This window comes from Mongoliitalea lutea, assembly GCF_014652135.1.
GTDB classification, from domain to species: Bacteria; Bacteroidota; Bacteroidia; order Cytophagales; family Cyclobacteriaceae; genus Mongoliitalea; species Mongoliitalea lutea.
Window position 1 is genome coordinate 1 of the sequence record NZ_BMYF01000023.1, and the last position, 57,671, is coordinate 57,671.

Genomic DNA, 57,671 nt, shown 5'->3' on the forward strand with positions numbered 1-57,671 from the left:
GTTTCAGACCATGCGTCAACTGAGACTTACTTATGGGGAGGCGGAGCAGCTGTTCCGTAGGATGGTATTTAATGTTTTGGCACGTAACTGTGATGATCATACCAAAAACTTTGCTTTTCTGATGGATCAGGAAGGTAAATGGAGCCTTTCTCCTGCTTACGATATCTGCCATGCTTACAGACCGGATAGTGTCTGGGTCAGTCAGCATTGCCTGAGCATTAATGGTAAAAGGAAAGATTTTTTGATGGACGATTTTTTGGCGATAGCCAAGCAAAATTCTATCCGTAACCCTCAAGGCATTATCCAGGAAGTACAGGAAGTCGTTTCCCAATGGATGGATTATGCACAAAAATACAAGGTGAATTCAACGCTTGCAGAAGCGATTGCTGCTACTTTGGTCAAGTTGGTGTAGCGGATGTTTTGTTAATCAGGTGTTACTTAATGGAGTTTTTTGACCTTTTAAATGGGTAGCTATCACATGATTAGGGTATTGGTAGTGTTCTGAATTTCATGGAATTTTAAGGGTGATATTTCACGCGGCGACCGCAACGGTAGAAACGCAGCGTTCGCAGCGAGATGATATCAAAAATCGCCGCGTTCGCCGCGCTTTTCTTTGCGCTCGCCGCGTGAAACAAAAATCCTTAATCCATGAAAAACCTAACATTCTTTGTCTTTTTGACAGTAATCATTTCCTCCTGCAAGCAAGAACGTAAGGATCCCGCAATTTTTTACTATCCTGCTGAATGGGAACCACAAGAAGCTATATTATTGGGCTGGGCTGAAAGGGAACCTGAGTTTTTCCCCTTGGCTGCAGATGTGGCACGAGCGCTTGAAGGTTCCACTTCTGTCATATTTGTATCAGATACCAGCGAAAATCCTCAAGTATTTAAGGAATATCTAGTAGAAAATGGCCTAGATACGGCTTCATTTACTTTTTTGACCATCCCTATTCGGCAGGCTTTAGCCTTAAGAGATATTGGGCCTGTGTATCTGATCAATGGGTTGGGAGAGAAAAAGGCAGTCGATTTCAGGTGGTCATATCAGGACTTCTTTGAGCGCTTTTTAATTGAGAAAGGAGAAGAACCTGACTCAGCAAAGGTATATGCCTCGTTCTTTGACCGAAATCAAAAAACAGATAGCCTGATAGCAGCAAGGAATGGTATCGAAGTCATTACTTCTTCATTGAACCTAGATGGGGGAGCAATTGAAGTCAATGGTAAAGGTACCATATTGCTGAATGAAGAGTGGATGTTTATGGTCAATCCGACTTCAACCAAGGAAAGCATGGAGCAGGAGTTGCAGCGCACATTGGGTGTTCATCATTTTATTTGGGTAGGGAAAGGCCTAGTAGAAGATGGTGATGTGTCGAAAATCATCATTCCTGGATATGTTACTATGGGCACCGCTGGTCATACGGATGAATACATTCGATTCGCCAATGCCAATACGATTCTTCTAGCCTGGGTGGATGAAAAAGAAAAAGATTTGCACCCTGTTCATACTGAAAACTATCTGAGAATGAAGGAAACGTATGATATTTTGATCAAGGCAAAAGATCAAGATGGCAGGCCTTTTAAGATCATTAAGGTTCCCATGCCAGACCTTCGGCATAGGCCTAATGTGGTTGTAGAAAAATGGGCAATGAGTGATTCTACAATTGGAAAAGAGTATTTTGCCCCTGATCAGGGCGTGCAAGTCGGAGATACACTTCAGTATTTGTCGTCTTCTTCCTATTTGAATTTTTTGATTTCAAATGACAAGGTTTTATTACCCACCTACCTACATGTAGGCAGTTCGTCTGAAAAAGAAGAACGCGTAAAAGAAATCTTTTCAACTCTATACCCTGATAAAACTTTGGTTTGGATTGATGCTACAACCTATAATTGGGATGGTGGAGGTCTTCATTGTTACACCAAGCAAGTGCCTAAGGTAAATTGAGAATTAGGGATTTTTTATCAAACCATCACATCATTAGGGTATTGTGGGCAACTAGAAATTGAAAGAAATTTAGGGGAATAGTTTCACGCAACGAGCGCAGCGGAAAAAACGCAACGAGCGCCACGTGAGGGTTTTAAATTCGCTGTGTTCGCTTCGATTTCCTTAGCGTTCTCTGCGTGATACAAAAGATCTTGTTAATATGAAGTCATTATTTATACCCCTGTTTATTTTCTTGTTTATCAGTGATGCTTTCACACAATCTGATAGGCTTCAGGCATATAATCCATCAGGAATGACCCATTGGGAGCCATTTATCGGGCAATGGAAAGGAATCGGCTGGAGGTTGACAGAGGATGGTCAACAAACAGAATGGCATCATGCCTATAACATCCAATTCAAACTAGATGGGAGACTTCTAATGCTGGAAAATACCACCACAGTGAAAGATGAGGTACACCACAAAAGCATAATCCTAGGAACTTATGATGAAAATGCTAATAATTTCCCCCTTCGTGTGTACTCTACCCTAACTCCAGAAGGGGATTATTCAGGAGTTTTTGAACACGGGGCATTCATCTATTTCATGAACAAGAACTTACGTTTTTCCATGCAGGTAAATGAAAAAGGACAGATTTATGAAATCGGGGAAATGAAAATGGGCGATCAGTGGGTGCAGGTTTTTGAAATGTTATCCTCCAAAGTGGATTAATTGAAAGTACTATGAATTTTTAATGAAATGTAAATATGGATATACAGTCGAATCATTCATCAACCTGGTCACTTCCAAAAAAGCTGTCCCTCCGCTTCGCCTTTATTTTTACCGTCCTCTTCATTTTCCTGTTGGATTGGTATAGCAATGCATTTTCGTTGGGGCTATTCTATTTAGGAGAGTTAAATAAGGTTTTGGATCCGGTCATTTTTTGGATAGGAGACAAGCTGTTTGGTATCGACTACCCGATTTTAACCCCCACACCGGGGAATCACAGCGACAGCACCTACATATACATACTCTATTTCACCATGATAGCTCTCTCTGTCATTGGAGCCATAGTTTGGAGTTTGATTGATCGTGCACGTAAGAACCTAGATGTTCAATACTACTGGCTCACTGTTATTATTCGGTATTTCTTAGCACTTAATTTATTGGCTTTTGCACTGGAGAAGTTTTTCAAAGTGCAGTTCCCCGATTTAGGTTTTTATCAATTGTCAGAGCCTTTAGGTGATATGTCTCCAATGAGCCTGGCATGGGCTTTTTTTGGATACTCTTATGGCTACAACCTTTTTATGGGCTTGGCAGAAAGTGCTGCATTGCTGCTACTTTTCCGTAGAACAGCAAATTTTGGTGCCCTTCTTACTGTGGCTGCAATGGCCAATGTGGCAGCGATTAATATCAACTATGACATCCATGCGAAGGTTTACGCATCAATGATGTTGTTGATGGCCCTGTTCCTTCTACTCCCAAGTATTAAATCTTTATACAGATTCTTTTTTTTCGAGGAGGCAGTATCACTTAAAATTCAAAAAGCACCGATGTTCAAAAAACGATGGATGCGAGTCTCAGCCTTGGTTTTCAAATGGATTGTAATTGTGGTACATGTGGGTTATTTACTAAATCTATATTGGGGAATCCATACTAGAAGCCTAAACCGAACCCCCGCAGAGTTATATGGTATTTATGATATTGAATCCTTTGTACTAAACAATGACACGCTTTCATCAGGTAATTCATCACGCTGGAATCAGTTTGTTTTTGAAAGAGGCAGGAACGCGGTTCGTATGAGTCGTGACAGCATTGCATTTATGTACACAGATTTTGATGAAAAACGGATTTTTGTATTCGATGATGAGGTTCGTTTGATGTTGCAGATACAGGAAATATACAGAGAGCAGGGAAGTTTTGATAAAATGGATTCTTTGCTCATTGAAAAACAAGCCGGAATTGTCTTGTATTATGATTTGCTTGACGCCAGCAGGGTTGATTTTAAAGGTATATTTAACAATGACTCTTTATTGATTTCTGCCAAACGAGTTCCCATCGAAATCAAAGACTTTAGATTGATGAAAAGCAAGATTAACAAGGTAACGGAAGTTCCTTACATGTATTGAAGTAAATGACATTTTATGAAACAACACCACTCCCGGTTTTATCTTATCATCACTATCCTACTTTTGCTCTTTGTTCTGATTGGCTTCTCGCGAACTTTTTATTTAAGGCAATTCTTCGAACAGCCTGAACGTTGGCAACTTGACCAACTTCCATTGGTTTATGTAATTCACGGCATTGTGTTGACTGCTTGGTTTATGCTGTTGGTGCTGCAGTCGGCACTGATCAATCTTCGCAAGGTATCTATTCATAGGAAGCTTGGATTCGCTATGGCTTTTTTAGCAGTTTTGGTGGTTTTCACCGGTGTTCAGGTAGTGCTTGATTCCACACCAAGGTCTATACGAATGGGTCTACTTGATCCGGAAAGTATAAGCGAAATGAGAGGGCAATCTTTTCCCTTATTTCTAGACCTCTTGTCACTTGTGGTTTTTACAGGTGCCATTGCAATAGCCCTTGTATTTAGAAAAAATCCGGTACTTCATAGAACCTCCGTTTTGACCGGTTCATTCGCATTTATGGTGGTAGCGCTCGCACGGGCAACAGCATTTGTGTTTCCAAGTTCCGGGCTAGGTCTGCTGGTTGCCTTATTTTTCTTGCTTCCCATTCTATTGATGGTGCATGACTGGATTATATTTAAGCGCTTCCCCAAATATGCTTTCATAGGATTTATGGTCTTGTTGCTTATGGTCGTTTTTGCATTTGCTATTCCGCAAACAGATTGGGGATACCGCTTTTTCATAAACTACTTGAGTGGGCTTATTTGATGAAGTAGAAAATTAATAAGAGTTAGTTAAGGTTAGCATGATTACTTCTTTATCACATCATTAGGGTATTGTGGGCAATTTGAAATAGAGGGAAATTTAGGGGAATGGTTTCACGCAACGAGCGCAACGAATTTTACGCGGCGTACGCAACGAAAAAAACGCTAACCTTTTCCCGAATTTCGGGAGATTGCCAAGAGATGACTTCAAAAATCGTGGCGCTCGCCGCGCTTTCCTTTGCGCTCGCCGCGTGAACCCCAAAACCAAAAACACATGAAAAAACTCACACTTTTCACTCTCTTAGGATGGATCTTTTTTGCTTGTTCCAGCCCTTCCCATGATCTCCTGATCACCAATGTCAATGTCATAGATGTAGTCACGGGAGAAGTACTCCCCAACCGCACCGTGGCCATTGATGGCGATGAAATCACCGCCATTTATACCAAAACAATTAAGCCTAGTAAAGGAACTGAAGTGGTAGATGGAACGGATAAATACCTGATTCCTGGACTTTGGGATATGCATGTTCATAATAACTGGAACTACGAAGATACCAATGACCTGATGCTGGCTAATGGTATTACAGGTGCAAGGGAGATGTGGGGGAATATGGCCATTCTAAGAAAAATGATCGAAGAGAGAGCGGCAGGAAAGCCTATTATTGATATATATTCGGCAGGAGTATTGACGGATGGGGCTCCTAAAATATGGCCTTCTTCTGCGGAAGTGACTGATCCCACAGCTGCGGAAGCATTGGTAAGGTGTCAAGTTCGGGCAGGAGCAGATTTTATCAAGGTTTATTCTATGTTGGACAGTGCTTGCTTTTTTACTATAGGAAAAACAGCCACAGAATTGGGCGTTCCATTTTCAGGGCATGTTCCTGAGGCAGTACCTATTTTTGACGCCCTTGCGGCAGGAATGCTTACATCTGAACATCTGTATGGGTTGCACCAGTTGGGTATTTCTGAACAAGAAAACAAGCAATTAGATAGTTTATTTGAGGTTGGTAATCAGTTTGAAGCATTCAGGCGGGAGCTGAAATTTTTCAATTCTTCAGTTATGAAAGAAAAGCTTCAAAAATTGGACCTATCAAAACATTGGTTTTCTCCAACCATGGTTACCAACAGGGGGATTAGGTCTATGCAGGATAGTGTTTTCACATCAGACCCTAGGATTTCGTATTTGCCTAATTATATGACAGAGGACTGGAAACCAAGAAGGACTATGGGAAGCCAACGGATGATGCCGAGCTTAGCGTTGATGCAGCAATTGTATCAAAATGACTTTCAGATTTTAACTATCCTGATTGAAAGTAAAGCCCAAATCATAGCAGGTACAGATTATCCCAATCCTTGGGCCTTCCCTGGATTTAGCATGCATGATGAATTGGAAATCTACGTGCAGGCAGGTATGATGCCATTACAGGCTCTACAAACAGCTACGCTCAATCCGGCTAAAGTCATGAATAATGATCGAATTGGAAGTGTTGAAAAAGGGAGATTGGCAAGCTTGGAACTGCTAAATAGCAATCCTTTAGAGGATATCAATGCAGTCAGGGATATTGAGAGTGTGATTCTCAGAGGCAAGACATTCAATCGAGGCGAATTGGATGATATGCTTGCCAATGCTAAAAGGAAAGCTGCTTTGCCTGACGTGATGACCCTTTTAGGACCTAGGGTACAAGAAGGAAAGTTGGATGAATTATTGTATCTATTGGAAACCAAACTGGATAGCCTGTCAGAACATTATCACTTAGCTTCATTGGAATATGGACTTAATGGTATGGGGTACCAAAGTTTGAATGGTGAAAAAGGTGTTGAATCAGCACAGGAGATTTTTGCTTTGAATACCCGCTTGTTTCCACATAGTCAAAACGTTTGGGATAGCTATGCAGAATGCTTTTTGATGCAAGGGGACACAACCAATGCAGTCGAATACTACCAAAAAGCACTGGATATCTATCCCTGTAATCAGGTAATTGAGAAGCGATTGCTGGTGTTGAAGCCTTAAGTTTAACCCCAAATCTACACACTATGAAAACACTTGCCCCTTTGTCCCAATCCAAAAGAATCGATCTGGTAGATTCTTTAAGAGGATTTGCCATTTTCGGAATTCTGATGGTCAATATGCCAGCTTTTTTCAAACCAGGAGTGGAGTTGATCATGTTACCTTCCTTTGGAGAAAGTACCATGGAGATCCTTTCCAATGGTTTTATTTACTTCTTTTTCACTGGAAAATTCTTCGTCTTGTTTTCCCTCTTATTTGGTTTTGGCTTCTATATCTTTCTTCATAAAGACGAGGAAGTAAGCAAACAGAATATCAGCTTATTTCGGAAGAGGCTTTTCTGGCTCTTGATTATTGCCATTGCACATATTGCATTGCTATGGGAAGGAGATATTCTTTTTTACTATGCCCTGTTTGGATTCTTATTGATTCTGTTCAGAAAGTCCTCTACCAAGAAAATCATCATTTGGATGCTGGTATTTTTATTGATTCCCATCGTATTTGTAGGTTTGATCAGCATGCTGCCTCAATTTCTAGCCTCCAACCCAGAGGCATTGCAGGCGATGGAGAAGGGCAGTCAGGAGCAATTGGTAGCTACCCAAGATTTAGTTCAAAGAGCCTATCAGGTTTACAATTCAGGTTCTTACAGTGAAGTTATTCAGATGAATATTGAGCAATGGTTTTTCTTATTATCTGGGATAATTATCTTTTATCCCACCTGTATGGTCATGTTCTTGATGGGCTTATTGATAGGAAGAAGTGGCTTTTTTGCCCGAACCATGGAGTATGAACAGCAACTCAAGAAAATCTTTTGGATATCCCTGCCAATTGGAGTTCTGTTAAATGTAGGCCTCTTACTTTCCCTTGCCAATGCCAATCCGGCTTCTTTGGATCATTGGGCATTTATCGGAAGGACCACAGGGGTTTTAGGGGGGATAGTGATGATGTTTACCTATGTTTCAGGCTTTATCCTGTTGTACAATCGAGAGAAGTTTCGAGGACTGTTTTCGGGCTTTTCAGCTGTAGGAAGAATAGCCCTTACCAATTATATTTCACATTCATTGATAGCCTTGTTGCTGTTTAGGTTAGGTTTATTTGATTTGTTTGGAGAAATCGAAGTCTGGCAGGGTATCTTGTTGGTCTTAGCTATTTTCAGCTTCCAAATTTCCTTTAGCAAATTTTGGCTAAGCAAGTATAGGTTCGGTCCATTGGAGTGGTTGTGGAGGTCGGTGACTTATGGGAAAATACCTGCATTTAAATTGTAAATTACTTTAAAAACCACGTTATGATATCAAATACCAGATCAAGCACTCCCCATTCAAATAGCTTTGTTACCCTTACCGGCTATTTATTAGTAGCTATTGTTTGGATCAGTTCAGGGCTTTTTGGATTGTACATTGTGGCCCACTATGGTGGAAGTTTTGTTAGTAGTAAGATGGAGCAATGGAATGGTTTATTCAATCCCAATCTTTATGACCCGAATTATATCCAAGCCACAAGAGGCATGGCATTACATTTTGTAGCAGGGGGTATTATTCTGGTTTTGGGAAGTATACAGCTACTCGAGTGGGTACGCAATCGCTTTTTGAATTTTCATAGGATAGTTGGTAGAATTTATATATTCGCATGTTTGCTGACGGCTTTAGGAGGATTGACTTTTATTTTTCTTCGGGGAACTGTTGGAGGCCCCGTCATGAACGTGGGTTTTGGAGCTTATGGTATAGCCATGTTGATATGTAGCATTCAAACTATACGCTTTGCTAGGATTAAATTAGTGGAACAACATAAGGCTTGGGCTATTCGATTGTATGCTTTGGCAATTGGTTCTTGGCTCTACAGGATGTACTATGGTTTTATGTTTTTTACAGGATTTTTGCCTCTGGAGGCAAGGGAGTTTAGAGATCCAATCGATGTATTTATGATTTTTTTCTTTTGGGTTCCCAATTTGCTGGTCGCTGAATTTTTTATCCGCTCTTCAACCAACAAATTACCCAAATCCATTCAACTATCCGGTTCCCTTATGCTTTGGTTGGTTATTGTTTTTATTTCGCTAGCTACTTACAATGTCACCAAAGGATCTTGGGGACCCGCTATTTTGGGTATGTTTGGACTGTATTAGGACGATATTTTGGAAAAGAAAATCCTAATAAGAAAATAGCTAAAAGAAGGCTTTAAGATTTCTCAAAAAATATTTGCAAAAAAAACAGGGCTGAAATTGGTTTCAGCCCTGTTCATTTAAAATATGTTTACTGATGTTTTTAGGTCTATTAGCTTAATCTACTTTCTTTTATATTTATCAAACCAAGAATACAAGTACAACTGGGTACGCATATAATTGGAAGGATTGGTGCCTGTACCGTGGTATTCGTTTTGGAAACGGATCATTGCGGTAGGAACTTTCAATACTTTCAATGCTTGATAAAATTCTTCTGTTTGTGAAATGGGAGTTCTCAAATCATCTTCTCCACACATCAGCATAGTAGGTGTTTTCACATTTCCCACATACATCAAAGGCGATCTTCTGATATGCTCACTTGGATCATCCCAAGGGTACTCCTTGAAATTTTTATACCAACTTACACCATCCGTATTTCCCACAAAGGAAAGCCAGTTGATCACAGGAAAGTTGACAGATGCAGCTGCAAATCTATCTGTATGCCCTACTATCCAAGAGGTCAACACACCACCGCCACTTCCCCCATAGACGAAGAGGTTTTTTTCATCGATGAACCCTTTTTTGATGACTTCATCGACACCATTCATGAGATCATCATAATCCTTTCCAGGATAGTCGTTTTTGATAGCATTCCCAAAAACAGATCCATAACCTGAAGAACCTCTTGGATTGGTGTACAGTACAACATATCCTTCCGCTGCATGATGTTGCCAGGTGAAATTGAAGCCTACATTGTACATGCCATGAGGCCCACCATGGATCACCAATATCATCGGGTATTTTTTGGTTGGGTCAAAGTCAGCTGGTTTAACAATCCAACCGTGAACGTCAAAATCGTCCGTAGATTTATACCAAAGCTCTTCTACTTCTCCCAATTGTACGTTTTTCAACATACTTTCATTTAAACTTGTTAAGTTTTTAAGGCTTGGGTTGGTGACATTGAATGCAATCACTTCGGCTGGAGTATGGTAATCAGTCATGATTCCCACAGCGGTTCCATTTTTATTGATGTCAGAAACTGTCAGCAGATGGTTGCCTTGACTCACTTGCTTATGACCGCCTCGGATGGGTGCAAAATAGAGATTTCTTGTGCCATTGTAATCTGCATTGAAATACACGCCAGAGTTGTCAGTTGCCCAAAACATGCTTGCAGGAGACCGATCAAAATCAGCGGCTAATTCTTTGGAGTTTTTACCGTCTATATCCATGATATAGAGTTTATTTTCTATATACGTATCATCCGTCCAGTCATACCCTACATAGGCGACTTTTTTGCCATCAGGTGATACCACGGGAGATCGGTCTATTCCATTTCTATCGGTTAGCTGTCTGATTGCAGTCGTTTCAACGTTGACAGCGTAAACATTCGATTGCCTGTATTCGTATTCAGCCTCCTCAACGCGGAGACTGGTGAAGAGAATTTCTTTTCCATCAGGTGTCCATTCTACACCACTATGATTCCAATTACCCTGGGTGATTTGTCTAGGTGTTCCACCCTCGGCTGATACAATAAAAATATGGGTAAAACCTTCTTCTAAGTAACCGACTCTATCACGTTTGTAATTCATCTGGGTAATTACTTTTGGGCCATCGGTCCATTTAGCACCCTTTGGTCGCTCCGGCATTTTGATGTTCCAAGGCTCACTATAAGGAACAAGCATGTTGAAAGCAATAAATTTTCCATCAGGAGACCATTTCATGTTGGAAGGAGTTTTTTCTACACGGGTGATCTGAGTGGCTCCCTCCGAATCCTTATATTTTATAAAAATTTGACTTCCACTTGGCTCGCCTGAGGACATGTAAGCGATTCTTGCGCCATCTGGAGACCAAGCAGGAGAACTTCCTTTCGTGAAAAACCGATTTTTGCTACCATCAGCATTCATGATGAATAATTCATTTCGCCTGGAATCATTCACCTTATCTACCCAGCCTCGGGTATAAATAATTTCTTTTCCATCTGGCGAGATTTGGGGGTCAGCGACACTGATGATGTCAAAAAACTGTTCTAGTTTAAGTTTATTTTTTTCTTGTGCAAAAGATTCGGTCATGCTGGATAGAAAGAGTATCAAGCATCCCAATAAAATGAGTGTTCTTGTATTTTTCATAGACGGTATTTTTGGTGTAGGATTAAAAATAAGGAATTCTCATTCTTTTTGATACGCTGAATGAAAATTATTATATGAATGGAAATCAGTTGTATTTGAAAATTATTCTCAAAAAAACCACCAAGGTTTTTATTTCCTGGTGGTTTTAGTCATTTGCCTTTGTCTAGTCCTGAAAATACTTGACATTTTTTAGAATAATTGACTCTTTATACGCCACTAATATATCGCTGCTAGGCATATATCAACTTGTTTCACGTCAGCATATATCAATCTCTACCCCTCAAAATCTCTCATTGTCTTGTGTCCTATATCTTAAGTCTTTTGTCTTGTATCTTATGTCTCATTTCTTGCTTCCTACTTAAAAGCAGGAATCCCTGTGATCTCATGACCCAAGATCAACAAGTGGATATCATGGGTTCCTTCGTAAGTGATTACAGACTCTAGGTTCATCATGTGGCGCATCATGGAATACTCTCCCGTGATACCCATGCCACCATGAATTTGACGTGCTTCCCTGGCAATATCCAAAGCCATCGCTACATTATTACGCTTAGCAAGTGAAATATGTGCTGTTGTGGCTTTTCCTTCATTCATCATTTTTCCTAGTTTCCAGTTGAGCAACTGGGCCTTGGTGATTTCGGAAAGCATCTCCGCTAATTTCTTTTGGATCAATTGGAAAGAACCAATCGGTTTATCAAACTGAATTCGCTCTGCTGCATATTTGCGAGCTGATTCGTAGCAATCCATGGCGGCACCCACAGCACCCCAAGCGATACCAAAGCGAGCGGAGTCCAAGCACATCATAGGAGCTCCAAGACCGCTTTTGCCAGGAAGTAAGTTTTCTTTAGGAACTTTTACATTGTCAAATACCAACTCACCCGTTGCGGACGCTCTTAAGGACCATTTACCATGAGTTTCTGGGGTAGAGAATCCTTCCATACTGCGCTCCACAATCAATCCATGAATTCTTCCAGCTTCGTTTTTAGCCCACACTACAGCAATGTCAGCTTTTGGAGAGTTGGAAATCCACATTTTGGCACCGTTCAATAGGTAATGGTCCCCCATATCTTTAAAGTTGGTCACCATGCCTGATGGATTTGAACCAAAGTCAGGTTCAGTCAAACCAAAGCAACCGAGCATTTCGCCGGAAGCTAGTTTGGGCAGGTATTTATGTTTTTGCTCTTCGGAACCAAATTTGTAAATCGGATACATGACTAAGGAACCTTGCACAGAAGCCGTAGAACGCATGCCGGAATCCCCTCTTTCAATCTCTTGCATGATCAATCCATAGGCAATGTAATCCAGACCACCTCCGCCATATTCGGCAGGTATTTGAGGTCCAAAGGCACCTACATCTCCGAATTTTTTGACAATTTCATAAGGGAAATGTGCGCGTTGAGCCCAATCTTCGATGTAAGGACTGATCTCTTTTTTGACAAAGTCACGGATTGAGGAGCGAATCAATAGATGCTCTTCTGTCAGTAAATCATCTACCTGGTAAAAGTCCACCCCCTCAAATGTATCTTGCTTGGACGATTTGTGTACGGCTGTCAGCTGTTCCATAACAGTTTTTGGTTTATTGCTAATTATAACGGATTTTTGCGCACGAAGTCGCATTCACGACTTGAAATAAATACAAAGAGCTGATAAATACTATTGTACCGCTCATTAATTTTAGCACATGAACCCAGCACAAACCCCAAAACACATTTTAGAGAAGATAGAGCAACTTGAGGAAAAATTTAAAGCTTCCGGTCAGGACCTGTCCTCTTATTTGGAAGGATTGCTTTATGCAGATTATATGACTTATTGGGATTATATCAATCTCGATATCCTCCTTTCACTTCAGCAACCTCGAACATCATTCAAAGACGAAAAAATCTTCATTATCTACCACCAAATTACTGAATTATACTTCAAATTGATCATTTGGGAACTAGAGCAAATTGCGGATCAACCAAGTATTGAAGCTGCATTCTTCAAATCTCGATTAGAACGCGTATTGATGTACTTTGATCAATTGATTTCATCTTTTGCAGTGATGTGGAAGGGGATGGAAAAAGAACAGTTTCTTAAATTTAGGATGTCTTTGTTGCCATCTAGCGGTTTTCAAAGTGCCCAATATCGAGTGCTAGAAATTCAATCGACTGATGTGCATCAATTGATTCATATCGATAGAAGAGATGCACTTTTGAATGAATCGGATGTCGCTGTATTATTTGATAATATCTATTGGCAACATGGTGCTAAGGAGTTGGCGACTGGAGAGAAAACGTTGACTTTAAAGAGTTTCGAGAAAAAATACGGCAAAGAACTCAAAGAGTTGATTGAGCTATATGGTGACAAAAATATTTGGAAAAAGTATCTAGCATGCGAGGATAAAGACGATGAGTTGAAGGAGCTGCTCAAGAGCTTGGATTTAAAAGCTAATGTTTTCTGGCCCTTGGCTCATTACAAATCGGCTGTACGCTATTTACAGCGTGATCCCCAAGATATTGCCGCTACAGGTGGTACTAACTGGCAGAAATACTTGCCTCCACGCTTCCAAAAAGTAATCTTTTATCCCGAACTTTGGACCCAAGAAGAAATGGATGAATGGGGCAAAGGATGGGTAGTGAAGGAGATATTTGGGAATGAGGAGAGTTAGAAAAGAGACTTGCCTGCTGCAAGCAGGAGACGAGAATCGAGAAGCGAGAGATTAGAACCAAAGCTCGCAGAATACACGGAAAACGCAGAAAAATTCGGATTGAAAAATTTGTATCAAAAGAGAAATTAGGAAGTTACAAGTTAACTCAATCAATTGCCCCGGGTTTTAACCCGGGAAAAAATGAGTTTCTCCTGATGCATATAGTTGGGTTTTAACCCACTACCTTGGAACGTCAGCAAATACACCAAATCATCGGAATATACCTTTGAAAACTGTAAGGATTGGGATTTATCCATTTAAAAAGAAGCAAAAACACTGGAGACAAAAGAAAAACAATGAAAAAAGTGTCAAGTATTTTCAGGACGAGACAAAGAATCAAGACAGGGGCGTACCAGAAACTTGATTTTATCTTGCTGACAATGATATTAAAATACTCCTAACCTGTCAGGTATAGTGCTATTGACTGTCGACAGTGGACAGTGGACCTTTCCACTAATAACTCAATTACTAATTCACTAATCACCACTTTAAGGATAGACACCTTACGATGAAAAAAGAAATTCAATTACAATTAACGCCGGAGGTGGCGTACACAGAGGACCTTTTTAAGGAAGCTGCTTTGAGGGCTGCTGGTATATCTTTAGCAGAATCAGATGTTTATGCTCGGCAGGTCAAACGATCGATTGATGCACGCAGCAGGCAAGTAAAGATCAATGTAACTGCTGAGGTTTTTGTGAAGGAAGTTCCAGAGCCCATGCTTACTTTTCACAACGATTATCCAAATGTCAGCAATGCGGAGCAAATCATTATTGTTGGAGCAGGGCCAGCAGGGATGTTTGCTGCTCTTCGGGCAATTGAGTTAGGCGTCAAACCTATCTTAATCGAAAGAGGTAAGGATGTTCGTGCCAGAAGAAGGGATCTGGCAGCTATCAATAAAAGTCACATCGTCAATCCTGAGTCCAATTACTGTTTTGGTGAAGGAGGAGCGGGAACCTATTCGGATGGTAAACTATATACCCGATCCAAAAAGAGAGGTGACATCCGCCGGATTATGGAGATTTTTGTCGCTCATGGAGCTACAGAAGAGATTTTGGTTGACTCCCATCCTCATATTGGGACCAATAAATTACCCAAATTGGTTGCAGAACTCAGAAACTCCATTTTAGAAGCAGGAGGAGAGGTTTTATTTGATACCAAGGTGGTAGATTTTATCTTGGATGGAAATGAAATGAAGGGTGTTATCCTTCAAAACGGAGAAAAAATCCTTGGCAAGGGCGTGATTTTAGCCACAGGACACTCTGCTCGGGATATTTTTCTTTTGCTTCACCAAAAGCAAATCTTAATTGAAGCTAAGCCTTTTGCTTTGGGAGTAAGAATCGAGCATAGACAAAATTTGATTGATCAAATCCAATATAGTTGTGCCGTAGATAGGGGACCTTATTTGCCTGCTTCTTATTATTCTTTGGTACAACAGACAGAATATCAAGGGAAGCAGCGAGGAGTGTTTTCGTTTTGCATGTGCCCTGGTGGATTTATTGTCCCGGCCGCTACTGCACCAGGAGAATTGGTAGTCAATGGCATGTCACCCAGTAGAAGAGATAGTAAGTATGCCAATTCGGGGATGGTAGTAGCAGTGGAATTGGAAGATTTACCGCAGTATGCGCATTATGGCCCCTTAGCCGCAATGATGTTTCAAGCAGAAGTGGAGCAAAAGGCTTGGAAGATGGGGGGAGAAACTCAGGTTGCTCCAGCGCAGCTTATGGTCGATTTTACTAACAGAAAGGTCAGTGAGTCCCTATTGGACACATCTTACCAGCCAGGACTTTCCTCGGTAGATATGCATGCGGTATTACCTAAAATGATATCAGAAAGGTTAAGACAGGGCTTAGTTGCTTTTGGTAAGAAGATGAAAGGGTATTTGACCAATGAAGCTCAACTGATCGGAATAGAAAGCAGAACTTCCTCTCCTGTGAGAATTCCACGCGATAAAGAGTCCTTTGAACATCCGATTATCAAGGGCTTGTATCCTTGTGGTGAAGGGGCAGGGTATGCTGGAGGAATTGTTTCCGCTGCCATGGATGGAGAGCGATGTGCAGAGCGATTGGTTGAGAAGTATGTAAGACGTTAAAATTCAATAAGCTATATAAAAAATGTCTTCCTATCATAGTGGTTATGAACCATTCAGATCGGAAGACATCTTTATTTCAATAAAATCAGATTACCGATTGTTGAAAGCCCTCAACTTCACCTGTGTGAATTTGCGCTTGGTATCCAATGGGAAATCTCCTTTCATCATCCAATCATAGTAAGAAGGTTCTTCTTTCAACACCTGTTCGATTGTTTTGCCTTTGTGTTTACCAAAATTAAAACACTCTTCTCCTTTTTCATTAAAAATAAATCGACCGGCCAGATCCACCATTTTCTCGTTGAGAATGTTGTGGATTTTTTTCATGTCATTTTCGAAGACTCCAATTTTATTCCCCAGCAGATCTTCGGCCGTTTCTCCTGCATATTTTTCAATTTGGGCCTTGAATACTTCATAAGTTGCTACGGTATCCGCTTCAGCACTATGAGCGTTTTCTAAAGATTTTCCGCAATAGAATTTATAGGCGGCAGAAAGATTTCTCTTTTCCATCATATGGAAGATTTTCTGAGCATCGAGGATATTTCTTTTCTCGATATCGAAATCAATGCCTGCTCTCAAAAACTCTTCCACCAACAATGGAATATCAAATTTTAGCACATTAAAGCCTGCTAAATCTGCACCTGCTAAAAACTGATGCATGTCTTTCGATAAATCTTTAAATGTTGGTTTATCTTTCACATCCTTGTCATAGATGCCATGGATGGCAGATGTTTCGGCAGGAATGGGTATGGTTGGATTGACCAACTCTGTTTTTAATTCCTCTTTTCCTCCTGGATGAACTTTTAAAATGGAAATTTCGACGATTCTATCGGTAGAAACATTCGTTCCCGTAGATTCGATGTCAAAAAAAGCAATGGGGGTTTTGATATTCAAATTCATGTCTTAATTCGTTTGTTCGATTTTATTTGTAATGTTTTGGAGATCCATGTCATCGTAATTGCCTGAACTCATGAGTAATAAGTTGGTTTGATGATAGTTTTGGCTTTCCAAAAAGGATTTTAATTCCTGGATATCTGTAAAAAGCTTCAAGTCTGCGCGTTGGAACCCTTCGCGAAGCGTAGCAAGGTCCATCAATTCCAGCTTTTTCAAAGATACGGCTTTTGGATTTAAATAAATAATCGCCTCATCCGCCATATCAAAGGTATGCGCATAATTGTGTACAAAGTCTTTGTTGAGCGAACTGTAGGTATGTAATTCTTGTACAGCAATTAATTTTCTTTCAGGAAATTGATTTTTTACTGCCTGTACGGTTGCCTGCAGTTTGGAAGGGGCATGCGCAAAATCCCGATAAAGGATAGATTGGTCGGAAGATGCCAGTACTTCTTGCCTTTTTGCAGCACCTTTGAAGCTTGCGATTGCCTGATAAAATTGACTTTCGGTCAAGCCTATCTGTAAGCAAACCTGGAGGGCACCGGAGAGGTTTTGTAAATTATGGGCCCCGAATATATGGAGTGGGATTTCACCCGTAGCTGTTGATAAATAGGTTTTTCCAGCGTCAATCCTATGGGAGTGGACACCGTAAGGGATTGTTTTGAATGCTGGGTTGGAGACTTCTGCTGCCAAAGTTTTTACTTCGGCATCTTCTTCGCAATAAATCCAAACCCCCGTATCAGGAGTCATGGTGATGACCTGCCTGAATTGGTCTTTGTATCCTTCGAAGGTTGGAAATACATTGAAGTGGTCCCAAGCAATGCCACTCATGAGGAGAATGTCGTGATGGTAATGGAAGAACTTCGGCCTTCTATCCTCCGGAGAGGTTAGGTATTCATCTCCTTCAATGATGATAATAGGAGCATCCGATAGTTTGACCATCAAGTCAAACCCTTCTAATTGAGCACCAACAAGATAGTCGAAAGCGAGCTGATGAAAGCTTAAGACATGCAAAATCATAGAAGTAATGCTGGTTTTGCCATGACTTCCTGAGATGACAATCCGAGTTTTATCCTTACTTTGTTGATAGATAAATTCTGGGAAGGAATAGACCGGAATACCCAATGCTCTAGCTTGTTGTAATTCTGGATTATCGATACGCGCGTGCATGCCTAGGATGATTCCATCCAATCCGGGGTGGATTTTTTCAGGGAACCAACCTTTAGCGGTGGGGAGTATTCCTGCTTTTTCCAGGCGTGTACGGGAGGGTTCGTAGATTTCATCGTCAGAACCTGTGACGACGTAGCCTTTTTGAACCATGGAGAGGGCGAGATTGTGCATAACAGCACCGCCGATAGCTATAAAGTGGTAATGTTGACTCATACGACTAAAAGAATATCCAAAGGTACTAAAGGGAGGAGAGATTGTACGGTAAATGTGGGATTCTTTTGATATTTTTAGAAAGTCATGATTTTCAAGTAATTGAAAGCGTTGTGGATATCTCGTGGGTAAATTGTTCAAAAACATTGGGTTAAAGGAAGTACTTTTGTTGATATGGCAGAGAATAATCCCGGCTCTAGAGATAGAGTGATCGGTAGGAAAAAACCCGATTTGAATACCAATTTAGGAAAGTTACCACCACAGGCACTTGATTTGGAAGAGGCTGTGCTAGGGGCATTGATGCTTGAAAAAGAGGCGTTGACTAATGTGGTGGATTTGTTAAAAACTGAAAGTTTTTATAAAGAAGCGCATAAAGTTATTTATCAGGCTATTTTAGAGTTGTTTTCTGAATCCCAACCGATTGACATGCTGACCGTCACTAATCAGTTACGGAAAACAGGGAAATTGGAAATTGCAGGGGGAGCATTTTTTATAACAGAATTAACCTCGCGTGTATCTTCTGCTGCCAATATAGAATATCACGCCCGTATTATCATGGAGCAGTCTATGAAGCGGGAAATGATCAGCATAGCCTCAGAAATTCAGCGGGATGCTTACGAGGATACCACGGACGTATTCGAGCTGCTTGATAAAATGGAGCAGTCACTTTTTGAAATTTCAGAAAAGAATATCCGAAAAAACTATTCCGATATGCGCTCCATTATGAAGGAAGCGATTTTGGAATTGGAAGCGAAAAAAGGACAGAAAGATGGATTGACGGGTGTGCCTAGTGGTTTTACTGCTTTGGACAGAGTTACCTCGGGCTGGCAAAAATCTGATTTAGTGATCATAGCTGCCCGTCCTGCCATGGGTAAGACAGCATTTGTATTGTCTGTTTTGCGCAATGCAGCGGTGGACCATGAAAGACCGGTTGCAATTTTTTCATTGGAGATGTCTTCCATACAGCTGGTCAATCGTCTGATTTCTTCAGAAGCTGAACTAGATTCAGAAAAAATCAAAAAGGGAACCTTAGCAGAATATGAATGGCAGCAGTTGGTTCACAAAACTGGAAAGCTCTCAAAGGCGCCGCTGTTTGTGGATGATACCCCTGCCTTATCTATCTTGGAGTTACGTGCCAAGTGTAGAAAATTAAAAGCTCAACATGATATTCAGCTGATTGTGATTGACTACTTACAGTTGATGTCAGGGGATAGTAAGTCTGGTGGTTCGGGTGGTAACCGTGAACAAGAGATTGCGAGTATTTCCCGAGGGTTGAAAAAATTGGCGAAAGAGTTGAGTGTGCCGGTGATTGCGCTTTCGCAGTTGTCCCGAGCTGTGGAGACACGAGGTGGAGATAAGCGTCCACAATTATCCGATTTGAGGGAATCAGGAGCGATTGAGCAAGATGCGGATATGGTAATGTTTTTGTACAGGCCCGAATATTATGGTATCACAGAAGATGAAGATGGACATTCCACGATGGGTGTGGGTGAGGTGATCATTGCTAAGCACAGAAACGGTTCGTTGGAGAATGTCAAACTCCGCTTTATTGGAAAATACACGAAGTTTACAGATTTGGAAATGAATGTACCGTACAAGCCACAAGATGTATCTTACAGCACCAAATTCCCGAGTGCAGCTTCTGGAGATTTTGAAACCGGAAATACTATCAGGTTACAAAGCAAAGCCAACGGAGATGATGATCCATTGGCAGGAGGATGGGGCGGTGAGCCTGCACCTTTCTAAGGAGTATGCTCACAGAAAGCGCTGAATCCACGGAAAGGAAAGGAATGTAACCTTTAAGGTCTTTCAGACCTCGAAGATTTTTACCACGGGAAGAAGGTTGTCCACTAATGGCGCGACTGGCTGCCTCAGACAGGAATTTGGGGTTCTTGCGGAATCCACGGAAGAGGCTGAAAGTTATTGGGGAAATTCGGTCGCATGGCTCCCTTAAGGCTGTCCACAGATTTCACAGATTGGCACAGAAAGGGTGTTCTCGCAGAATACACAGAAAGCGCTGAAAGTTATTGGGGAAATTTGGTCGCAGGGCTCCCTTAAGGCGGTCCACAGATTTCACAGATTGGCACAGATAAGGAGTGCCTGCAGCTTGCGAAAAGGAGAAAACCAAATCTAAAACCTGCTTTCTGAAATCTAAAATTTATTGGTGTATCCGAACAACCAGGGGCGTAGCCCTGTGGTCTTCGTAGTAATTGATATAATACGTGGTATCAGAGGCGCGTAGCACTGAGGTCTTGTCAAGCAGGATGATTTTTTGACACAGATTGAAAATTTGATATTCACAGATTGACACAGATGGATTTGCTGACGCAAATTGGGGCTCGCAGAAAGCGCCGAATACACAGAAAACCCTGAAATCGATGTTGTAGCCCTGACCCGTGAGGGTCAGCACAATAGTAACCATGGGTTTCCCAACCCATGGACTGGAAGACCTAGGCACCTCTCATCTACCCTGTAGGGGTAGTACTCCTTGAGGAGGCTGTCCACTAATGTCACGAATTGCACGAAGGGAGGAGTTCTCGCGGAATCCACGGAAGACGTTGAAAGTAATGGGGGAAATTCGGTCGCATGGCTCCCTTAAGGCTGTCCACTAATGGCACGAATTACACGAAAGGGGGAGTTCTCGCGGAATCCACGGAAGACGCTGAAAGTTATTGGGGAAATTTGGTCACAGGGCTCCCTTACGGCGGTCCACAGATTTCACAGATTGGCACAGATAAGGAGTGCTTGCAGCTTGCGAAAAGGAGAAAACCAAATCTAAAACCTGCCTTCTGAAATCTAAAATCTATTATTGTAACCGGGCAATTAGGGGCGTAGCCCTGTGGTCTTCGTAGTAATTGATATAATACGTGGTATCAGAGGCGCGTAGCGCTGAGGTCTTGTCCAGCTAGATGATTATTAGACATAGATTGATAATTTGTTCTTCACAGATTGACACAGATGGATTTGCTGTAGCAAATTGGGGCTCGCAGAAAGCGCAGAATAAACTGAAAACCCTAAAATCGATGTTGAGGACCTGACCCGAGAGGGTCAGCACAATAGTAACCATGGGTTTCCCAACCCATGGATTGGAAGACCTAGGCATCTCTCATCTGCCCTGTAGGGGCAGTACTACTTGGGAAGGCTGTCCACTAATGGCACAAATGACACGAAAGGGAGGAGTGCTCGCGGAATCCACGGAAGACGTTGAAAGTAATGGGGGAAATTCGGTCGCATGGCTCCCTTAAGGCGGTCCACAGATTTCACAGATTGGCACAGATAGGGAGTTCTCGCAGAATACACAGAAAGCGCTGAAAGTCATTGGGAAGATTTGGTCGCATGGCTCCCTTGGGGTTGTCCACAGATTGGCACAGAAAGTTGGGCTTTTAGAATATAATGAAATCGATGTTGAGGACCTGACCCGAGAGGGTCAGCACAATAGTAACCATGGGTTTCCCAACCCATGGATTGGAAGACCTAGGCATCTCTCATCTGCCCTGTAGGGGCAGTACTACTTGGGAAGGCTGTCCACTAATGTCACGAATTGCACGAAGGGGGGAGTTCTTGGGGAATACGCAGAAAGCGCTGAAAGTTATTGGGGAAATTCGGTCGCATGGCTCCCTTAAGGCGGTCCACAGATTTCACAGATTGCCACAGATAGATATTTCTCGCAGAATCTACAGAAAACGCTGAAAAAAAGTAGATGAAAAATTTGGTCGCATGACTCAGGAATTGGCACGAATACGCAGATAGTTTCTGATTTAAGACCTCAGGGCTACGACCTTCTGAATGATTTCAAACAGGCATGTTCTACGAAGATTACTGGGCTAACCCCTCTTATGGGGTTTACCAACCTTACAAAAGGAATCAACATAATTTAATTCCCAAAACCTCTATATCCAAATATCTAAATATCCATTAATATCCACCAATATCTCGTCAGCCAATATCCATCAATATCCAATATCAATCAATACCTACGCCAAATCCGCTCAATCTGATTTATCTATGAGAACCTCATTTACAAGCTTGCAATTTCTCTCATCATTCTTCAATTCTCCGTAATCTTGTGCCAGACCATAGAAAAATACCTGAATCTGGGTATTTTTTGCTTGGGATTGAAAAGTTAGCTTTACATGTATACGACTATTCTAGCATGAAAAAAACAGCAGGACAACTCATTTACTCACCATCCGATCTTTCCAATTTTATTCATTGCAAGCATCTGACTACGCTTGATAAAGAGGCCTTGGACCATAAGCGAGAAAAACCAACCTACACCAATAAGGTAATGTTGGCCTTGCGGGAGCGGGGAGTGAAATTTGAGGAAGAAATGCTTCAAAAGTTCGAGCAAGAAGGGAAGCGTATTGTGATCATTCAGTCAAAAGATGCTAATGCAGCTCAACAAACAATCAATGCGATGAAAGAGGGCATTGAAATCATCTATCAAGCTAGATTAGGTAAGGAGGGGGAGTGGCAAGGCTGGGCAGATTTTTTGATTAAGGCAAATAAGCCTTCTGCTTTAGGAGATTATTCTTATGAGGTGATGGATACCAAGTTGGCCACAGAAACCAAAGCGGCAACCATCATACAAATCAGCTTGTATTCCCAAGCAGTAGGGGACTTGCAGGGTTTGATGCCGGAATATATGTGGGTCAAAACGCCTGAGGGAGAAGTTTCTTACCGGGTGGATGATTATATTGCTTATGTGCGATTGGTGAAAAAGCGGTTTTTGCATGCTATCCAAGAAGCCGAACCTGCGACCTATCCAGATGCCGTTCCGCACTGTGACATCTGTACTTGGTGGGAGGTCTGCAATCAACAACGTAGAAGGGACGATCACCTTTCTTTTGTGGCTGGTATGGGCAAGACGCAGATCAAGGAAGTGAAAACTCATGGGGTGGATACCTTAGGGACCTTTGCTCAATTTGAGATAGCACCGGAATTTAGGCCTGCCAGAGGAGCCAAACAAACCTATGAAAAACTCCAGGGTCAGGCGAATATCCAATGGAGAAGTAGGGAAGATGGCAATAGACCGATCCATGAATTGCTGGAAGTGCAGCCAGAAAAGGGATTCTGCAAATTACCCGAGCCGGACAAACATGATATTTATTTAGACTTTGAGGGGGATCCCTTGGTAGAGCCAAGCGGATTGGAATACATGATTGGATGGTGTTATCAAGGGGACTATTATGCCAAATGGGCTAAAAAAGAAGCTGAAGAGAAGCAGCTGTTTGAAGAATGGATGGATGGGGTGATGGCAATCAAACGTGCGAATCCCGGCATGCACATCTACCATTATGCACCTTATGAGACAACCGCTTTAAAGCGCTTAGCGGGAAAGTATGCCAGTAGACAGGAGGAGTTGGACGAACTCCTTCGCTCCCAAACATTCGTGGATTTATATGGGGTAGTGAGACAAGCTGTGCGGGCCAGCGTAGAAAAATATTCCATCAAGGATTTAGAAAAATTCTTTGGCTACGAAAGGCAAATCGACTTGAGGGAAGTATCCAAACACAAGTCCATGTATGAATTTTTATTGGAAACGGGAAAGGTAGATGAAGCAAGTCCCGAAATGATTGAAGCTATTAGACAGTATAATGAGGACGACTGCAAGGCTACAGAAAAGTTACATGTGTGGCTGGAAGAACTTCGATTGGAGGCTATTGGGCAGGGTTTTGAAATTCCTAGACCAGAACCACAACCAATGGAGGCGGGTGAAAAAACCAGTGAATTTTTGGAGCTAATCAAACCAATCTTCGAGCAATTGATGAAGGATGTGCCAGGTGTTCCCAGTGAACGAACACCCGAGCAGCAAAGTAGATTCTTGCTGGCGCATATGTTGGATTGGTATCGAAGGGAGAAGAAAACCAAATGGTGGGAGGTATTACGGCTTAAGGACTTGACGGATGAGGAGTTGCTGGAGGAAAAAGGAGCAATAGCCCTGCTTACCTTTACAGGGAATAGCTTTCCCGATAAAAAATCCACTGTTTATGAATACAGGTTTCCAAGGCAAGAACTTGAATACAGTTCAACAAGCCAGGTTTTAAGGTTGGGTGAAACTAATCCGGGAACTATTCACTACTTGGACACTGAAAAAGGAATTCTTCAATTGAAAAAAGGACCGAGTGCTAATCACGAGGAACACTACTCTAGAATAATTTTTCATGATGATATCAATCAGAAAGTCAAAGAAGATGCTATCATTCGTCTAGCAGAATGGGTCAATCAACATGGTTTGGAGAATACTGATGCCACCTATCGGGCAGTTCGGTCTTTATTACTGAGAGAATATCCGCAAACCACAGAAGAAATCCCACGACAGGAAGACAGCTTGGAATTGGCGAAAAATTGGGTTTCCAAATTGCAAGACAGCTACCTACCCATTCAAGGCCCTCCGGGATCAGGGAAAAGTTACACAGGAAGCCGGATGATTCTGGATTTAATCAAGCAAGGTAAAAAAGTTGGTATCACTGCCATGTCCCATAAGGTGATCACTTCCTTGGTGGGTAAAGTGTGGGAATTACGAAATAAGGAAGGTCTTTCCTTTATTGTTTCTCAAAAAGCGAGTGCTGGAGATAGAAGGGAATGGGATATATTCACCCAACCGAGTCAGTTGGAAGTTATTTTACAAAAATCAGATTTAATTGCCGGAACCCCCTTTCTATTTGCGAATGCAATAGCAGACCAACAATTGGACTATTTATTTATCGATGAAGCAGGACAACTATCCTTGATTGATACCTTGGCCTGTGGTTTATCTGCTAGGAATTTGGTGCTCTTGGGTGATCCGCAGCAATTGCAACAGCCTCAACAGGGTGTGCATCCGGATGGAACAGAGGTATCTGCCTTGGCACATATCCTTCAGGGGCAGCAGACTATACTTCCAGAGCAAGGCATTTTCTTGGATAAAACCTATCGCATGCATCCTGCGATTTGTGCCTTTGACTCTGAACAGTTTTATGAAAACAAGTTACATGCGGTACCCGGCTTAGAGCGACAGGAACTATCTGGAAACACCTGTTTCCTTGGTGCAGGATTGCGTTTTGTCCCTGTAGTCCACGAGGGAAATACCAATGCCTCTCAGGAGGAAGTTGAGAAGATTAGGGAGATTGTACAGGAATTGCTATCAGGCGGGGTGAGGTATACCGATCATGAAGGTAAGAGCAAAACACTCCGATCGGAAGACATCAAGATCATAGCGCCTTACAATGCTCAAGTTAATCTCCTCAAGGAAGCCCTGCCTAGTATAGAAATTGGGACGGTAGACAAATTCCAGGGACAAGAAGCCCCAGTGATGATTTATTCCGTAGCTACTTCCACTCCAGAAGATGCGCCAAGAGGCATGGATTTTCTCTACAGCCCCAACCGCTTCAATGTAGCCGTTTCCCGAGCCAAGGCCATGTTTATCCTCGTTGGTTCCCCAGCCATCTTCGAACCAGAATGTAAAAGCCCATCACAGATTAAGTTAGCCAATCCGTTTTGTAGGTTTTTGGAAGTTGAAAAAAATGAAATAAGGTTGAAATAGGCTTCGCTAAATAATGGGGGATATTTGTAGACGCGATATTGGTGGATATTAATGTGCAGAAAGATTTTTGAGGTTGGAGAGTGGAACTATGCTACGCGAAATAAAGTGGAAATAAATTGAAATAGGGTGGAAATAATTTTTTGGATATTGGCTGACGCGAGATTGGTGGATATTATTTGATATTTAGCTATTGTTGGATGGATAGTCTTGAATTATCTAGAGGAATTTAGATTGCAATAGTTTATGAATTGAATAATTAGGTGGAAATAGTGGTTTTGATACAATTTTGCGTCAGCAAAAAAACTGTGTAAATCAGCGTTGATCTATTTTCATCTGTGTCTTAAAAATTGGTATAGCAGAAGGACAAAACCAATATGTTCACCATTGCTTTTAATGCGGTTGATAGGGGCTTTAGCCCTGTTATCTTCGTAGAAAAGTCGGTCTAAGATATTTCCAGAGGGGCGTTAGCCCTGAGATCTAAATAAAGAAGTGGATGGATAAAATTCCGAATGTTGAACACCAAATGATGAATACCGAACAAGCAACTCCATAGGTGTTCAATGTAAAAAGGTCAATCCCAATTACAGTGGACTAACTAAACAATCCACTCCGGAGGAGTTCAATCCCTTTAGGGTATTAACCCCGAGTCGCAACTCGGGGTAAAATGTAACCAAGCCTGAGGATACCCCCAACTCCGATAGGAGTTGAACTTGGATACACGTTTTCAGCAGGGATAAATTCAACTCCTCCGGAAATAGGCTTCCAATGGAGACCCTTACCTCTTCATCCCCGAGTCATCACTCTGGGCTAACAACCTTTGGTATTAAACTATTTTCGGAGTTAGTTTGATCTATCTTCATTCACCATTCGAAATTTAAATCACATGAACGTGTATGGATAATGCAACCTTCGCTATATTTAAACTCCACCATCAATCGTTTATTATACGAACGCTCAATCTACATTTTCCATTTTAATAACTATTCCAATAGCTTTGGCTTCGGCTCCTCTCAGCCATTGTCTGACACATTCATGCCTAATCACTCAATCAACTATTCACTAGTCACTCTCAAGAAACAAGAAACAAGATGAAATAAGCTAACTTGAAATATGCCCTAACGGCCAAATAATTTAAGAGCGTTAAATATAAGAATTGTTAAAAAAGGATCCCTAGTTTAGGGAAATGTTCTTTTTTTTCATCCTTCCTCCCTCATCCCTCCTCCTTTCTTTACGTCCATTCCTCACAAATCAACTGAAGTTTTGCAAAGGCAGAATCATGCAGATGTAGGCGGACACCATCGAGGCTAAGGTAGCTGTCTTTGCGCTTTTTTCCTTCGAGACTGAGATGAAATAGGTGTTCGCTTGTATCTTCCAACATTGCTGCATAGAGAGAGGTGCTTTTTTCCAATGCCAACAACATTCGATTCACCTTACGAAAGATTTCACCATCAATCATCGCGGGTTCTGAATCGGTAGGTACAGTCAGATAGAAGAGAAATTTGTCAAAATCCATTTTTCGGCCAAAGCGATACACTGTCTCAATATCTTTTTGGTCAAAGAAAATGTTGATACCGCAAACTGCTCGTAAGGCTTCTTTCAATTCCTTGTTAGGATGGAATTGCTCATAGACCTGAAGTGCATGCAGCATCAGGGCCGAACCGAATGTGGATGCTCTTCGAACCAATTTGGAATGCATGCTTCTGACAAAGCGCCAATTCAAATCCCCATTTTCTCCTGCTGCAAGGATACGTTGCATACTTGTGGTAAGGTAGGCACGGATTTTTCGGGGATCGAGCTCCAATCCTTCTGCTGATCGTAACAAAGGAAGGTAAGTCAAACTCTGATTTCTCAAGCTCCACAAGGCTTTCAACCATAAGTCCGAACTTTTGTGAGGGAATTCATTACTTAATAAATACCTCCAATCCGCCATTAAAAAATCTAGTTTATAAAGTAAATCAAAGGTCGGCCAAAAGCTTAATTTGGTTGGAATATGAATGCGGTGATGGGCAGCATTAAGTTTTTTCTCGATTAATAAAGGAGGGATGAAAATCTGCAGATAATCTTTTCGGCAGCTTTCGGTATCTAATTGATTACCTTGGTATAGAGAAGATGTTGCAAATAGACAGACCTCAATCCTTTTTTTACTCGATTTTATCAATTTAAACCAATTGGAATATATTTCTTGAATTATTCCGGTGACCTTGGAAGTAACCTGATTCATGAAATATTCATCATCTGTCATGTAGCGATACATTTCCTCCTCTTCCTGGTCATCAAAGTCTTTTTCCACAAACCAAGATAGCTGGGATAAGGGTGTTTCTCCTGCCTTTACCCGTTCATATGCTTCTTCATCTGCAATGAAATAGCTTGTATGGATACTGTTCTCTGTTTCCTCTAAAGGGAGTTGAAAGGAATAACGGTTTTGGGGATGATAAATGGTATAAAGGTATCGCATGTCAGTTTGATTTTTCCAGCTACAAATTTACTGAATGAATACATGTGGTTTGGGAGAATATAAGCTTGCAATTATGGCTCGCAGAAACCGCGGAATCCACAGAAAAAGAGGTTGTCCACGAATGGCACTAATTACACGAAGGGGGGAGTGCTCGTGGAATCCACGGAAGACGCTGAAAATGAATATGGAAAAATTGGTTGCAAGGCTCCCTTGGGGTTGTCCACAGATTTCTCAGATTGACACAGATGGATTTGCTTCTGCAAATTGGGGCTTGCGGAAGGCGCGGAATCCACAGAAAAGAAGGCTGTCCACGAATGGCACGAATTACACGAAGGGGGGAGTGCTCGTGGAATCCACGGAAGACGCTGAAAATGAATATGGAAAAATTGGTCGCAAGGCTCCCTTGGGGTTGTCCATAGATTTCTCAGATTGACAGAGATGGATTTACTTCTGCAAATTGGGGCTCGCGGAAGGCTCGGAATCCACAGAAAAGAAGGCTGTCCACGAATGGCACTAATTACACGAAGGGGGGAGTTCTCGAAGAATTCACTGAAAACTTGGAAAGAAGAGGGATGTAACCTTTGATATATTCCAGACCTTAAAGGTTTTTGGCTAAGGATAAACACATTTTCACAGATTACTTATCTTTGTTTGAAAGCAAACTAAAATAAAGGCACCAAAGAACAATTGATGTCAAAATATCCAATCGTCTTGGAAAGAAAATGAACACTTCCGAGGGTTTTGTCAGAAGATTTAAAAATCTTTGAAAAAAATTATTTTGAAATACCATGAAGCTATCCATCCGTTTTTTTAATGACCATGAAGTACGGGCTGTTTGGGATGATGAGCACTCTAAATGGTGGTTTAGTGTCTTAGATGTGGTAGGAGTACTGAATGAAGAATCTGATTATACAAAGGTCCGCAACTATTGGAAATATTTAAAAGCCAAATTATAGAAAGAAAATACTCAGTTGGTTAGTGTCACTACCCAACTGAAATTAATTGCGGCAGACGGTAAAAAGTATAAAACCGATATGTTGGACAGCGAAGGAATTATTGAACTATCCAAAAACTTTCCAAACAACAGGGCAACTAAATTTTTGGATTGGTTTCTATATAGCGATACTAGCATTGACGGGCAAAGTAAAAAGAAAGCCTATACGCTATTTGAGAGCAATTTGATTAACGATTTTGAAGTGGGTACTACCAAAGGGCTTCAACAAATTCACGCCTATCTGTTTGGGGGACTGTATGATTTTGCCGGACAAATCAGAGAGAAAAGTATTTCAAAAGGTGGTTATAGCTTTATTTATGCTCAACACTTAAAGAGTGTCTTGAAGCAAATAGATGCTATGCCACAAAGCACCCTGCAAGAGATCATCTCAAAGTATGCTGAAATGAATAAGGCCCATCCCTTTCTGGAGGGCAATGGAAGAAGTACGCGGATTTGGTTGGATATGATGCTGAAAAAGCAGCTTAAGAAATGTGTGGACTGGAGTAAAATCAAAAAAGAAAACTACATGAATGCCATGATCATTAGTACAATTGATAGCAGTGTATTGCTGTATGTGATAGAAGCAGCACTTACCACCAAGATTAATGATAGGGAAATGTTTATGAAGGGGATTGATTATTCTTATTACTACGAGGAATAAAAAGCTCTTGCGGAATCCACAGAAGGCACTGAAAGTCATGTGGAAACTGCGGTCGCATAGCTCCCTTGAGGCTATCCACAGATTTTACAGATTTGCACAGATAGGGATTTATCGCTGTAAAATGAAACAAAAATCGATCATCTGAAATTCAAAATCTACTTTGTCAAACTCGGACATATAGGGGCGTAGCCCTGTGTTCTTTGTAGAAATTGATGGTATGCGGGGAATTAGAGGCGCGTAGCGCTGAAGTCTTGTCCAGCCAGATGATTATTAGACACAGATTGATAATTTGATCTTCACAGATTGACACAGATGGATTTGCTGCCGCAAATTGGGGCTCTCGGAAGGCTCGGAATCCACAGAAAACAAGGCTGTCCACGAATGGCACTAATTACACGAAGGGAGAGCTCTCACGGAATCCACGGAAGACGCTGGAAGTCGTTGGGAAATTAGGTCGCGTAGCTCCCTTGAGGCTGTCTACAGATTTCACAGATTGGCACAGATAGGGATTTATCGCTGTAATATAAATGAAACAAAAATCGATCATCTGAAATTCAAAACCTACTTGGTCAAACCCGGACATAAAGGGGCGTAGCCCTGTGTTCTTTGTAGAAATTGATGGTATGCGGGGAATTAGAGGCGCGTAGCGCTGAGGTCTTGTCCAGCCAGATGATTATTAGATACAGATTGATACAGATGGATTTGCTGCTGCAAATTGGGGCTCGCAGAAGGTACTGAATGTACAGAAAACCCTGAAATAATACCTTATACCTGACCCGTGAGGGTCAGCAGAATAGTAACCATGGGTTATCAAACCCATGGATTGGTAGACCCAGGTACCTCTCATCTGCCCTGTAGGGGCAGTACTATTTGAGGAAGTTGTCCACTAATCACACGAATTTTCACGAAAGTAGGAGTTCTTGAGGAATCTACTGATGAAGCTGAAAAAAGATATCGAAAAAAAATAGTTGCATAGCTACCTTGGGGCTGTCCACAGATTTCTCAAATTGACACAAATGGATTTGCTGCCGCAAATTGGGGCTATCGGAAGGCTCGGAATCCACAGAAAACAAGGCTGTCCACGAATAGCACTAATTACACGAAGGGGAGAGCTCTCACGGAATCCATGGAAGACGCTCAAAATGAATATGGAAAAAATCGACGAATCGCTCCCTTGAGGCTGTCTACAGATTTCACGGATGTCACAGATAGGGGGAGTTCTCGCAGAATACACGGAAGACGCTGAAAATTTTAGGAAAAAATTGGTCGTATAGCTTCTGGATTAATTCTAATTCATAGATAAATATTGATTTGTGGAGACCTTCGAGTTAGTTCTCTCTGTATAGTTTCAAACCCACATAATCTAGGAAAAACCTTGTTTTAAAACTAATCATTTAATTAAATTTCTCCCATGATCAAAAACTACAACATGCTGTTATTACCACCATTTTTCCACCCTCGATAAAAATCCAATATCCTAATATCCAATATCCTAATATCCAATATCACCCAAAAATCCGTTCTCTATCTGTTATTACCGTCAAATCTGCGAGAGCTTTGTAAGCTTGCAATTCTGAAAATTCCATTTTTATCCACTCTACCTTTGTAAAGGTTAATTCAACAGATAATTTAACTATCCTATGGAAAGATTAGAGAAAAAAGCGAGGATAATGGCAGAAATGATTATTCAAACAGCAAAGATTTATCATGAATCAGAGGAATCTGAAAAAGGATTAATGGAAACTTTGGTGGGAGCGGGGATATTCTATTTGCCCAATCATCCAGGTTTGTTCAATAATAAAATAAGTAAAGAGGCTTGGATTCAATTACAAACGAAGCCCGAAAAGTTGAAATTGGTGGCGGAACACGCGATTCCAAGAAAAGTGGCAGGAAGACTTTTGTACACAAAATATTTGCTGCTCTTGCAAGAAAACCCATTGGCCTTGGTTGAACTCTATGAAAAGTATTTTGGTCGGTACAACTTGGTCTTGAAGGAGGAAAATGATCGATTACGCAAGTTTCAAAAAGCCCAAATTTTTGTCTCGGAGGAAGAGGCCTATGCCTTGGCAGGTATTGAATTGGTAGATTTCACCTATGAGGAGTACTTGGAGTTCCAGAAGTTTCAGAGAGACTCGAAGAAAAAGGCTTCCAAAAAAGTAGGCATGGCATAGGTTTACAGCAATCAGCTTATGTTAGAAAAGAAAAAAACACGGCTTGTCAATTCTTTTCTTACTGACGAATAATCAACCAACCTATATACTTTTGTTCGAAAATGCTGCACTTATCCAAAATTTTGTGGAAATGATAAACCATGGACTCAGGTGTAGGAATAAAAGTGTTTGCCGATACTAAAAAAAGTCCTTAGCTTAATGAAGGAAATAAACTCTTTTTCACCCATTATAAATGAAAGTATTTTCTCTTCACCGTATCCGATTTAAGGAATACGTAAAATATTTCATTAAACATACTTTATGCGCAGATTGGCCGCGCGTTAATTGCTTTGTTTTACAAAAAAATAATGAACTATGAATTTTAAAGAATTTCTTAAGGGCTTCCTTCTAAAAAGAGAGTTACAACTACCCGATGGCAGACCATTGTATGAATATAAAATTTCAAATGCCAGGTATAATGCGTTAAAAGTATTGCTTGAACATAATTGGGAGGAAACAGTAGAGTGCTATGCCAGTTTTGTTTTGTATTCTGTTGACTTTTTGAGATCTGAAATCTCAGAAGGGCATCTTAGATGGGATTATATTTTTAATTCCGTAGGAAAAGGAAATTTCAACACTCCTCAGAGAAGAGCTTTGATTGTTGAGCAAGGCTTGAATTACTGGAAAAGGAATGTTTTCCAAGGACAAAATATGGAGTTTCTAGAAACATTAAGATTTGAATCCGGATTACCCAATTCATCTCTTCATGATGGTAATAATTTATCGTCATTGATAAAGTATGCGTTTCAGTTAGTAGAGAGTTACAAACTCACTGAAGAAGAACTTATTCCATTCATAGAGGAAAGGATTGAAAAATACTCAATTCCACAGGTGTTGAGACAGGAGTATTTTTATCAATTGGTCTCAAAGCTTTGTTTTAAGTTTTTAGAATTCAAGCAGAGATTTGATTTGTCTAATCAATCAAATCCAACTGAATATCTCCAATCTCAATTAACTAATTGGAGAGCTGAAATGCCTTTAAAAGTTGAAGGTGAGAGGATGAATGAATTCTTCAACAATATTATATCTGATATTTCCAAGTTGAAGAAAACAGAAAGTTTGGCTTTTGTTTTTGATACGTTACTAAAAGATGATATTTCAGGTTTTACTTTAAATACTTTTCTGAGCCTCCCGAAAGGTATTTATAGTCATGAGGCCTTTGGGTTGAGCGAAGAAGAATTTAACAAGTTGCCAGGATATTTTTGTTTGACTTTAGAGATAGATGGAAAACCTAAACCACTTACTGGTTTTAATAAACAGAATAATGGTAGAATTTCTGCTCGTGGAGCAGATAAAATTTTGTTGCCTCAGGATATCTTTGAAAGAGAATGGGAGTTGACTTTCACCTCTGAAAATATGGAGGTAAGAGTTGAAACAGAATTGGCAAAGTATTCTAAGATAAGCTTTAATGAGCCATTAATCTTTGTCAAAGATATTCTTGAAAACTGGGTTTATAAAGGTTCAGCTCCTTTGAAAATTAAAGAAACCGTCTGCCGCATTGTTTTTGATGAATCTATTTACAAAAGTAAAAGTTCGATTCAAAACTTAGGAAAAACAAGCAAACTGTTATCTGTTTTTCAAACTGTAGTTGATCTTGAACTTATTGAGAAGGAAAGTCAATCCTCACTTTGGATTAAGCTAGCACAAGAAAATGAACACATTAAGGTTCTCGATTTTGCTCAAAAGTTCCTTCCTGAATCAGGTTCATTTGATTATTTAGTAGGAAATAAACACATCTTTTTAGGCATTCCAAAAATCTATCTTTTAAATAGAAAGCTTGGAATTAAGGAATTCTTCACGGGTATTATAGAGGTTTTCTCAATAAATAATCAATGGTCGAGTGTTAATAATGATGTAATAGGAAGTAGAAAGTTTCGATTCAAAGATAAAAATGGAAATGTAATTGGAGTAAAGACGTTGAATATCCTTCCTTCTGATTTTAGAATTATTCTTAATGATAATGCTAAAAGTATCGAATTACTGACGCAGTGTAATTTCCAGGTTTTTGTTACTAAAAATGGTATTTTGACAGATTTAAACTCCTCTGGAAACTCTGTAAAAATTACTATCGATCCTGCTTTTGATGATGCATCGAAGACATTCATTAATTTTGGTATTAGCTTCGAAAAAGGTGAAATAATTGATATTAAAGTTCCTAATCCAAGCTTTACAGAAATTTTTGTCAATGCTGAGGGGAAAGTGGTTGAAAGGTCTTCCTTTTCACTTTCTAGAATTCACGGTTTAAGTATAACCAATAATAATTTCAATGGAGTAGCTACAAAAAAGATCTATAAGCTAAAATTATATGATATTCATGATCAAGATGCTAGTGCATTAGAAATCAGGAAAGAAGTTTGGGTTGATGCTTTTTCTAGCAAAAGACTACCTCTTTATCAATGGACTCAGCAAATAAATCAGCTTTTTGCTTTGACGTCAAATACAAGAGCAAAAGTCCGTATATCTTCAGAGAAACCCCATCATTTCCTTGAAATTTCAAAGTATGATTTTGATCTAGGATATGATGGAATAACAGGGCAATTGTTTATCAATGATTATGATTTACCTCAGGAATTAACTCTATGGGCATTTAGGTTGGACCAAATCTTTAATCCCCAAAATATAGTCACTCTTGAGCTATTACAAGGCCAATGTAATGTTTCCGAAAGTCTTCCAGAAGATGGGATTTGGTTTATCTATTCTAATAAAGAATCAGATATCTCTGTTGTTCCCAAAGTAATTTTAAAGGATCAGAAAGAAGTGTTGATGGATGAAAGACCTATAGAATATCTTTATGAAGCCAGTTATTTAGATTATAATCAACGCATAGATAGGTTTAAGGAGTTTTTTGATAATCATTATTTGAGTTTTGACCATCCAGTATGGAAAGAACTTTATGAATTATATCAGGCAACTGAGGGTCTTCCAATTAGTGCGCTGGATGTTTGGAAGGGATTGGTGAAATCTCCAAAAGGGATGTTAACTTTTCTTTTTAGCCAATACGTTGATGCTTCATTAATTCAAAAGGTGTCAAATGAATTGGGCTTTATTTGGCATTTGGTTTCAGTTTACCGCTGGAAAGAAGCATTTGAATCTTGGAAAACCTCTATACTGAATTCTAATAATTACTCGCAGATTTATGAAATTTTCAAATCTTCGAAACTTAGTTTAATACAAAATCAACTGGGTTTACATAGTTTAGTTGAGCTTTTAAATGAAGATTCTCAATCAATTAACTTAACTCTTCTATCATACCTGTTAAACATAGATGTCAATGGAGGTGAAGGCCGACAAGGTATAAGGGCTAGACATCCAGATGGAGTCTATTGGGCCTCCTATGCTAGAGAATTCATTTTGGATAAATTTAAACAACTACCTAAAGATTTAAAGGATGTTTTTCCTTCTGGCCTGGCTAACTGGCAAAAACCTGTGTTGTATTTACCTGTAATATTGGCTTATCAATCCATGAACAGTAGATTTATTAAAGTTTATGAATTAAGTCCTGAAATTTTATTAGGTATAAAACTAAATATAGATTTTGACCGAGACTACTTTGATGATGTTTATTCAAAAGTTCAAGGCTTCTGTTTCACTCACAATAAAGAAAAAACCACCTAACCATAAGATATGAAAGGCTATTATCACTCCCTCTTTTCTGAAATTTCCCAAAGATCTGTCGATGCTACTTTGGGTGTATTAGGAATTCGAAATCCTCAATTAAGAAAGCATATCAAGGATCAGCTTACAGATGAATTAGGCCAAGGAAACAGAATCCTTGCAGACCCAGTATTTGAGGCGGCATTTCCTTGGGCTGAAGTAAAAGAAACTTTTCAGGATTTGGGAAATAGAAATTTCCTTCATCCTACGTTCGTAGATGCTTTAGATGCTCAACATTCTCATGTGACTTACCACATCGGGCCAGCAAAAGACCTTTCAGGACAAGCATTAAGGAAAAACTGGAGACCAAGGACACACCAATTAAGGTCATGGGAGATTTTGAAGGAACCCAACCCTAAATCTTTGATTGTTACAAGTGGTACCGGTTCTGGTAAAACTGAATGTTTTATGGTGCCGATTATTGATGATTTGGTTAGGCAACATAAAGAAAATAACCAAAAACTGGAAGGTGTTCAGGCGCTATTTATTTATCCATTGAATGCTCTGATAAATAGTCAACGGGAGCGAATTCTATCCTGGACCATGAACTTTGAGGATAAGGTTAGATTTTGTTTATATAATGGCAATACACCTGAGTCTGTTAAGGCCGATTTTGTGAGAAATAGTCCTAAAAATGAGGTATATGATAGAAACACTTTGTGGTCTTCTCCTCCGCCAATTTTGATTACTAATCCAACGATGCTGGAGTATATGCTTATTCGAAGCAAGGACAGGCCTATTCTTAATGCCTCTCAGGGAAAATTAAAATATATTGTTCTGGATGAAGCACATACTTACATTGGTTCTCAAGCTGCTGAATTGGCGCTTTTGATCAGGCGTGTATTAAATGGCTTTGGGGTAGAAGCGGAAAATGTAAGATTTATTGCAACATCTGCTACTATTGGAAGCGATCAAGAGGCAGAAATTGCTTTAAAAAGATATCTGGCAGATATCGCAGGGATAAATGAAGACTCTATAGAAGTAGTTGGTGGAAGTCGAACCATTCCTGCTTTGAATGCTGGGGAGAGCAATAATTTGACTTATGATCAGTTGAATGAGCTTGATATCAATCAAAATATTAACTCATTTTATAACAATGACATGTTAAAGAAGCTGAGATCTTATTTTATAAGTCCTGATGGTCAGCAGGCTAAAGCAAGAAAACTTACACAAATCGCAGAATTGCTCTTCCCAGGCCAATCTGGAGATATAGAGAAACAGAAAGATGTTTTGCGATGGATTGATTTAGCCTCAAGTGATCAGCTTAAAAAAGATGAAATCCATTTTCTTCCTCTAAGAGGTCACTTTTTTCATAAAGTATTGAATGGACTTTGGGCATGTGTGGATAGTAGTTGTAATTGTAAGATTAATACTCCTTTGGCTCATAATTGGCCATTTGGGAAAGTTTACACCCAACAACGGTTGACATGCGAATGTGGGGCACCTGTATTTGAATTGGTTTTTTGTTCAGAATGTAATGAACCGCATTTGCAGGCAGAAATAATTCATGAAAATGGTACCCGTAGGATCTCACAGGTTAGGAAAAATAATTTGGATGAATTTGAATTAAATCAAGAGATTCCCGGAGATGAGGATTTTGATGGAATCACCCCAGTTCAAACTGACCAAATTTTAATTTACCCTAGGTCTATTGATGGGTCAATTGATGATAGAATAAATTGTGATGGAAAGTTAGGAGCTGATCCAACTAATTACCCCATTAGAATACATTTTAGTGATCAGGGTGAAACTTGCTCTAATTGTGTATTTAGCGGTGCTGGTCAACAGGAAGCTATGCGAGGAGCGTATCTTGGCATGCCTTTCTATATATCCAATTTGATTCCTTCTTTGCTTGACCATGTTAAAGATGGGAATAACCCACTCAATCAGCCTTACAGAGGTAGAAGACTATTGACATTTACTGATAGCCGTCAAGGTACAGCAAAAATTGCTATAAAAATTCAACAGGAGTCTGAAAGAATTAGGACAAGAGGTTTGATACTAAAAGCATTATTATTGGAAGATAACACACCACAAATATTAGTCTTAAATCAACAAATACAAACCCTTCAGGCTGTAGATCCTCTTCCGCCAGGGGTTCAAGATATTATTGATAATCTTCAAAACCAAGTTGATCATCTTCAGCTTAAGACGAAAACTTACTTGGAAGAATTACAATTTTTAGTGTTGGCTCAAGACATTTCAGAGCATATAAAAAGGAGTTATTTACAATTAAACCATCAAATAGGTAATAATGTTAATAATGTTACAAATATTCTGCTTATTAGAGAATTTTCAAGAAGGCCGAAAAGGGCCAATTCATTAGAAACACTTGGTCTAGTAGCAACTAATTATCCCAAACTAAATAATGTTATAAATTGTCCAACCGAATTTCAAAACTATGGATTGACAATTAATGATTGGAAAGATTTTTTAAAAGTTGCTTTAGACTTTTTTATCCGCGATGGAATTTATGTTTCAATCCCTCATGATTTAATTAACTGGTTGGGCGGCAAGTATTTGCCTAAATTTCTTATTGCTCCAAACTCACAAGACAATCCTCAAGGAAGATTTAAGCGATGGCCTTCCTATGATGATTCAAGAGGAATCAGGCAACATAGATTAGTTAGAATTTTAGCACATGGGCTCAATATCGATCTTTCTCAAATTACAAATCAAAAAATAGATCACCTAAATTCTATCATGGAACGAGCTTGGAATGCCTTGGTAAATGCTCAGCTCCTAGAACAAATTGACAATGGTTTTCAACTAAATATCAATAATATCTCATTCTGCTTAATGAAGAAGGCATGGCTTTGTCCTATTACTAGAAGGTTTTTAGATACGACCTTTAGGGGATTTACGCCTTACTTGCCAATAAATTCTCAAGTTGGACAATTCCATTGTGGTGAACAAAGAGGAATGCCGCAATATCCAACAATAATTGCCCCTGATGATCTAGTTTATAGAGCTCAAATGAAAGAATGGATTTCCAATAATCAAATTATTAATCAGCTTAAGGAGGAGGGTCTTTGGTCAGAGCAAGCAGATAGAATTTTAATGGGAGGCAATTTTATTCGGGCAGTTGAACATTCAGCTCAAATTAGGCCTCAAAGCAAGTTGCAGCGATATGAAGACGAATTTAAAAAGGGATATATTAATGTATTAAACTGTTCGACAACCATGGAAATGGGAGTGGATATTGGTGGATTATCCATAGTCTGCAATAATAATGTGCCTCCGCATCCTTCCAATTATTTGCAGCGAGCTGGTCGAGCTGGCCGAAGAAGTGAGTCTAGAGCCTTATCAATAACCTTGTGTAAAAATAATCCTCATGACCTTCAAGTGTTTCAAAATCCATTGTGGGCATTTGAAGCACAAATGAAAAAACCGAAGATTACACTATCTAGTGATAGAATTGTAAGAAGGCATCTTCATGCATATCTATTTGGTTGGTTTTTGAATAACAATCTCACTAATTTAGATGGAGTAACGATTACACTGAGAGCCGATTGGTTTTTTGAGTCTAACCCTAGTATCAATGATCAGTTTATTCAATGGTTAGAAAGTCTTTTAATTAATTGCCCTGAAGGTTTACAACATGGCCTGGACTACATAAAAAGGAAAAGTGTTTTAGAGGGTATTCCACTTCATGAAATAATTATCCCAGCTAATGAATTATTGGAAAAGATTCAGGATAAGTGGAAAGAACAGTTAGCCTATTATGAAAGTGAGATTCAAACGATCCCAAATCAGGCAAACCCTACCTATCCACAATTCTTAAGGAGGATTCAAGCTGATATGGCAAATCATAAAAGCACTTATTTGCTATCTATTTTGATTTCAAATGGGTTTCTACCTGGGTATGGATTTCCGACCAATATTTCCACTTTCAATAATTACACATTTTCTGATTTTATTGCTAATCAAGCAGTTCTTGAAGAAAGAGAAGATAATGTTAATCAGATAGCAGGCAAGCCAACTCGAAATATGGCCATAGCTCTGACTGAATACGCTCCTGGAAGTCAGATAGTATTAGACGGAAAAGTATTCACCTCTCGAGGAATTACATTGAATTTCCAAAATCCTAATGATGGGGTTAATAACCATCAAGTTATCCATACTGCATGGAGGTGTTCATCGTGTGGCAAATCAGGTGTTTCTTCTTACGGAAATGCTACTAGATGTACTAACTCATCCTGTCCAAATCCGGCCGATATCGAATTCTTTGAATATTTGGAGCCAGCTGGTTTTGCAACTTCTTTTTATGAATTGCCAACCAATGATATCTCGAGCCAGAATTTTGTTCCTGCCCAGATTCCTTGGGTAAATACACACACTGAAATAAAGCAGTTGATTAATCCATCAATTGGTTTTTATTATTCTGATGAGGAAGGAGAAATCTTCTATCATAATAAAGGTGAACATGGGAATGGATTTGCTCTTTGCTTTAATTGTGGGCACGCCCATTCTTTGAATAGAGATGGTTCAATACCTGTTGGATTTGAAGATCACTGGAAACTAAGAGGAAAAAATGCTGCGCCAGGGAATAATGCAAAATGTAATCCATCTCCTAATCAAATAAGAGCAAACATCTCTTTGGGCTTCACTGATAAAACAGATGTTTTCGAATTGTATTTAAAGCACCAGAATACAGCTGAATATTTTCTGGTGTCCAACGAAAATAATAAAAAGCTTTCTTGGACTTTGGGAGTAGCCTTTAGACATGGTCTGGCAAAGACCCTTGGAATTAATGCAGAGGAACTTGGAGTCACAGTAAAGCAGGTGGTCAACCAGAATTTAACTAATCAACCCATTTATGCAATTTGCTTATATGATACCAATAGTGGAGGTTCTGGTTTTGCAAGCTTGGCTGGGCAACCGGAGATATTTAAATCCATGCTAATATATGGTAAGGAATTGCTAGGTTGTCCAAATTGCGAAAATGCGTGTCAAAACTGTTTGCTACAATTTGATACCAAACAATATGTAGAATACTTGGATAGAAGAGTTGGATTAAGCTATTTAACAAATGACTTAATTAATTCTCTAGGCTTACCCAATGATGAGAAGATTCTTGGTCAAAATTCCCAGTTTTGTCAATTTGATTTCTTCAAAGAATTGAAATTGAGCTTCCACGGCAAAGGAGAAAAGTTACAGCTTTTCATCAAAGGAGATGTTGAGGACTGGGAAATAGCTGAATCCAGTATAAGAAAACATTTGTCAGAACTTGTTGGGCAATTCGGGAAATTTGAAAAATTGGAGCTGTGGTTGGAAACACCTTCTTTTAATAACCTAAGCCCCGACCAAAGAATGGATCTATATTACCTTCTAGCGGCTAATGTCAATATAAAGGTATTTCATTCTGGAAATTTGCACTTAATTGAATATGGAGAAATATTAGCTACTAGCTGGAAAAATAATTCACCAATTTCCTACGCGAGTAAAGAAGAAAAGTCAGTTTTTTTGGATGAAAAATGGGGGGATACTCAAGGCTCAATGCTAATCAAATCCACTGGTTCATCTTTCAATCTTCATGGTGTTGAAGTAAACCCTAATGATTTAATTCCTACAGTTGGAGGAAATTATATTCATATCCAATTAATCCAAGAGCTTAATACAAATCTGAGAGATTTTGGCAAGGCATTTTGGGATTTAGTGATAGAAAGGTTGAATCAGCAAGGATTTCCCTTAACTTATTTTGGTAAATTAAAACTTGTGGATTATTCAGATAGATATCTTCAAAATCCATTTACGGTGATTCTTTTATCAAGAATTATTGATTCAATTCCTTATGAAAAGAAAGATGATTTGGAAATTGAAATCTCCACACTTCTTCTTGGTAAAGACTATTTTTACGGACAAAGAAGTGTTTATGAGGGATGGTTTAAAGAAGAAAAAGATATTCGTGTAGAATTTATCAAAGAGCTTTTGAGGGATTTTCCAAACGTTGAAGTTAATTTAGGAACTAGTAATCGTGACTTACCTCATTCAAGAGAGTTGAATCTTGAATTTGATAGTGGCGTGGTTCTAAACATAAAACTTGACCAAGGAATGGGATATTGGAATTGCAATAAGTATTCTGTTTTTCCTTTTCAAAAGACAATTGATGACCAGATAAAATGGACTCGGCAAAAAATGAATTCTTTACAAGCAATAAATTCAAATATACATCCGACTTACTTCTATCTTGTGGTAAAGTAAATATTGTCTTACTTTCAGCAGAAATAAAGTGAAATTGATGCCTTAACAATAAATGAAAAACGATAAGATTAAGTTATCCCAATTAGAAAGCTTCCTGATGAAGGCAGCTGATATTTTAAGGGGCAAGATGGATGCCTCTGAATACAAAGAGTTCATTTTTGGGATGCTGTTTCTGAAAAGAATGTCAGACGTATTCGACCAAAAACGGGAATACCTTAAAAAGAACGACTACAAACATTTAGACGCTGAAACACTTAGCGAAATACTGGAAGACAAACTGACTTACGGAGAGACATTCTTTGTGCCGCCAAGAGCGCGGTGGAATGAAAAATTCATTGACGAAAATGGCGTTCAGCAGCCTGAAATAAAGCACCTGCAAAACAATATTGGACAAATGCTGAACAAGGCATTGGACGCTATTGAAGAATCCAACCCCGACACGCTTTCCGGTATTTTCAAAGGGCGTATCAACTTCAACAAGGAAGTGGACGGAAAGCAGATCGTGAAAAATGCCGACCTCAAAAAGATGATTGACCACTTCAACGAGTTTCCGAAGTTGGTGAATGAAAATTTTGAGTTTCCCGATCTGTTGGGTGCAGCTTATGAATACCTGCTCAAACACTTTGCGGATGAAAGCGGCAAAAAAGGTGGACAATTCTACACGCCCAATCAAGTGGTGCGGTTACTGGTGCAGTTGATTAAGCCCGAAGCGGGAATGTCTATTTATGACCCCACAGCTGGTTCGGGTGGTATGCTCATTCAATCGCATCAATACATTGAAGAGCAGGGGCAAAATGCCAACGACTTGGAACTGTTTGGTCAGGAGAACGACCCCACGGTGGTGGCCATTTGTAAGATGAACATCATCTTGCACAACATCAACAAATACACCATTGAGTATGGCGATACGCTGGAAGAACCGCTAAATGAAAAAGACGGACAACTTATTCAGTTCGACAGGGTAATTGCCAATCCGCCTTTTTCGCAAAACTATAATCGGGCGACCATGCAATACTCAGCTCGCTTTAGCTATGGTTTTGCTCCCGAAACAGGGAAGAAAGGCGACCTGATGTTTGTGCAACATATGTTGGCAAGCTGCAAACGCACAGGCAAGGTGGTTGTAGTAATGCCGCACGGGGTACTGTTCCGTGGTGGCAAAGAGAAGGAAATCCGGGAGAATATGCTCAAGGCTGATGTACTGGAAGGCATCATCAGTTTGCCGCCTCAGTTGTTTTACGGCACGGGAATTCCCGCCTGTGTGATGGTGTTCAACAAGAGCAAGCCCGACAGCCTGAAAAACAAGGTTTTTATCGTAAATGCTGATAAGGACTATGCGGAAGGCAAAAAGCAAAACACGCTTCGCCCCGAAGATGTGGAGAAGATTGATTTTGTGTTCACCAACAAAATTGAAGAAGCCAATTACTCCAAGTTGGTTGACGTGTTCAAGCAAGAAGATGGCAAAATAAGCATTGAAGAAAACGATTGGACACTCAACATCCGCAGATATGTGGACAATACGCCCCAGCCCGAACCCGAAGATGTAAAAGCCCATTTAATAGGCGGTGTGCCCATTTCGGAAATTGAACAGGTGCAGAAGACTTTGGCCCCCAAATTCGATTTTGATGGCTACCAACTCTTCAAAGACAAAAACGAGCACTACAAAGATTTTGCTATCACGGAAAAAGCCGCCATCAAACAAACGGTGGAAGATGACCAAAACGTGATTGATACCCTTACCGAATTAGGCATTCACTTGGCAGATTGGTGGCAATTAGCCAAAGAAGATTTTTCTACGCTTGCACCACAAGTAGATGAACCACAAGATAACGTGGTTGCTGAACCAATGGGTGTTTATCTCCGATTGGGTGGCGATAGATTCCCGAGAGTGCGCAAAGAACTGTTGGATTCCATCAAAGAAAAATTTGTACCCGTAGGCGTACTGGACAAGTTTCAGGTGGCGGGTGTGTTTGTAAACTGGTGGGACAATATCAAGTACGACCTCAAAACCATTATGCAAAACGGCTGGGATGCCGGGCTGATACCGGATGAATACCTGATTGAAGAGTTTTTCAAAACTGAGAAAGCCGAAATTGAGCAGATAGAAATAGAACAAGCTGACTTTGAAAGCCAACTGGAAGAAGCCGTTGAAGAAGCTCTGAATTTGGTGGAGTTTGAAGCAGACGAAGAAGAAGGCGAAGTAAAACAAACCCCTGCACTCGCAAAAAGCGAATTGGGCAAAATGATTGATTTCTACACCGAAGAAAAGCAACAGCCCGAAAAAGCCAAACCCTACCAAGAGCAGGAATCCAAAATAAAAGACTTAGAAAAATCCATTAAGGACTGCAAAGCCAAACTCAAGGAAAAGCAAGCCGAACTGGAGCTGAAAATAGAACTGAAACGTTATGGCAGTGATGATGTAAAAGCCGAAAGCAATGCCCTGCTCACAGCCACCAAAAAGGAGCTCAACAACTTAGATGCTGATATTGAAAGCCTCATTAAAACCTTTAAAGTCGATTTGAAAGAGACGACCAATTATGATAAAATCAAAAAATCGGTAACTGCCCTAGAGAAAGAATTGAAAAAGGCAAACAATGATGCCGCCAAACTCAATTTGGTGCTGGAAGCCCAAAAGCAGTTTAAAGAAATTACCAAAGCCTACAATGCACGGGTAAAAGACAGTGGCATACTGCAAACCAAGCTTGACAGCATTGATGCCCTATTGGAAGAAATTGGCGGAATGATAACCACCGAAGAAAGCCAAAAGCTGATATTGAAAAAGCATTTCGACATTATCAACGACCAACTGCAACGCTACCTCAATGCAGAAAAACGAGCTTTAGTAGCTGCTTATGAAAACCTATTTGATAAATATTACACTTCTGCCCAAGCCATAGAGCAAAAGCGGGAAAATACTATGTCAGAACTGAATGATTTTCTTACCCAATTAAACTATTTGAGCTAATGGAAGAAAATCAAGTGCATATTCCGGATGGGTGGGATTTAAAGCCTTTAGGTGAAATTTTCAATTTCAAGTATGGTTCTGGTTTACCTACTAATCAATTTAGCCCAAGTGGTTATCCTGTTTATGGAGCAAATGGTATCATTGGCTGGCATTCTAAATACAATTATGAGAATCAAGAAATTTTAATCAGCTGTCGTGGTGAAAACAGTGGCTTAATTAATTTAACTGAAGAGAAGGCATTTGTTACCAACAATTCAATTGTTTGTTCTGAGAAATTCGAAATAGACAAAATATACTTCTACTACAACCTAAAGAAAATACCAAGAACTGCAATGGTTTCTGGTTCTGCTCAACCGCAAGTTGTTGTAAAAGATTTGAACAGAATTGAATTACTTTTTCCCAAATCCAAAACCGAACAAACCACCATAGCCCGCATCCTATCCAAAGTAGATGAAGCCATAGCCCAAACCGAGCAACTGATAGCGAAATACACCCGCATCAAAACGGGCTTAATGCAGGATTTGCTCACCAAAGGCATAGACGAACACGGCAACATCCGCAGTGAAGAAACCCACGAGTTTAAAGACAGTCCGCTGGGCAGGATTCCGAAGGAGTGGGAAGTGAAACGTTTAGACCAAATGACAAAGCCCAATAGCCCTATTGTCTATGGAATCCTGATGCCTGGGAAACATTTTTTCGGTGGAATACCTGTAGTGAAAGTAAAAGACATATTTGACGAAAAAATACATTTTGGAGACCTTCTTTTCACGAATCCGAAAATTGCACTCGCATTTAAACGTTCAGAATTGATGAAGGACGATTTGCTTTTCACCATCAGGGGAACCGTAGGTAGATGCGCATTTGTACCTGTAGAATTAGAAGGGGCAAATATTACTCAGGATACAGCTCGTATAAGAGTTAAAAATGAGTACAAAGAATATGTTAGATATACCTTTGAAACACCTGATTCCAAATTTTACATCCAACTTAATACGATAGGACAAGCCGTAAAAGGAATTAATTTAAAGGCACTGCGTGAACTTAATATTCTTGTACCACCGCCAAATGAAGCCCAATTAATTGCAAAAGAATTAAACACGTCAAACAATGTTTTATCAGCGGAAGCTATAAAGCTTAGAAAACTACAATCCCTCAAAACGGGTTTGATGCAAGATTTATTGAGCGGTAAGGTAAGAGTTAAAATTTAACTATGGCAACAAGTTTTTTACATTGGAATATTAATCGAAAGGCTGGCTTTGAGAATGAAGTAGCAAAGCTTGTCAATATGGATGATATCAAAGCTGACATTTTATTGCTTGTCGAAGCGGAAAATGTTGATGATAATGAAATAAATAAGTTGACTGGATTAACACGATTAAAAGTTGAAGATTGGAAAGAAACTGAGCTTACACCTCGTTTTTACTCAAAACTACCATTGGATGTCTTTCAATTATTTGAAATTCACGATTCATCAAGATATGTATTTGCCAGACTTAATATAGCAGAGGAAAAGGAGATAATAATTTGTGGTCTTCATATTCCAAGTAAGCTAACAGTTAATGAAAAAACACAATATTCAGATGCAAGACAGATTGCATTGTTTATTAGTGATATGAAAACGAGGAGTAATGTGGGGCATAATAGATTTTTAGTTTTTGGAGATTTCAATATGAATCCCTTCGAACCTGGTATGATTGAACCTGACGGTTTTAATGCAGTGCTTTCCACTACAGAAGCATTAAACGAACAGAGGACAGAATTTTATAAAAAGTTTGATTATTTCTACAATCCAATGTGGTCCTATCTTGGTGATAGAAACTATTTGACTGGAGATTTAAAATTGGCAGGTAGCTACTATTTTAGAAAAACCAGGGATGTTACACTAACATTTTGGAATGTATTTGATAAAGTAATAATAAGACCTTCTATAATCGACATTTTTGACTTTTCTTCAATAAAAATTATTGATGATAACGGTATTGAGAAACTGGTAACAACCGATTTTCAATTACGAGATGATTCATTCTCTGATCATTTACCCTTGACATTTAAACTTTTCATATAATGAATAAAAAAGACGAAATAAAGAAGTTTCTCCCAAAGATTGGAAGCCCTTTAGTAAATGAACTGAAAGCAAAATCACCAAGGGCGGTATTGCAAGAGTATGGTGATGCAATCGATGAATCTTATCCAAACTATTTTAGAAGTTTTATTACTGAAACATCAAGGATTGAATCTGAATCAGAAGCTGTAATTATGAGTTACTCATTTTATTTAATTGCTTTTATTGCAAAAGGCTATAACTATAAACTTTTTGAAGTAATTCCGAAATTTCCTGATAAGCCCTACCCCGTTGAATTAATTTTATTTGATAGACAACCTTCAAATGAAGGTGAATTTGAATCTGAAAAAGAACTCAAGGAGAAGTTGGATTCATTTTTTCAAAGTAGTTTCTTCAGTAACGTAGTAAATAATCTGAGCTCTCAGGTTGATTTGTATAATGAAAGTAGAAATGAAAAACTATGAAGCACAATCCAAGATATATACTCAAGCACCTTTCTGTCCGTGTACCCTGGCACGATAACGGCTGGAACGGCAGTATTTGCAACAACCCCAAAGCCAATGGTGCTTGTTTGATTTTAAAAAATTGTGCCCTCAATCGTAATGATGAACAAGAGCAGGCATTGGCAGGCAAACTTTTGAGTGATTTATCCGAAGAGCAATATCCGGTGTGCATTGGTGAAAGGGCTACGTTTATGGCTCCTTTTGGCATAAACAAAACATTGAAGCATCCCTATGCACTCAGTTCACCCAATACACACGGGCATTTGAAACCCACACGGGTTCAGTTTCCTGCTTTTGGTGCAGCAGCAGTGCCTTACCATTGGATGCTGAAAGAAAATGCCAAAGAAAAAACTGCCCTATATGAATTAAACTATGATGAAGCCAAAGAACCGCAATTGGACTGGGCTACCAACGGTGGCGACCATTGGGTGCAGGAAATTGGCAATCAAAAAGCCTTACTCAATTGCTTCTTTGAGCATTTGCAAGAAGATACTTCTTTGGTTTTCTTTTATGCCAAGCAAGTGCCCTTTGTGGAAGAATCAGGCAGGGTGCTGGCAGGTGTGGGCAAAATCAATAAAATCATAGCTTCAGAAGCTTACGAAGGCAGCAACAACCGCTTTGGTGCAGCCTATTGGGAGCATATGATTTTACATACCATTCGCAAGGATGGGAAAAACGGCTTTTTGTTGCCTTATCACGCAGCTATTGAATACCAAGAAGAAACCCCGAGTTTTGATGTAGCTGAATTGGCCGTAGTTGTTCCCAACGATAAACGTTTTGAGTTTTCGTATGGCACTGAGCACGTGAGTAACGACAGTGCTATCAGGGTTTTATTAGACTGCATCAAATCATTGGAAAAAGCTGAAGCTTTAGGAATAGGCGAAAACCATCAGGCAAGCATCCAATGGATACACAATGAAATTGCACAACTCGAAAAACTCAGAGGTGCCTATCCGGGTATGGGTGCAGCACTTTGTGCTTTTGGCATTGAAAAAGGACATTTTGTTTCAGCCGAAATCATCAACCAACTGAAAGATGACAAGGATAACCCTTGGTTGCTTTTTGAAAAGGCATTGGACGATTCCAAAGGTATTTTATCAGATGCCGTGGCAGGTTTAATTCCCTTCAACTCCAATAAACTTTACAAACGCTTAAAAGAAAAAGCCACTCCCACACGCATAAAGTTTTTGCATTTGCTGAGCCGTTTCGATTTAAGTATAGAGCAAGCAAAATTTCTGTTTGTAGAAGAAGAAAGGGAAGCCTTGGGCATCATTCGCAAAGACGAAGAATACCTGAGCAATCCTTATTTGATTTATGAAGATCTACGCTTTACCCTCACACCGGTAGCACTCAGCACCATTGATTTGGGGCTGTATTTAAAAAACGCACCTGATAATATATTGCCCGACCAATTGGTGTATGATGATCCCTTTGACATACACCGCATCAGAGCCATTACCATTCAGCAATTGGAGTATGCAGCCATACAAGGTCATACCCTATTGCCACGTAAAGAAATCATCAAAAAAATAAGAGATCTTTCCCTTTCACCCGCTTGTGGCATCAACAGCGATTATTACGAACTGGCAGAAGAGTGTTTTGCAGGAAGCATTGTGTTGGAAGAAATGAAAGATGGTGAAAGAGCCTATCAGTTACAACGCTTTGCTGAAACCAGAAAAATCATCAGTCAAAAAATAAGTGATAGGGTCAATGGTAAGCGTTTGCCACTTACTGCCGATTGGTTAAATCTGTTGGATGAATCATTAAAACCCTTCACGAAAGGCGAACCCGACACGCAGGAACTGAATGCAAGGAAAGAAAAAGCGGCAGCCTTAAAGGAAATTGCCGAAGCTCGTTTCTCGGTTTTGATAGGTCCGGCAGGCACAGGAAAAACTACTTTGCTCACCATTTTAGCAGGACAAAAAGAAGTTGAAAATAATGGCGTATTGCTTCTAGCTCCAACGGGAAAAGCAAGAGTAAGAATGGAAGAAGTAGCAAAGAACCTGCAAGTAACTGCTAAAACTTTGGCTCAATTTCTATCTGGCTATGGCAGATACAACGGAGAAATTCAGCAATATGTGCTTTCAGAGAGATACTGCGAAGGTCAATACGAAACCGTGATATTGGATGAAGCCTCAATGCTCACCGAAGAAATGCTGGCCACTACAATGGATTGCCTGAAAGGAGTCAAGCGTTTCATTTTGGTTGGCGACCACAGGCAATTGCCGCCCATTGGAGCAGGTCGTCCTTTTGTAGATATTATCCACCACCTAAAGCCCGAGGGGATTGAAACGGCATTTCCACGAGTAGGAAAAGGTTATGCAGAGTTAACCATCAAACGCAGACAAGGCGGCTCTAAACGGGAAGATTTGCAATTGGCCGAATGGTTCAGTGGCGAAAGTTTAGAACCGGGAGCCGACAGCATCATCAATCAGATTTTGACCACCCCAAACTCGCAATACCTGCGAATGGAAAGTTGGGAAAATGAAGCAGAGTTTGACAAAGTATTTGAAAAGGTACTGGTAGAAGAATTGGGATTGAGTGGAATTGAAGATGTACAAACCTTTAATAAAACACTTGGGTCTAATGATGGCAGGTATTTTAACTTCAAAGAAGCCGCCAATAAAGCTGAGTCTTGGCAAATTCTTTCTCCCATTCGCGAAAAAGTGTTTGGTGTTAGAGCCATCAATCGAAAAATTCACAAGCTATTCAGGGAAGACAAAGTAAAATATGCCCGGGATAGATATGGGAAAATCCCTTCGCCTATTGGCTTGGAAGAAATCGTGTATGGTGACAAAGTCATCAATCTCTTCAATGCAAAACGAAATCCCAAAGATGTTTGGCCTAATGCAGATGCATTGAATTATGTGGCCAATGGAGAAATTGGAATGGTAATCGGTCAATTCAAGACTGCTAAAATGACCTTCAAAGGAAAGCCGCAGAATACGGAAATTGAATTTACTTCTCAAAAGGGGTTTAAGTATTCATTCAAGTCTTGGGAATTTAAAGAAGAAAAAAATAATCCTTTAGAGTTAGCTTATGCATTAACGGTTCACAAAGCACAAGGTAGTGAATTTGGGAAAATATTTTTAGTTATTCCAAATCCTTGTTTCCTGCTTTCACGGGAAATGCTTTACACGTCATTGACCCGCCAAAAAGACAAAGTCATTCTCTTATTTCAGGGCAATGCATTTGATATAAAAGGATTGGCATCACCATTAAAATCGGATGCGCTCAAACGTATCACCAACCTGTTTGTAAAACCGGAATTAGTAGAAGTGGAAGGCCAGTACCTTGAAAAGAATCTAATTCACCAGGCCAGTGATGGCAAAATGCTCCGTTCAAAAAGCGAGTTGATGATTTATCAACGCCTTATTGACAACAAGCTAAATCCACTGTACGAAAAGAAACTCACCATTAAGGAAGTAGAAAAGCTTCCCGATTTCACCATTGAAAACGAAGAGTCGGGCAAAGTGTATTTTTGGGAGCACTGCGGAATGTTGTTTGATGCTGAATACAAACAGCGTTGGGAAGAAAAATACCAATGGTATAAAGAAAACGACATTCTGGAAAAAGGTGGAGCAAACGGCACTTTAATCGTAACCGAAGACAAAGCCTTTGAAATGGAAGATGGAAGTGTGCGTGGGGCAATCTCTGTAAAGGAGATAGATGAAATAATTGCAAAGTTTTTTAAGAGATAAGATATGATTTTAAGTAACGACAATAAATACAGGGGCAACCTGGGCAATACCCTCAAGCTGGACGAATACAGCCACGTTGAAAAACCATTTTTGGAGCAACTGGCAGGCTTGGGTTGGGATGTGCTGGAGCTAAAAATGCAGCAAGAACCCGGGCAGAGTTTCAGAACTTCGTTTTCGGAAGTGGTGCTCAAGGCCAAACTGCGGGAAGCATTGATGAAAATCAATCCGTTTCTCACGCCTGCACAGGTGGACGAACTGGAACGAAAAATCACCACATTTCAAAAAAACAGTCTGCTCGAAAACAACCAACAGGTGCTGCACTACCTGCTGGAAAATACCACCGTATCGAAAAACGAACAAACAGGCGAACTCAGCCCTACGGTGCGGTTTATTGATTTTGAAAACTTGGCGAACAACAGCTTTGTAGCCATTTCGCAGTTCAAAGTAAGCGTTACGGGAACCGACCACCACATCATTCCCGATATGGTGTTATTTGTAAATGGCTTGCCCGTGGTGGTGGTAGAAGCCAAATCATCCAAAGTAAAAGAACCCATACCAGAAGCCATTGACCAACTGATGCGCTACTCCGAGCAGCGTGGCGACACAGGCGAAGGCAACAAAGAACTGTTTTACTACAATCAGATATTGGTAACTACCTGCCGCACCGAAGCGAAGTTTGGCACCATCACCACACGCATAGAAAAACATTTTTACCGATGGACAGACCCATATCCCAAAACGCTCAATGATTTGGTACACGGGCAATCCTCACCCAATGACCAACAGCGATTGGTGGCGGGAATGCTCGACCGAAGGAACCTGCTAGACATTATCCGTGTATTCACCGTATTTGCCACCAACGACAAAGGACAGAAAATCAAAATTGTGGGTAGATACCAACAGTTTCGTGCGGTAAAAATTGCTACGCAACGCCTGATAGAAGGCAAAAACCCAATGGAACGGGGGGGGATAATTTGGCACACGCAAGGTTCGGGCAAATCGCTTACAATGATGTTTATGGTGCGGGAAATGAAACTCCGACCCGAACTGATGTCGTGGAAAATCATTTTTGTTACTGACCGCACGCAATTAGAAGAACAACTTACTGAAACAGGGCAAAGTATAGGCTTTACTATTAAGACGGCTACGTTTATTGATCCTAAAAAGGAGCCTAATGGGCAAAGCCTAAAAGAGTTATTAAGGAATGATAACTCAGATTTGGTGATGGCAATGATTCACAAGTTTCAGGAAAACGGAGATTTATCAGGTTTGGAAATCTTCCCTGAGCTGAACAGCAGCCACAATATTTTGGTGATGACAGATGAAGCCCACAGGTCGCAGTATTCATTATTGGCGGCCAACCTTGATCGTGCAATACCGAATGCAACCTCAATCGGTTTCACTGGAACACCCACCGCCAAAACAGAGAAGAAATACAAGGACTATATAGACAAATACACAATGCGTCAGGCCATAGATGATGGCGTAACCCTGGAAATTGTGTACGAAGGCTTTACCCACAATGCCGAAGTAGAAGACAAGCAAGGAATGGACGATAAGTTTGCAGATGTATTCAGCGAATATCAGCTCACCGAACGCTTGCAGATATTGGGCTTTGGCAGCCGTGATGCGTATCTGGACAGTATGAGTACCATAATGGACAAAGCCAAAAGTATGGTGAACCATTATGTAGAACATATTTTTTCGGGTGGCTTCAAAGCTCAAATTGTAGCCAATTCAAGGATTGCAGCCGTTCGATACAAAGCCGCCATTGATGCCGCACTCAAAGCAAAAATTACAGAGTTGGAAGTTGACAATCCTATGCTGGTTAAACTTGATGTGCTGAGAACCTTAGAAACAGCCGTAGTGATTTCGGGCAGTCACAATGACGAACTGGAAATAAAAGCCTACACCAATGCTAACTACCACAAAAAGAGCATCAAACGATTCAAATTGCCTTTTGGCAAAACAGACGAAGAAGACAAGAGCCTGAACGGCAATGTGGGTATTGTTATCGTGAACAATATGCTCCTCACGGGTTTTGATGCTCCCATTGAGCAGGTAATGTATTTGGATAGGGTAATTGTTGCCCACAACCTTTTACAAACTATAGCAAGGGTAAACCGAGTTGGCCCCGAAGGCAAAGACAAAGGTTTTGTGGTGGATTATGTAGGCGTAGGGCATCACCTCAAACGGGCATTGGATGTATATGCCGAAAAAGAATTGCAGGAAATTGTGGACTGCATTTCGGATGATGATGCCGAATTAAACGATTTAATAAAAGCACATCAGGATATTTGGAATTTCCTGAAAGTTTACGGTTTGGAAGACCTTTCGGATTCTGATGCCTTTTTTGATGTTTTTTATGATGAAGACATCCGCTTTGAATACATCAAGTTGTACAATACGCTAACAAGTTGTTTCAATAACGTTCTACCACGCAAAGAAGCCCTGGAGTTTTTCAACGACTGGAAAGCTTTTACAGAAATCAATGCCTTGGCAAACAAACATTTCCGTGATGGCAGATTTAGTATGAAAGGCATCCCGCCCAAGCTACGAGCCATTGCAGACGAGTATCTAATCTCCAAAGGCATTGAGCAACAAGTTGCTCCTATCTCCATCATTGCAGACGACTTTTTTAATAAAGTAGTCGCCACCAAAAAACGAGAAAAGACCAAAGCTGCCGAAGTAGAACACGCCATTCGCCACTTCATAGATTTGAATATTGATGAAGACCCGGAGTTGTTTGCCTCCTTTGCTCAAGCATTAGAAGAAATTCTGAAAAACTTCAAAGGCAACTGGAAGCTGATTTATGAGGAGTTGGAAAAATTGAGAGAGAAAATCAAGAACCGAGAAAAAGAAGAAACCTATGGTTTAGACCGCAAAAAGCAGATGCCATTCTTCCGCATTTTCAAAGCCGAGTTGTTCGACAATCGGGATTTGTCAGAAGACGAAATTGCACGAAACGTAAACTTAACGCAGCACATTTTCAACTTGGTTGCCACTGAAATAAAATTGACAGGCTTTTGGGATAGCACCCCTGCACAGTTGAAATTGAAAGCGGAATTGCAGAAAATGCTTTTATCGCCTGAGTTCAAAGACTTGCCCAACATCATCATCAAGCGAAATGAAATCATTTCGAGAATAATGGAATTAGCGAAAACCAATCATTTCAAAATAGTGAACGAGTAATGGTAATTGAGTATCAGGTAAAATATTCCAACCGCAAGACCCTTAACATATCCGTTGAAAGGGACAAGAGTATTGTTGTTCGTGCTCCGCATTACCTCACAGCCGACAAGATTGATAAAATTGTTCAATCGAAAAGGCAATGGATAAAAGAGAAACTGAACCACGCTCAGAAATATCCTTTGGTTACAGAGAGCAAAGAATTTGTAAGTGGAGAAACGCTGATGTACTTGGGCAAAAACTATCAGTTGCTCGTAATTGATGAAGAATTTGATGGCATTGAGTTTGAACAACGTTTCAAAATTTCAAAAGCTAATCAGCACAAAGCCAATGAGCTATTTAAAAAGTGGTATTTAAAACAAGCCTTGATAAAGATTGAACCTTTAGCGACCAAATACGCAAAGAGTCTGGGTGTACAATATAATCAGTTCAAGACATCAGAAATGAAATACAGATGGGGTTCTTGCACACCTGCCAATAATATCATTTTCAATTGGCGAATCATAAAAGCTCCAATGTATGTTTTAGAGTATTTAGTAGCCCACGAGCTAGTTCACTTGATTGAGAACAACCACACGCCAAGATTTTGGAACATTCTTTCTATTCAAGTACCCAACTATGAAAAGGCAAAGAATTGGTTGAAGAAAAATGGACAACTTTTAGAAATTGATTTTTAATGATTCTGAAAGTTTATTTTATATTTCAAGAAAAGTATTCGGAATTTTTCAATTTTTAAATCAAGGATATGATGCAAACTAGTAATTAGGGTAAAGCTTATAACCCTTATTTATTTGAAACTCTTTTTAGACATAATTATTTTGAGCAAATCCAAATTTATGATGTTATTTGATTTAGTAAACAACAAAAAGTTTGTATTATTGATAAAACGCTCGTATATAAAATCAAAATCTTGTATAAATGCTAATGGGGTATCCGGTTAATCATTATTTGTTTTTTGAAAATCTGGCAAGAGAAAATCAAGAAAATATTGAGTCATGGTTTGGTTTTAATTTTTCCTTATATGAATATCCGCCTACATACAAGTGGGCAAATTTTATACTTTGACAATAAGTGTCAATAACTTTCAGGGCTGAATTGTAAGTGTTTAATTGGCTGTAAATAAATAAGAAGGCCATGAATATTCTACAATTCAATGAAAGATATCCTGATGAGGCAAGTTGCATCCATTACTTGAAGGAACAAAGGGAAAGAGAAGGTGTCATATGCAAGAAATGTAATTCCAGGGATCACTACTGGCTTAATTCCCTCAATATGTTCCAATGTAAACATTGTGAATTTAGGACAGGGCTGAAAAATGGTACTATTATGGAAAACAGTAAGTTGCCATTGAGGACCTGGTTGCTTGCAATGACACTTGTAAGTGCAACCAAGAAGGGATTTAGCTGCCTTGAACTACAGAGGCAGATGGGTCATAGCAGATACGAGACTGTTTTCAGACTGTATCACAAGCTCCGGGAAGCAATGGGTAAACGTGACAGCCAATATAAACTTGAGGATATGGTCGAATATGATGAGGCTTTTGTAAGCAAGGCAACAAAATCTTCCGAAAAGACGAAGCTGAAGAAAGGCCGTGGAAGCCAAAAACAAGCTTCAGTCGCTGTTATGGCTGAATCATCTATTCTTGAAGACTTAATTACCGGAGAAAAGGACAAAAGCTGCAGATATTTCAAGATGGTCAAAATAGATAACTTGAAGGCAAAAACAGCCGAAAAACTGATAAAAGGACTGATAGACAAAAAAGCCGTGCTCCAGACTGATGAAAGTACGACTTATTCTAACATAGAAGATTGTATCGATGTTCATGTAAGCGAACTATCCTCCACAAAAGAGGGCAAGTTCAACCTCAAATGGGCACATATAGCAATAAGCAACCTTAAAAGGGATCTAACGAAGTACCATATGGTTTCAGAAAAGATGCTTCAAAACTATCTCAATGAATTCTGCTATAAACTAAACAGAAGATACTTTGGTGAAAAACTCTTTGACAGACTGGTTATTGCAAGCATTTGCCCCTACTTGTATACAAGCGGATAATCATATTTCCTTATATGCATATATAATTCACAGTCCAAAATTAAACCCAAAATTTGATGAGGATCTGCAAAAATCATTTCAAAGATTAAATTTGATTACTGGAGAAGATTTTCTATTTACTTCTTTTGTTGATCCTCCAAAAGCATGGTTAAATTGGTTGCATTCTAATGAAAAATTAAATAAGGTTAATCAAGTTTTTTTTTCAAAGGAGCAGATTAAAAACCCTAAGCTTATAATTAAAACTTTAGATAGTTCATTGACAGCTTTAATAATCTCTGAAGAATTAGGAGTCAATGTAGATAATTTACCATTTTTAGTTGTTACTCCTCATCCAAAAGAAAATTATTTTTATTTATTGAATCTTAGCAATGAAAACCTTTTGTCAGATATGGCTGGTTTAACCGAGCTATCAGTTATAATAAAAATGGGGGGAGAGATGGAAGAAGCAATTAAAAGCACCGGTTTATCATTAAAGAAAATACAACTTGAAATACCCCTTGCAAATATTTTTCACAAACTTTCTTTTAGACTTATTAAGGTTTCGAGAAACAGGAGGGTTCTTAATGAATTAGGTGTTAAGTTGTCCAGTTTGAATAGCGTTTTTTCCAAACCATCTAAAGTTTCTGATACACAAAAAAGTGAAAATGATTTAATATTTGAAGGATATCAGATAGTAAGTAACAGATTAAGCAGCGTAATCTATAAAAATATAAAGGACAGAAGAGGTAAAAGTAAAGATTTTGATTTGCACATACTTTCTAATTGTTTTGGTCTTAATATTGAAGAACTCCTTGAGTTTAAAAAATATATTGAACCTTCAACATTCACTTTTTTATTACAAGGTGCTAAATTAAAACTTGTGTATTCCGTTTTTTTTGGTGATACAGGTCCTTTTATTTTACCGTTCGGAAAAGCATTTGAAATAGAAATGTCTTATTCTTTGGTTCATTGGGTCAGAAATCAATATGAAATTCAATTACCTGAGTTTTTCTATAAGTATCAACCAAATATGGAGATAATACTTGGAGAACCTCCTGGTTTTAATTTTAATTTTTTAGATCCCAAAACTCAAGAATGGAGACCTCCAATGATAGGCGGACAATTAATTGGGGTGAGTTTAGTTAACAAAGGTAGAAAAGCACAACCATTTGATACATTTGAGGATTTTCAGTCATTTTTAACTCTTGGATTCCGTATTAAAAATATTAGAAATAATTCATGTCATCCAAGTGAAACAACTTATTCGGATTTGGAAGAAATTATTCAAATTTGGAAAACACTGTACCAAAAGGGACTCCTGAAAAAGTTATTCGGGTTAAAAAACACCTTCAGAGTAAAATGAGATTTTATTGGTTTTATGTCATT

At 39.7% G+C, this 57,671-nt stretch carries 33 protein-coding genes; 28 read left to right on the forward strand and 5 right to left on the reverse strand.

All coding sequences use genetic code 11. The annotated features are described in order from the left end of the window. The 8 genes from IE080_RS16230 to IE080_RS16265 form a co-directional block, all read left to right on the forward strand. Positions 1-412 (forward strand): type II toxin-antitoxin system HipA family toxin (locus tag IE080_RS16230; protein WP_189585073.1); only part of this gene is annotated, 412 nt, incomplete at its 5' end. A 236-nt stretch (positions 413-648) separates the two neighbouring features. Beyond that, positions 649-1,938, forward strand: a complete 1,290-nt coding sequence (locus IE080_RS16235; RefSeq protein ID WP_189585076.1) for an agmatine deiminase family protein — start codon at positions 649-651, stop codon at positions 1,936-1,938. Between the two features lie 199 nt (positions 1,939-2,137). Then, positions 2,138-2,647, forward strand: coding sequence for a hypothetical protein (locus IE080_RS16240; RefSeq protein ID WP_189585079.1), 510 nt, complete (start codon positions 2,138-2,140; stop codon positions 2,645-2,647). Between the two features lie 35 nt (positions 2,648-2,682). After that, complete coding sequence (locus IE080_RS16245) at positions 2,683-4,044, forward strand: hypothetical protein (protein ID WP_189585082.1); 1,362 nt, start codon at positions 2,683-2,685, stop codon at positions 4,042-4,044. 15 nt (positions 4,045-4,059) lie between these two features. Next, positions 4,060-4,806 (forward strand): hypothetical protein, encoded by a 747-nt coding sequence (locus IE080_RS16250; protein ID WP_189585085.1) that lies wholly within the window; start codon positions 4,060-4,062, stop codon positions 4,804-4,806. A 270-nt stretch (positions 4,807-5,076) separates the two neighbouring features. Beyond that, positions 5,077-6,813 (forward strand): amidohydrolase family protein, encoded by a 1,737-nt coding sequence (locus tag IE080_RS16255; RefSeq protein ID WP_189585088.1) that lies wholly within the window; start codon positions 5,077-5,079, stop codon positions 6,811-6,813. Positions 6,814-6,836: 23 nt separating this feature from the next. Beyond that, positions 6,837-8,072, forward strand: a complete 1,236-nt coding sequence (locus IE080_RS16260; protein ID WP_189585092.1) for a DUF418 domain-containing protein — start codon at positions 6,837-6,839, stop codon at positions 8,070-8,072. 20 nt (positions 8,073-8,092) lie between these two features. After that, on the forward strand, positions 8,093-8,926 hold the full coding sequence (locus IE080_RS16265) for a DUF2306 domain-containing protein (RefSeq protein ID WP_189585095.1): 834 nt from the start codon (positions 8,093-8,095) through the stop codon (positions 8,924-8,926). 158 nt (positions 8,927-9,084) lie between these two features. On the opposite strand, the gene IE080_RS16270 is transcribed toward IE080_RS16265, so the two are convergent. Beyond that, positions 9,085-11,088 carry a S9 family peptidase gene (locus IE080_RS16270; protein WP_189585096.1) on the reverse strand — a complete coding sequence of 668 codons (2,004 nt, stop codon included), beginning with the start codon at positions 11,086-11,088 and terminating at the stop codon, positions 9,085-9,087. A gap of 354 nt (positions 11,089-11,442) precedes the next feature. Beyond that, positions 11,443-12,651 carry an acyl-CoA dehydrogenase family protein gene (locus IE080_RS16275; RefSeq protein ID WP_189585099.1) on the reverse strand — a complete coding sequence of 403 codons (1,209 nt, stop codon included), beginning with the start codon at positions 12,649-12,651 and terminating at the stop codon, positions 11,443-11,445. A gap of 118 nt (positions 12,652-12,769) precedes the next feature. On the opposite strand from IE080_RS16275, the gene IE080_RS16280 reads away from it, so the two are divergent. Together IE080_RS16280 and IE080_RS16285 are read left to right on the forward strand one after the other, a co-directional pair. Further along, the gene (locus tag IE080_RS16280) at positions 12,770-13,735 is read left to right on the forward strand and encodes a tryptophan 2,3-dioxygenase family protein (RefSeq protein ID WP_189585102.1); all 966 of its coding nucleotides are present in this window, start codon (positions 12,770-12,772) and stop codon (positions 13,733-13,735) included. A 547-nt stretch (positions 13,736-14,282) separates the two neighbouring features. After that, positions 14,283-15,863, forward strand: a complete 1,581-nt coding sequence (locus tag IE080_RS16285; RefSeq protein ID WP_189585105.1) for an NAD(P)/FAD-dependent oxidoreductase — start codon at positions 14,283-14,285, stop codon at positions 15,861-15,863. A 90-nt stretch (positions 15,864-15,953) separates the two neighbouring features. Here the strand turns inward: IE080_RS16285 and IE080_RS16290 are convergent, their stop codons facing one another. After that, positions 15,954-16,760 (reverse strand): 3'-5' exonuclease, encoded by an 807-nt coding sequence (locus IE080_RS16290; RefSeq protein ID WP_189585107.1) that lies wholly within the window; start codon positions 16,758-16,760, stop codon positions 15,954-15,956. Positions 16,761-16,763: 3 nt separating this feature from the next. Next, on the reverse strand, positions 16,764-18,134 hold the full coding sequence (locus IE080_RS16295) for a UDP-N-acetylmuramate--L-alanine ligase (protein WP_189585110.1): 1,371 nt from the start codon (positions 18,132-18,134) through the stop codon (positions 16,764-16,766). A gap of 171 nt (positions 18,135-18,305) precedes the next feature. On the opposite strand from IE080_RS16295, the gene dnaB reads away from it, so the two are divergent. From dnaB to IE080_RS16315, 3 genes are all read left to right on the forward strand, one after another. Next, the gene (gene dnaB / locus IE080_RS16300) at positions 18,306-19,877 is read left to right on the forward strand and encodes a replicative DNA helicase (RefSeq protein WP_189585113.1); all 1,572 of its coding nucleotides are present in this window, start codon (positions 18,306-18,308) and stop codon (positions 19,875-19,877) included. Between the two features lie 1,319 nt (positions 19,878-21,196). Further along, a complete protein-coding gene (locus tag IE080_RS16310; protein WP_189585119.1) occupies positions 21,197-21,376 on the forward strand; it encodes a hypothetical protein in 180 nt (59 codons plus the stop codon). A 908-nt stretch (positions 21,377-22,284) separates the two neighbouring features. Beyond that, positions 22,285-25,656: a TM0106 family RecB-like putative nuclease gene (locus IE080_RS16315; protein WP_189585122.1), complete on the forward strand. Its 3,372-nt coding sequence runs from the start codon at positions 22,285-22,287 to the stop codon at positions 25,654-25,656. Between the two features lie 1,228 nt (positions 25,657-26,884). On the opposite strand, the gene IE080_RS16320 is transcribed toward IE080_RS16315, so the two are convergent. Further along, positions 26,885-28,111, reverse strand: a complete 1,227-nt coding sequence (locus IE080_RS16320; RefSeq protein ID WP_189585126.1) for a hypothetical protein — start codon at positions 28,109-28,111, stop codon at positions 26,885-26,887. A 73-nt stretch (positions 28,112-28,184) separates the two neighbouring features. Between IE080_RS16320 and IE080_RS16325 the strand changes: the two genes are divergently transcribed. The 15 genes from IE080_RS16325 (at position 28,185) to IE080_RS16390 (ending at position 57,648) form a co-directional block, all read left to right on the forward strand. After that, a complete protein-coding gene (locus IE080_RS16325; RefSeq protein ID WP_189585129.1) occupies positions 28,185-28,544 on the forward strand; it encodes a hypothetical protein in 360 nt (119 codons plus the stop codon). A gap of 355 nt (positions 28,545-28,899) precedes the next feature. Further along, entirely contained in the window at positions 28,900-29,067 is a 168-nt protein-coding gene (locus tag IE080_RS19550) for a BRO-N domain-containing protein (RefSeq protein WP_229800688.1), read from the forward strand. Between the two features lie 78 nt (positions 29,068-29,145). Next, a complete protein-coding gene (fic, locus tag IE080_RS16330) occupies positions 29,146-29,766 on the forward strand; it encodes a protein adenylyltransferase Fic (RefSeq protein WP_229800690.1) in 621 nt (206 codons plus the stop codon). A gap of 1,640 nt (positions 29,767-31,406) precedes the next feature. Continuing rightward, the gene (locus tag IE080_RS16335) at positions 31,407-31,937 is read left to right on the forward strand and encodes a hypothetical protein (protein ID WP_189585132.1); all 531 of its coding nucleotides are present in this window, start codon (positions 31,407-31,409) and stop codon (positions 31,935-31,937) included. A gap of 354 nt (positions 31,938-32,291) precedes the next feature. Beyond that, positions 32,292-35,591: an STY4851/ECs_5259 family protein gene (locus tag IE080_RS16340; protein WP_189585135.1), complete on the forward strand. Its 3,300-nt coding sequence runs from the start codon at positions 32,292-32,294 to the stop codon at positions 35,589-35,591. A 219-nt stretch (positions 35,592-35,810) separates the two neighbouring features. After that, complete coding sequence (locus IE080_RS16345; RefSeq protein ID WP_189585138.1) at positions 35,811-41,834, forward strand: DEAD/DEAH box helicase family protein; 6,024 nt, start codon at positions 35,811-35,813, stop codon at positions 41,832-41,834. 52 nt (positions 41,835-41,886) lie between these two features. Beyond that, on the forward strand, positions 41,887-44,796 hold the full coding sequence (locus IE080_RS16350) for a class I SAM-dependent DNA methyltransferase (RefSeq protein ID WP_189585141.1): 2,910 nt from the start codon (positions 41,887-41,889) through the stop codon (positions 44,794-44,796). Further along, positions 44,796-46,004 carry a restriction endonuclease subunit S gene (locus tag IE080_RS16355; protein ID WP_189585144.1) on the forward strand — a complete coding sequence of 403 codons (1,209 nt, stop codon included), beginning with the start codon at positions 44,796-44,798 and terminating at the stop codon, positions 46,002-46,004. The genes IE080_RS16350 and IE080_RS16355 overlap by 1 nt, the downstream gene beginning before the upstream one ends. A gap of 2 nt (positions 46,005-46,006) precedes the next feature. Continuing rightward, positions 46,007-46,861 (forward strand): endonuclease/exonuclease/phosphatase family protein, encoded by an 855-nt coding sequence (locus IE080_RS16360; protein ID WP_189585147.1) that lies wholly within the window; start codon positions 46,007-46,009, stop codon positions 46,859-46,861. Continuing rightward, positions 46,861-47,322, forward strand: a complete 462-nt coding sequence (locus IE080_RS16365) for a hypothetical protein (RefSeq protein WP_189585150.1) — start codon at positions 46,861-46,863, stop codon at positions 47,320-47,322. Before IE080_RS16360 ends, IE080_RS16365 begins: the two co-directional genes overlap by 1 nt. Continuing rightward, on the forward strand, positions 47,319-51,062 hold the full coding sequence (locus tag IE080_RS16370) for an ATP-dependent DNA helicase (protein ID WP_189585153.1): 3,744 nt from the start codon (positions 47,319-47,321) through the stop codon (positions 51,060-51,062). The genes IE080_RS16365 and IE080_RS16370 overlap by 4 nt, the downstream gene beginning before the upstream one ends. Positions 51,063-51,065: 3 nt before the next feature. Beyond that, positions 51,066-54,254: a type I restriction endonuclease subunit R gene (locus tag IE080_RS16375; RefSeq protein WP_189585155.1), complete on the forward strand. Its 3,189-nt coding sequence runs from the start codon at positions 51,066-51,068 to the stop codon at positions 54,252-54,254. After that, the gene (locus IE080_RS16380) at positions 54,254-54,928 is read left to right on the forward strand and encodes a M48 family metallopeptidase (RefSeq protein ID WP_189585158.1); all 675 of its coding nucleotides are present in this window, start codon (positions 54,254-54,256) and stop codon (positions 54,926-54,928) included. The genes IE080_RS16375 and IE080_RS16380 overlap by 1 nt, the downstream gene beginning before the upstream one ends. A 457-nt stretch (positions 54,929-55,385) precedes the next feature. Further along, the gene (locus tag IE080_RS16385) at positions 55,386-56,306 is read left to right on the forward strand and encodes an IS1595 family transposase (protein ID WP_009036504.1); all 921 of its coding nucleotides are present in this window, start codon (positions 55,386-55,388) and stop codon (positions 56,304-56,306) included. Beyond that, positions 56,254-57,648: a hypothetical protein gene (locus IE080_RS16390; RefSeq protein WP_189585160.1), complete on the forward strand. Its 1,395-nt coding sequence runs from the start codon at positions 56,254-56,256 to the stop codon at positions 57,646-57,648. The genes IE080_RS16385 and IE080_RS16390 overlap by 53 nt, the downstream gene beginning before the upstream one ends. The last annotated feature ends 23 nt before the right edge of the window (positions 57,649-57,671 follow it).

What these genes read in the sequence shown, in the direction of transcription:
- IE080_RS16235 (WP_189585076.1), top strand. Translation starts at nt 649, where the DNA reads ATGAAAAACCTAACATTCTTTGTCTTTTTGACAGTAATCATTTCCTCC.
- IE080_RS16240 (WP_189585079.1), top strand. Translation starts at nt 2,138, where the DNA reads ATGAAGTCATTATTTATACCCCTGTTTATTTTCTTGTTTATCAGTGAT.
- IE080_RS16245 (WP_189585082.1), top strand. Translation starts at nt 2,683, where the DNA reads ATGGATATACAGTCGAATCATTCATCAACCTGGTCACTTCCAAAAAAG.
- IE080_RS16250 (WP_189585085.1), top strand. Translation starts at nt 4,060, where the DNA reads ATGAAACAACACCACTCCCGGTTTTATCTTATCATCACTATCCTACTT.
- IE080_RS16255 (WP_189585088.1), top strand. Translation starts at nt 5,077, where the DNA reads ATGAAAAAACTCACACTTTTCACTCTCTTAGGATGGATCTTTTTTGCT.
- IE080_RS16260 (WP_189585092.1), top strand. Translation starts at nt 6,837, where the DNA reads ATGAAAACACTTGCCCCTTTGTCCCAATCCAAAAGAATCGATCTGGTA.
- IE080_RS16265 (WP_189585095.1), top strand. Translation starts at nt 8,093, where the DNA reads ATGATATCAAATACCAGATCAAGCACTCCCCATTCAAATAGCTTTGTT.
- IE080_RS16270 (WP_189585096.1), bottom strand. Translation starts at nt 11,088, where the DNA reads ATGAAAAATACAAGAACACTCATTTTATTGGGATGCTTGATACTCTTT.
- IE080_RS16275 (WP_189585099.1), bottom strand. Translation starts at nt 12,651, where the DNA reads ATGGAACAGCTGACAGCCGTACACAAATCGTCCAAGCAAGATACATTT.
- IE080_RS16280 (WP_189585102.1), top strand. Translation starts at nt 12,770, where the DNA reads ATGAACCCAGCACAAACCCCAAAACACATTTTAGAGAAGATAGAGCAA.
- IE080_RS16285 (WP_189585105.1), top strand. Translation starts at nt 14,283, where the DNA reads ATGAAAAAAGAAATTCAATTACAATTAACGCCGGAGGTGGCGTACACA.
- IE080_RS16290 (WP_189585107.1), bottom strand. Translation starts at nt 16,760, where the DNA reads ATGAATTTGAATATCAAAACCCCCATTGCTTTTTTTGACATCGAATCT.
- IE080_RS16295 (WP_189585110.1), bottom strand. Translation starts at nt 18,134, where the DNA reads ATGAGTCAACATTACCACTTTATAGCTATCGGCGGTGCTGTTATGCAC.
- dnaB (WP_189585113.1), top strand. Translation starts at nt 18,306, where the DNA reads ATGGCAGAGAATAATCCCGGCTCTAGAGATAGAGTGATCGGTAGGAAA.
- IE080_RS16310 (WP_189585119.1), top strand. Translation starts at nt 21,197, where the DNA reads ATGGGTTTCCCAACCCATGGATTGGAAGACCTAGGCATCTCTCATCTG.
- IE080_RS16315 (WP_189585122.1), top strand. Translation starts at nt 22,285, where the DNA reads ATGAAAAAAACAGCAGGACAACTCATTTACTCACCATCCGATCTTTCC.
- IE080_RS16320 (WP_189585126.1), bottom strand. Translation starts at nt 28,111, where the DNA reads ATGCGATACCTTTATACCATTTATCATCCCCAAAACCGTTATTCCTTT.
- IE080_RS16325 (WP_189585129.1), top strand. Translation starts at nt 28,185, where the DNA reads ATGGCTCGCAGAAACCGCGGAATCCACAGAAAAAGAGGTTGTCCACGA.
- IE080_RS19550 (WP_229800688.1), top strand. Translation starts at nt 28,900, where the DNA reads ATGAAGCTATCCATCCGTTTTTTTAATGACCATGAAGTACGGGCTGTT.
- fic (WP_229800690.1), top strand. Translation starts at nt 29,146, where the DNA reads ATGTTGGACAGCGAAGGAATTATTGAACTATCCAAAAACTTTCCAAAC.
- IE080_RS16335 (WP_189585132.1), top strand. Translation starts at nt 31,407, where the DNA reads ATGGAAAGATTAGAGAAAAAAGCGAGGATAATGGCAGAAATGATTATT.
- IE080_RS16340 (WP_189585135.1), top strand. Translation starts at nt 32,292, where the DNA reads ATGAATTTTAAAGAATTTCTTAAGGGCTTCCTTCTAAAAAGAGAGTTA.
- IE080_RS16350 (WP_189585141.1), top strand. Translation starts at nt 41,887, where the DNA reads ATGAAAAACGATAAGATTAAGTTATCCCAATTAGAAAGCTTCCTGATG.
- IE080_RS16355 (WP_189585144.1), top strand. Translation starts at nt 44,796, where the DNA reads ATGGAAGAAAATCAAGTGCATATTCCGGATGGGTGGGATTTAAAGCCT.
- IE080_RS16360 (WP_189585147.1), top strand. Translation starts at nt 46,007, where the DNA reads ATGGCAACAAGTTTTTTACATTGGAATATTAATCGAAAGGCTGGCTTT.
- IE080_RS16365 (WP_189585150.1), top strand. Translation starts at nt 46,861, where the DNA reads ATGAATAAAAAAGACGAAATAAAGAAGTTTCTCCCAAAGATTGGAAGC.
- IE080_RS16370 (WP_189585153.1), top strand. Translation starts at nt 47,319, where the DNA reads ATGAAGCACAATCCAAGATATATACTCAAGCACCTTTCTGTCCGTGTA.
- IE080_RS16375 (WP_189585155.1), top strand. Translation starts at nt 51,066, where the DNA reads ATGATTTTAAGTAACGACAATAAATACAGGGGCAACCTGGGCAATACC.
- IE080_RS16380 (WP_189585158.1), top strand. Translation starts at nt 54,254, where the DNA reads ATGGTAATTGAGTATCAGGTAAAATATTCCAACCGCAAGACCCTTAAC.
- IE080_RS16385 (WP_009036504.1), top strand. Translation starts at nt 55,386, where the DNA reads ATGAATATTCTACAATTCAATGAAAGATATCCTGATGAGGCAAGTTGC.